Origin of the sequence: Actinospineispora eucalypti (genome assembly GCF_039543365.1) — a bacterium.
In the GTDB taxonomy this organism is placed as follows: domain Bacteria; phylum Actinomycetota; class Actinomycetes; order Mycobacteriales; family Pseudonocardiaceae; genus Pseudonocardia; species Pseudonocardia eucalypti.
Genome location: NZ_BAABJP010000026.1, coordinates 113,202 through 170,872, shown reverse-complemented (window position 1 = coordinate 170,872; position 57,671 = coordinate 113,202). Strand labels below are relative to the sequence as shown.

Genomic DNA, 57,671 nt, shown 5'->3' with positions numbered 1-57,671 from the left:
TTCGCCATCAGCTACGCCACCGCGACGGTGAAGCTGAACCGGGTGGACGTGCTGCTCGCGGTGACCGCCGGTGCCCTGCTCATGGCGGTGGTCGCGCCGATCGCCGGCTGGCTGGGCGACCGCTACGGGCGGCGCCCGGTGTTCGGCACCGGGGTGGCGCTGTTCGGCATCTCGGTGCTTCCCTCGTTCTACGCGTTGCGTACCGGTTCGACCGCCCTGATGGTGATCGTCCTGGTGGTTCAGCTGGGCGTCTGCTACGGGCTGATGACCGGGGCGGAGGCGACGCTGTTCGCCGAGCTGTTCGACGCGCGGGTGCGCTACACCGGGATGTCGCTGGTGTTCCAGGGCTCCGGGGTGTGGGCGTCCGGGCTGACCCCGGTGATCCTCACCGCGCTGCTGGCGGCCACCGGCGGCGCGGTCTGGGCGGCGGGCACGTACCTGACCGCGGTGGCGCTGGTCAGCCTGTTGGCGGTACTGGCGATGGGCCGGTGGCTGCCGCCGGCCCATCATCGCGGCTAGGACCCGGTCAGCGCGTCGGTCAGCAACGCCACCAAGGCCTCGAGTTGCACGTCTCCGGGCGAGGAGGCCTCGTCCTCCGAACCGTCCAGCGCCCGGGCGGCGAGCCCGGCCTTGCTGTCGACCAGTTCGGCGACCCTCGCGTCGATGGTCTGGGCGGCGATGATGCGCCACGCGGTGACCGGCTCCGTCTGGCCGATGCGATGGCTGCGGTCGATGGCCTGGGTCTGCTCTGCGTCGGTCCAGGAGAGCTCGGCCAGGACGATGTTCGAGGCGACCTGGAGGTTGATGCCGACGCCGGCCGCGGTGAGGGAGCACACCGCGATCGCGACTTCGGGATCGTTGACGAACGCGTCGATCTGCTTCTGCCGCGCCGTGCGCGCCTGGTCGCCCCGGATCGAGGAGAACCGGATTCCGGCCTTGGTGAAGATGTCCTCGGCGGCGTCCATCACGTCGATGTGCTTGGCGAAGAAGACGACCTTGCCGGCGCTGCGGGCCAGCTGGGCCGCGTAGTCGGCGGCGAGGCCGGCCTTCGCCTGGCCGATGCGCCGCATCATGACGAACAGGTTCTCCTCGCCCTCGGCCTTGGTCGCCTCCTTCCGCTCCCGGGTGGCGATGCGCCGCACGAGCTCGTGGTCGATCTCGTCGGTCCCGAGGTCGGAGGGACCGGACCGGCGCCGCGCGAGCGCGCTCTCGTACCGCTCCACCATGCGCCGGGCCAGGCGCTGTTCGGCCTCCCGGATCGACCGCCCGGCCTTCGTGTCCAGCTCGACCGGAAGGTCGGCGATCCGCCGGGCGGGGATGTCGGCGGCCACGTCGATCTTGCGGCGACGGACGATCCCCAGGTCGACCACGCATCGCCGGGCGGCGGGGTAGAACCCGGGGTCGGCCGGGGTCAGACCGGTCTCGTCCAGCGCCGCCATCAGCTCGGTGAGCGGCTTCGTGTCGTCGATCCAGCCGAGGAACTGCCAGATCGCCCGGAAGTCCTCGATGTCGTTGATCAGCGGCGTTCCGGTCAGGGCGATCAGCAGGGGCCGGACGACGCGTTCACGGATGCGCTCGGACAGCCGCAGTACGTGCTGGGAGCGCTGGGAGGCCTTGTTCTTGATGAAGTGCGCCTCGTCGATGACCATGCCGCGGAAGCCGAGGTCGCCGATCCAGCCGACGTGGCGTTCGAGGATCTCGTAGTTGACCACGACGATGTCGGCGAAGCCGTCCATCGTGTCGCCGTCGCCGTAGATCACGGTGGCCGACCGGGCCGGGGTCCAGAGCGCGGCCTCGCGGGCCCAGTTGGTCTTGACCACGTTCGGCACGACCACGAGCAGCGGGTAGGCGTCGGCGGCCTGCGCGGCGAGTAGCGCCTGCGCGGTCTTGCCCAGGCCCGGCTCGTCGGCGAGCAGGAAGGTGCGGTGCCCGTCGGCGGCCGCGGCGATCAGCTGGCCCTGGTGGGGCATCAGTTCGCGACCACCCTCCGCGTGCAGCGACGACGGCGTGGGCAGCGCCATGCACGGAGAGGCTTCCCCGCCGGCCCGTTCGAAGGAGTTGAACAGTGGCCCGAGCAGCTCCCAGGTAGCCAGGCGGCGCGCCGGGGTTCTGGCCGGCCGGGCGGCGGAGTAGTCAGGGGCGAGGAAGGGGTTGGCCAGCTGGCGCGAGATGACCGACCTCGGCACCACCTGCCGCTCGGTGGCGGCGGGGGCGGCGGGCGGCTCCGGGGGCGCGTCGTCGACCGGAGCCACCTTCATCCCGGCGTCGGCCATCAGCTTCCGCGTGAGCGCCCTGGCCGCGTCGGACATGACCGCGTCCTCGTTGAGCAGCTCGAGCAACGATGTGTCGTGGGTGGCGGTCTGAGCGAGGATCAGCGCGATCCCGTCGAGGCGCTTGAGCATCCCGGTCCGCCGGGTGTCGTTGTTGATCTCTGCCCGCACGCGCGCCCGCTCCTGGCGCGCCAGGGCGGCCACGACCTGGAACTTCGTGCGTTCCGAGTTCAGCACGCGTCCACGCTGCGCCGCCGCCTCGACGTCGCGCGCGGTACGGGCGAGCACCGGGATGATGCCCTGTTCGTCCCGGTCGCGGACGCGGCGTTGCGGCGCACGGGCGGTGCGGTGAACGCGCCGTGAGCGCTGGTCACCTCGAGCCACGAACTTGCTCCTGCCTCCACATAGTCGAAACCCGATCACCGGTCGGCGATCGAGTCCCCACGCGTGGTGGTTGGTCGTAGCGAACGCGGGATGTGAACCCGCGGCCTCCGAGTCATGAGCCGGACGGAGGTTCCGGCACCGACATCATACCCGGCTTCGTCCCACGCGCCGCGGGCGACATGCGCCTTCTGTCGATCGGTTGACGGTGCAATACGACCGACGTACGATGACTTACGTCAGACAAAGTCAGGAGGCTCGGTGTCGTCGGAGAAGCTGGACCTACTCATCGACCGGCCGACCGAGTCGGTTCCTGAGCGGGTCGTGCGCCGCGTGCGGCAGGCGATCGCGGACGGTCTGTTGCCTCCGGGGCGGCGGCTCACCGAGCGGGAGCTGATGGAGCTCACCGGGGTGAGCCGGACCTCCATCCGGGAGGCGGTGCGCCACCTGCAGACGCTCGGCCTGGTGGAGAGCTCGCCCAGCCGGGGCGTGCGGGTCGCCGTGCTCGGCAGTGACGAGGTGCGGGAGATCTACGAGATGCGGGACGCGTTGGAGCCCGCGGCGGCCGCGCTGTTCACCCGCCGGGCCACCGACGAAGAGGTGGCCGCGCTGGTGGAGAAGGTTCAGCCCAAGGCATCGGGCGAAGCGCGGCTCAAGGCGATATACGAGTTCGACGAGCTGATGCTCGAGGGTGCCCGCAATTCGCTGTTGAAGGCCGCGCTGGCCCCGCTGCACACCCGGATTCATGCCCTGCGCAGTCTCTCCGTCACGATTCCCGGGCGCCTCGAACAGTCGGTCCAGGAATATCTTGACCTGGCCGCCGCAATTGAGAGCCGTGATCCCGAGCGTGCCGCCGAGGCGGCCCACCGGCACGTACGGGCGGCGGCGAAAGCCGCGCTCGAAGCGGTCAAATCGCTCGAACAGTAGTAAACAGCACTATCGTCACTGACGGGCGACGCTTGATTAATCGCGATCATTGAGGGGCGAGATGTCAAGAAGTGTGACCGACGTTGCCATTGTCGGGGTCGGCCAGTCCAATTTTCGTGAGCTGTATGCGAACAAGGACACGCCCCGGGACCTTTACGGCCTCGCCGCCGATGCTTTTCGAGAGGCGTTGACGGACGCCGGGATCGAGAAGGACGAGGTCGACGGCCTGCTCTGCACGAACCTCAGGTACGGCCGCATGGCCGACGTGCTCGGCCTGCCCAACGTGCGGTTCGTGCACGACCTCGAGGGCACCGGCCGGATGAGCGGGATCGCGCTGCAGGAGGCGTGCGCCATCGTGCGCGCCGGCCTCGCCGACGTGGTGGCCTGCGTGTATGCCACCAACGGGCGCTCCGCGCAGGTCAGGTACGGCGGCGAGGATGACGGCCCGACCACCCGCTACGACACGATGTACGGGATGACGTCGCCCGGTGCATACGTGGCGCTCATGTACCAGCGGTACCGGCAGGTCAACGGTGTCCCGGACGACGCGCTGGCGGCGTTGGCGATCAACAACCGGCGCAATGCGGCGGCGAATCCGGTGGCCGTGCTGCAACGGGAGATCGACCGCGACGACTACCTTTCCGCGCGGTTCATCGCGGAACCACTCCGTAAGCTCGACTATTGCATCATCAATGATGGCGGAGTGGCTTTCATCGTCACCACGCTGGACCGGGCACGGGCCATGCGGAAGCCGCCGGTCCGGGTTGCCGGCACGGCTGGAATGGGCAATCTGACTAATCACTACACCAGCGAGGACTTTTTCTACTCGGCCTGCCACCAGGTAGCCGGCCGCCTCTACCGGGAAACCGGTCTCGGCCCCGAGCAGATGGACTGCCTACAGGTGTACGACAATTTCCTGCCCACCATTCTGTTTACCCTGGAGGGCTTTGCGCATGCGCCGAAGGGCGGCGCCTGGGAATGGGTGCAGGACGGCCGGGTGCACCGAGAGGGGCCGCGCCCGCTGAACACCTCGGGCGGGCATACCAGTGAGAGCTACATGCAGGGGTTCGCGCTGCACGTGGAGGCGGTGCGGCAGGTGCGCGGCGAGGCCGGGGAGCGGCAGGTCGCCGGCTGCGAAACGGCGCAGTACATGTGCGCCTCGCCCATCGTCACCTCGCACGTGCTGACCGCGGACCGGTGAGGCGGGTCATGGACGTCGAAGCGTACGGCGCGCTGTTGCCGGAGATCACCGAGAGCAACCGGCCCTTCTGGGACGGGTGCGCCCGGGGCGAGCTGCGCCTGCAGGTGTGTGACGCCTGCGGCAGCCACCGGTTCCCGGACGGTCCGGTGTGTCCCCGGTGCCTTTCCGGCGCGTTCACCTGGAAGGCGACCAGCGGCACCGGGCGGCTGTGGTCGTGGACCACGATCCACCAGCGCTACCTGGCCGCGTTTGCTGACGAGACGCCCTACCTGGTTGCCTTCGTCCAGCTGGACGAGGGGCCGTTCGTGGTCAGCGGGCTGGTCGGCGAGCCGGGGGAGTTGCGCCTGGACCAGCCGGTGCGCGCGGTGTTCGAGCCGGGTGCGCACGGTCGCACGGTGCTCAAGTTCGCCGTCGCGCCGGTGGCGGTGCGGCGGTGAGCGGCGAGCCGCTGGTGCGGCACGAGGACCTCGGCGATGGCGTCGCGCGGGTGACGCTGAACCGGCCGACCCAACGCAACGCGATGAACCGCGCGGCCCGGGCGGCGCTGTTGGAGGCGCTGGACGGCTGCCGGCGGACCGCGAAGGTCATCGTGTTGACCGGGGCCGGCCCGGCGTTCTGCGCCGGCGTGGACCTGAAGGAGGCCGCCGACGACGGCCCGGACGCCGACCTGGATGCCCATGCGCGGCACACCAGCTGGGCATCGGTGCAGGAACGGATCCGCGACCACCCGGCGATCGTGATCGCGGCGGTGAACGGCTACGCGCTCGGCGGCGGGCTCACGTTGATCAACTCCAGCGACCTGGCGATCGCCGCCGAGGACGCCCCGATCGGCATGCCGGAGGTGGGTTTCGGGCTGTATCCCGGCCTGGCCGGCCCCTCCACCCAGTTGCGGCTGGGCGCCAAGCGGGCCGCCTGGCTGGTACTTACCACCGACCGGATCAGCGGGCGCACCGCCGCCGAGTGGGGACTGGTGAACCAGGCCGTGCCGGCCGAGGAGCTGGACGGGGCGGCGGTGGCGCTGGCCGGCCGGATCGCCCGCTACGACGCGGCGACGTTGGCCTGGTCCAAGCGCGCGCTGCACGAGATCCCGATGCACATCTCCGACTGGACGGCCGCGCTGCGCTACGGGGAGAGCGTGAAGGTGCAGATCCAGGCCCGTTCCGACGTGCTCGACGACGGGCACGCCGTGCACCAGCGCGCGGTGCGCGGCCGTTCGCCGCAACCGGGGCGGTGAGCGTGTGGCGGGCCCGTTGCGGGTGGTGGAGCTGGCCGCCGGGGTGGCCGGCCAGGCGTGCGGCCGGTTGTTTGCCGGCCTCGGCCACCACGTGGTCAAGTGCGAGCCGCCGGAGGGCGACCCGCTGCGCGGCCGGGAACCGGTGAACCGGGAGGGGCTCGGCTACACCTTCGCCGCGCTCAACGCGAGCAAGCGGAGCCGGCGGCTGGACCTTGCCACCGAGGCCGGCCGCGCGCGGCTGCACCGGCTGCTGGCCGGGGCGGACCTGCTGATCACCGACCTCGGCCCCGATGCCGCCGAGGCGGCGGGCATTTCGGTGGCCCGGCTGCGCGCGGAACGGCCGGGGCTGGCGGCCACCTGGCTGACCCCGTTCGGCCTGGACGACCCGCGCTCCGGCAGCCACCGGGACAGCCTCCTTGCGGAGAGCTACGGCGGGCTGGCCTGGATGATCGGCGAGCCGGACCGGGCCCCGCTGAGCCTGGGCGGTGAACAGACCGCGTATGCCGCCGCGTTCGTCGGCTTCTTCGGCGCCATGCTCGCGCTGCGCCGCCGCGCGGGCCGGGGCACCGGCGACGTGGTGGACGTCGCGCTGTGCGACGTCGCCGCGTACATCGACTGGAAGAGCGACGTCAGCCACGCGCACGACGGCCGGGTGCCCACCCGCACCGGCGCCAGCCGGGGACCGTGGCGGATCCTGCCGGCCGCCGACGGCTGGGTCGGCGTGGTGTTCCAGCCGGAACAGTGGCACGCGGTGGTCGGGCTGGTCGGCGACCCCGCGCTGGACGACCCGGTGCTGCGGGACGAGGCGGGGCGCACGGCCCACCCGGACCGGTGGTGGCCGGTGCTCGCCCGCTGGGCGGTCGCGCTGCCCAAGCGGGAGATCTACCGGCGGGCGCAGCAGAGGGGCCTGCCGTTCGGCTACAGCGCGGACATGGCCGACCTGTACACCGACCCGCAGTACCGGGCGCGCGGCTTCCTCGGAGGGCCGGACGGCACCGTGCCGACGGTCGGCCCGATCGCCCAGGCCGCCGGGCTGCACTGGCACACCGGGGCCCCGCCCGCACTGGGCGGTGACGATCCCGAGCCGGTGTGGCCGGGAGCCGCGGCCGGGCACGCGGGGCCGGAAGGCGGGCCGGATGGGGCGCCGTTGGCCGGGGTGGTGGTGCTGGACCTGGGCACCATCACCGCGGGCGCCGCCACCGGCCGGCTGCTCGCCGACTACGGCGCGACGGTGATCAAGGTCGAGGCGCCGGACCGTCCGGACGCCTTCCGGCTCTGGCCATCCAGTGGGCCGGGTACCGAAGAACCGTCGCCGCTGTTCGAGTCCAACAACGCGGGCAAGCTGGCCGTCACGCTGGACCTGAAGTCCGAGGCGGGCCGGGCCGAGATGGCCCGGCTGGTGGGCGGCGCGGACGTCCTGGTGGAGAACTTCACCGTCGGCGTCACCGAGCGGCTGGGTATCGATCACGCCACGCTGCGGGAGATCAACCCGAAGCTGATCTCGGTGTCGCTGTCCAGCCAGGGCCAGTCGGGGCCGGAGGCCCACGGCCGTTCCTATGGCTCGACCCTGGATCTGCTGTCCGGTCTGGCCTCGGTGACCGGATATCCGGGGGGCGGACCGATCTGGTCGTCGGCCGACGTGAACTACCCGGACCAGCTGGTCTCCCTGTTCGCCGCCGGCCTGGTGGTGCACTGCCTGTGGCTCGGCCCGCGCGGCGAGCAGCTGGACGTCTCCCAGCGCGAGCTGGTGAGCTGGACATTGGCCGACCGGATCGCCGAGTACGCGGAGACCGGGCGGGTCCCGGCGCCCGAGGGCAACCGGCGCGCGGGGAGCACCCCGCACGACATCTACCGGTGCGTCGATGCCGACCACTGGGTGGCCATCGCCTGCCACCGCGACACCGAAAGGGCCGCGCTGGCCGACCTGATCGGTGCCGCGGAATGGGCTGAAAAGCCGGACGGCTGGTGGCGGGAGCACCAGGACGAGGTGGACCAGGTCATCGCGAACTGGACAAAGGTCCGGTCGCGGGCCGAGTGCGTGCGTGCGCTCACCGGCGCCGGGGTGCCCTGCGCTCCGGTGTACTCGGCCGCCGACCGCGCGCGGCAGCCCAGGTTCCGGGAGCGCCGGGTGGTGCTGGACGGCGTGCCGAAACGCAAGGGCTTCCCGATGCGGCTGCTCGGCTACCGCCCGCCCGCGCCGCTCCCGGCCCCCGACCTGGGCCGGGACAACGCGGCGCTGCTCGGCGCCCGGAGCGCGGGGGCCAGACACGGAGAGGGATGCAATGCGCACTGACCAGGAGGCGGTCATCGCCGGGGCCTACGAGCATCCCGGCCGCGAGCTGCCGGACAAGTCGCTGGCCCAGCTGCACGCCGAGGTGGCCCTGGGCGCGGTGGCGGACGCCGGCCTGAGCCTGGCCGACGTGGACGGGTTCTTCTGCGGCTACGACGCCGCCGGCGCCGGGTGGATCTCCATGGCGGACTACCTCGGGCTGCGCGGGCTGACCTACATGGACTCCACGGAGAGCGGCGGCGCCTCGCCGATCTACCACGTCTCGCACGCGATGGCCGCCATAGCCACCGGCCGGTGCAAGGTCGCGCTGGTCGCGCTGGCCAGCAAGCCGCGCACCGGGGAGATGCCGGCCAGAGTCGGGCCGGCCGCGCCGGAGGACAGCTTCGAGCGGCGGATGTTCGACGGTGCTGGGCTGGTGGCCAACTACGCGCTGGCCGCGAAGCGGCACATGTACGAGTTCGGCACCACCGGCGAGCAGCTGGCCGAGATCAAGGTGGCCGCCTCGATCCACGCCTCGCACAACCCGAACGCCTTCCTGCGCAAGGTGATGACCGTCGAGGACGTGGTCTCCTCGCCGATGATCGCCGACCCGCTGCACCGGGCGGACTGCTGCGTGATCACCGACGGCGGCGGGGCGGTGGTGCTGGTGAGCCCCGACGTGGCCAAGGGGCTGGAGCGGCAGAAGGTGAACGTGCTCGGCCACGCCGAGGCGGGCAAGGGGGTGAACGGGGGCAAGGTCGACCTGACCTACTCCAGCGCGGTGTGGTCCGGCCCGCGCGCCTTCGAGCAGGCCGGCGTCACGCCGGCGGACATCGACTACGTGTCGATCTACGACAGCTTCACCATCACCGTGCTGATGATGCTGGAGGACCTCGGTTTCTGCGCCAAGGGCGAGGGCGGGCGGTTCGTGCGGGACGGCACGCTGGTCGCCCCGCACGGCCGGCTGCCGTTCAACACCGACGGCGGCGGGCTGGCCAACAACCACCCTGACCGGGGCGGCATCACCAAGCTGGTCGAGGCGGTCCGCCAGCTGCGCGGCGAGGCCAACGAGGGCACCCAGGTGCCGGACTGCGAGCTCGCCCTGGTGCACGGCAACGGCGGTGACCTGGGTACCCGCATGCGCGGCGCGACCATGATCCTCGGAAGGCGGGACTGATGGGCACCCCGACACTGCCGGCGCCGAAACCGGTGCCGAACCCGGACACCGAGGAGTTCTGGGCCGCGACCGGCGACGGCCGGCTGCTGCTGCGCCGGTGCAACGCGTGCGGCGACGCCATCTGGTACCCGAGGCCGATCTGCCCGTTCTGCCACAGCGCGGACACCGCGTGGGAGGCGGCGAGCGGGCGGGGCGTGATCTACACGTTCAGCGTGGTGCGCCGGGCCCGGGGCGACTGGGCCGGTGTCACCCCCTACGTCCTGGCCTACGTCGAGCTCGACGAGGGGCCGAGGTTGATGACCAACATCGTGGACTGTGACGTGGAAGCGATCGAGATCGGCGATCCGGTCGAGGTGGTCTTCCACGACACGGGCGAGGGCAGCGCGCTGCCCCGGTTCCGCCCGGTTGAAAGGCGCCAGTGACATGACCATCGACAAGATCTACGAATCGCCCGCCGCGGCCGTGGCCGACGTGCCGGACGGGGCGAGCGTTTCCATCGCCGGTTTCGGCATGACGCACAGCTTCCCGACCAGCCTGACCGTCGCGCTGCGCGAGCAGGGCGCGCGCCGGCTGTGCATCGTGGCCAACTCACTGGGCTCCGGGCCGTACCGGTCCACCGCGCTGATCGAGAACCACCAGGTGAACCGGCTGATCGTGTCGTTCTCCGCGCGGGCGGGGGAGGGCACCTCGGCGGCCGAGAAGCAGATCGCCGCCGGCGAGATCGAGGTCGAGCTGGTGCCGCAGGGCACCTTGGTGGAGCGGCTGCGCGCCGGCGGGGCCGGCATCGGGGCGTTCTTCACCCGCACCGGGGTGGGCACCGCGATCGCCGAGGGCAAGGAGGTGCGCACCATCGACGGGGTCGAACACGTGCTCGAGCAGGGCCTCAAGGTGGACTACGCGCTGATCCGCGCCCAGCGCGCCGACCGGTTCGGCAACCTGGAGTTCGACGGCGTGGGCCGCAACTTCATGCCCAGCTTCGCCAAGGCGGCCCGGGTGGCGATCGCCGAGGCCGAGGAGATCGTGGACGGCCAGCTGGACCCGGAGCGGATCGGCCTGCCCGGGATCTTCGTGTCCCGGGTGGTGCGGACCACGGAGGACGTGCCGCACGACTTCCTCAAGGTGCGCGAGGGGCGCGGCGCGGACAGCGCGCGCAGCTACCACGACAAGCCGGGGTGGACCCGCAACCAGATGGCCGAGGTGGCCGCCGGCCTGGTCCCGGCGGGCAGCTACATGAACCTCGGGCTGGGTATCCCCGGACTGATCTCCAACTACATCGAGGGCCGGGACATCACCCTGCACTCGGAGAACGGCGTGCTGGGCTACGGCACGATCGCCTCCAAGGAGGACTACGACCCGAACGCGTACAACGCCAGCGGCCACTACGTGCACCTGGTGCCCGGGGCGTCCTTCTTCGAGAGCGTCACGTCGTTCGAGATGGTGCGGGGCGGCAAGGTGGACGTGGTCGCGCTGGGCGCCTTCCAGGTCGACTCGCACGCCAGCATCGCCAACTGGAGCACGCCGGACATGGTGGGCGGGGGCATCGGCGGCGCGATGGACCTGGTCGCCGGGGACGCCACGGTGATGGTGCTGATGACCCACCTCGACTCGAAGGGGCAGCCCAAGCTGGTCGCGGAGTGCGACTACCCGCTGACCGGCCGGGCGTGCGTGGACATCGTGGTCACCGACCTCGGCGTGTTCCGTTGGGGCGGGCAGCGGTTCCGGCTGGAGCGGGTGGCCCCGGGGTTCACCCCCGACGAGGTCGCCGCGCTCACCGGCCTGGAGCTCGACCTCCCGGTCGGTTAACGGCGGTGGCCGGCATGCCCGAGATCGCCCGGCTGACCGCCGCCGAACTGGTGCACGGCTACCGCACCGGTGAGCTCTCCCCGGTGGCGGCGACCCACGCGGCACTGGACACCATCGCCGCCCGCGACGGCGAGCTGAACGCGTTCACCCACGTGGACGCCGAGGGTGCGCTGGCCTCGGCCGCCGCCTCGGAGCGGCGCTGGCGGCGCGGCGAGCCCCTCGGCGCGGCGGACGGCGTGCCGACCGCGATCAAGGACCTGCTGCTGACCGACGGCTGGCCCACCCTGCGGGGCAGCTGGCTGGTGGACGAGGGCGGCAGCTGGGTGGAGGACGAGCCCAGCGTCGCCCGGCTGCGCGAAGCGGGCGCGGTGCTGCTCGGCAAGACCACCACACCGGAGTTCGGCTGGAAGGGCGTCACCGACTCGGCGCGACACGGGGTCACCGTGAATCCCTGGCACACCGGGATGACCGCCGGCGGATCCAGTGGCGGTTCGGCGGCGGCGGTGGCCGCCGGCATGTGCACCTGGGCGCTGGGCACCGACGGGGGCGGCTCGGTGCGCATCCCGGCCGCGTTCACCGGCACCGTGGGGCTCAAGCCGACCGGCGGCCTGGTGCCGCTGTACCCGCCGAGCAGCAACGGGCACCTCTCCCACCGGGGGCCGATCACCCGCTCGGTGCGTGACGCGGCCGCACTGCTGGACGTGCTGGCCCGCGCGGACACTCGGGACTGGGCCTGGACCCCCAGCCCGGTGCGGCCGTTCCGCGCGGGTATCGAGGGCGGCGTCGCCGGCATGCGGGTGGCCTACTCCGCCGACCTCGGTTACGGGCGCACCGATCCCGAGGTGGCCGGGCCGGTGGAGGCGGCGGTCGGGGTGCTCGGCGAGCTCGGTGCGCGGGTGGAGCGGGTGGACCCGGGGTTCGGCGACCCGGTGGAGGCCTTCCAGGTCATCTGGTTCGCCGGCATCGCCCGGACGCTGCGCGGGTACTCGGCGGCCGAGCTGGAGCGGGTGGATCCCGGGCTGCTGCGCTGCGCCAAGCTGGGTGCGGCGTACTCCGCGACCGACTACCTGGACGCCATGGCCGAGTGCGCCGCGCTGGGCCTGCGCATGACCCGGTTCCACCAGCGGTACCACCTGCTGGTCACGCCGGCGACGCCGATCGCGGCGTTTCCCGTCGGCCAGGACTGCCCGCCGGGGTGGCCGTCCTCGCTGTGGACCTCGTGGACGCCGTACACCTACCCGTTCAACATGACCCGCCAGCCGGCGCTGAGCGTGCCGTGCGGGTTCACCGGGGCCGGCCTGCCGGTCGGCCTTCAGATCGTCGCCGCGCGGTACGAGGACGCCCGGGTGCTGCGCGCCGGACTCGCTCTCGAACGGCACACCTGCTTCTGAAGGACAACGTTGTCTCAACTTCCGGAGGCTTCACCATGCACGCAAGACTCATCGCCTCGGTGGCCGCCCTACTGGCCGTGCTGGCCGGTTGCGGCTCCGGCGGCACGGCCGGATCACCCGGCCCGGCGCACGGCGGGGCGACCGCCGAATGCCCGCCGGTGGACCACGCCGCCATCGACCCGAACGCGACGTTCACCTGGATGTACAGCGTCGCCAACACCAGTTTCGACCCGGACAAGATAACCACCAGCAACAGCCAGATGTACCTGTACCCGATCTACGACAGCCTGGTGCACCTGGACGACAAGGGCGAACCGCGCCCGATGCTGGCCAGGTCGTGGTCGGTGGGCGACGGCGGGCGCTCGCTCACCCTGCAACTGGTCGACAACTGGAAGTACCACGACGGCACCCCGTTCGACGCCGCGTCGGTGAAGGCCAACCTGGACCGGCACCGCGGCGAGGGCAGCTTCAACCGGCAGGCCCTTTCCGACATCAGCGGCGTGAGCGTGCTCGACCGGCGCACGGTCAAGATAGAGACGATCAACGGCGCCGCCCCGCTGGTGGGCATCCTGGCCAGCTCCGCCGGCATGATGATGAGCCCGGCGGTGTTCAACGACCCCGGCCAGTCGCTCAAACCCACCGGTGGCTCCGGGGCCTTCTCGCTGGCCAGCTACCAGCCGGGCAGCAAGGTGGAGTACAGCGCCGTGCCCGGCTACTGGGAGCCGGACGCACTGCGGGTGGCCAAGATGGTCTTCCTCATCTCCAGCGACGACAACGCCCGGTTGAACTCGGTGATCACCGGCGCGGCGGACGCCACCTTCCTGCGGGAGAGCATGTACGCGCCGGCCAAGGGCGGCGGGCTGGTGGTGTGCCAGAAGCCCAGCATGTCCAGCTACACGATGGCGCTGAACGTGGCCCGCTCCGAGTTCGCCAAGCCTGAGGTGCGCCGGGCGATCAACCTGGCCGTGGACCGGAGCGCCATCGCGGCGATCACCGACGGCTTCTGCGACCCCTCGGTGCAGATGTTCCCGACCTCCTTCTACGCCTCCGACCCGGAGCTGACTCCCGACCGGTACCCGCACGACGTGGCCAAGGCCCGGCAGCTGCTGGACAGTGTGGGGCTGGGCCGGGGGTTCGAGTTCACCCTGGAGACCAACAACCTGGACGCCTACCAGAAGGTGGCCGAGGTGATCCAGGCCAACCTGCAGGAGGTGGGCATCCGGGTCACCGTGCTGCCGGTGGAGCTGCCCCGGCTGATGGAGGACTTCTCGGTCAACAAGAAGGCGGACGCGCAGCTGGTGCAGCAGAAGGCCGAGGCCGACCCGAGCATCCAGATCGAGGCCTACTACCTCAGGGGCGGGTTCAGCAATCCCGGTGACTACGGGAACCCGGCGATCAGCCAGCTGCACACCCAGGCCAAGGCGGCCGCCACCACCAACGAGCGGGCGGAGATCTACCGCAAGCTGTTCGCCAAGGCCCACGAGGAGGCCGCGTCGCCGGTGATCCTGTGCCACCTCACCACCCCGATGGCCACCAACCAGAAGGTGATGGGGCTGGAGATCTACTCGGACGGCAGCCGGCAGTTCCGGGGCATCGCGGTGCGGAAGTAGGCGACCGTGCTACGCCTGCTCGGCGTCCGGCTGACCACCATGGTGCCGCTGCTCGCGGTGGTCAGCCTGCTGATCTACGCACTGATCATCCTGGTGCCCGGCGACCCGGCGGTACTGCTGGCCGGGCAGAACCCGACCCCGGCGCGGGTCGAGGCGGTCCGGGAGAGGCTCGGGCTGAACGACCCGTTCCTGGTGCAGTACGGGCGCTGGGTCGCCGGCCTGCTGCACGGCGACCTCGGCCGGTCCTATCTGAACGGCGAGGACGTGTGGGCCTCCATCCTCGGCCGGCTGCCGGTCACCCTCTCCCTGGTCGCGGTGACCCTGCTGTTCGCCGCGCTGCTCGGGCTCGCGCTGGGCGTGGTCGCCGGGCTGTACCCGGGGCGGTGGATCGACCGGTTCGCCACCGTGCTGGCCAGCGTCGGGGTCGCGCTGCCCTACTTCTGGGTGGGCATGATGCTGGTGCTGCTGCTGGCCATCAACACCCCGGCCCTGCCGGCCACCGGCTACGTGCCGTTGACCGAGAACCCGGTGGAGTGGTTCCGCCACCTGCTCATTCCCGGCCTCGCGCTGGCGATCACCCCGATGGCCATGATCGCCAGGCAGACCCGGGCCGGGGTGGCGGCGGTGATGAACGAGGACTACATCCGGACGGCGGAGGCCAAGGGGCTGTCCCGGAGCAAGGTGATCGGAAAACACGCGTTGAAGAACGCCGCCGTGCCGGTGGTCACCGTCTTCGGCCTCGAGGCGAACCGGTTGATCGGCGCGACGGTGGTGATGGAGCAGCTGTTCGTGCTGCCGGGGCTGGGGCAGCTGGCCTATTTCTCGGTGTTCGCCCGGGACTTCCCCATGGTGCAGGGCGTGCTGGTGTTCACGGCGGTACTGGTGCTGCTGGTCAACCTGGGAGTGGACATGTCCTACGGCTACTTCAACCCGAAGATCAAGAGCTCATGACCGCCGCGACCGTCGGTCCGGCCGCGCCCTCCGCCGGGGCGGCGGGGCTGCGCCGCACCGTGCGGCGGTTTCTCGGCAACCGGCTCGCCGTGGGTGCATTGGCCGTGCTGGGCCTGATCCTGCTGGTCGCGGCGGCCGCGCCGGTGATCGCGCCGTACGCGCCGAGCCAGATCGACATCGCCAACCGGTTGTCCGGCCCCACGTTCGCGCACTGGCTGGGCACGGACGCGCTCGGCCGGGACACGCTGAGCCGGCTGATGTTCGCCGGCCGGGTCTCCCTCGGCGCGGCCAGCCTCGCGGTGGCGATCGCGGTGGTCATCGGGCTGCCGCTGGGCATGGTGGCCGGCTACCTCGGCGGGCGGCTGGACTGGCTGCTCGCCCGGGCGGCCGACGTGTTGATGACCTTCCCGGCGCTGGTGCTGACCGTGGCCATCATCGCCGCCGTCGGGCCGGGGCTCAGTACCGCGATGGTCTCCCTCGGAGTGGTGTACTCGCCCCGGCTGTTCCGCATCGTGCGCGGCGCCACGCTGGGCGTGCGGCAGGAGACGTACGTGGAGGCGTCGATCAGCATCGGCACGCCGGGGTGGCTGATCCTGCGCCGGCACATCCTGCCGAACATCCTGTCCCCGGTGCTGGTGCAGGTCTCCCTGCTGATGGCGGCGGCGCTGCTGACCGAGGTCACCATCAGCCTGCTCGGCCTCGGCGCGCTGCCGCCCACCGCGAGCTGGGGCAGCATGCTGGGCGCCGCGTTCGGCGACATCCGGAGCACGCCGATGCTGGTCGCCTATCCCGGCATGGCCATCGCGCTGGTCACCCTGTCCTTCAACCTGATCGGTGACGGGCTGCGCGACTCGTTCGGCCGAGAGACCCGCAAGGGGGAACGGTGAACGCCACCGCGTTGCTGCGCATCGAGGACCTGTGCGTCGACTTCGCCACCGGGCACGGCTGGGTGAACGTGGTCGACGGCGTCTCCCTGCACGTCGGGGCGGGCGAGATCGTCGGGCTGGTCGGCGAGTCCGGCTCCGGCAAGAGCGTGACCAGCCTTTCCGTGCTCGGCCTGATCCCGAGGGGGCAGGGCCGGGTGTCCCGGGGACACATCTGGTACGGGGACCGGGACCTCACCACCCTGCCGGTGCACGAGCTGCGCGGGATCAGGGGGAACGAGGTTTCGATGATCTTCCAGGAGCCGATGACCAGCCTGAACCCGGCCTTCACCATCGGTGACCAGATCGCCGAGGTGCACCGGAGGCACCGGGGCGGCAAGCGGGCCGCCGCGCTCGCCAGGGCGGCCGAGATGCTGGACCTGGTCGGCATCCCGAACGCCCACGAGCGGGTGCGGGACTACCCGCACGAGTTCTCCGGTGGCATGCGCCAGCGCGCGATGATCGCCATGGCGTTGATCTGCGGCCCTCGGCTGCTGATCGCCGACGAGCCGACGACCGCGCTGGATGTCACGGTGCAGGCGCAGATCATCGAGCTGCTGGCCAAGCTGCGCGACGAGACCGGCTGCGGCATCGTGTTCATCACCCACGACCTCGGTGTGGTCGCCGAGCTGTGTGACCGGGTGGTGGTGATGTACGCCGGCCAGGTGGTCGAGTCGGCGGCCGGCCGGGAGCTGTTCCTGCGGCCCAGACATCCCTACACCGAGGGCCTGCTCGCGGCCATGCCGCAGCTGGGCGAGCGGGGCACGGAGCTGCCGTTCATTCCGGGCCGCCCGCCGGAGCCGTGGCGGCAACCGGACGGCTGCCGGTTCAACCCCCGGTGCCGGTACACGGTGGATCACTGCCGGGGCGGTGTGGTGCCGGCCATCCGGTCCGGGGGCGACCACGCCAGCCGGTGCCTGCGCACCGACGAGCTCGAGCTGTTGGGGGCACCATGAGCGCGACGGCCTTCGAAGGCACCTCGGAACCGGCCTACGGTGCGCCGGCACCGGCCGAGGGGCGGCCGCTGGTCGAGGTGCGCGGGCTGAACGTGGTGTTCCGCAAGGGGCGCTCGCTGGGCGCACCCCGGTTGGTGCGCGCGGTCAACGACGTGAGCTTCAGCATCGAGCGCGGGGAGACCCTCGGCCTGGTGGGGGAGTCCGGGTCGGGGAAGTCGACCACCGGGCGGGCGCTGCTCAAGCTGGTGCCCTACACGGCCGGCGAGGTGCGGGTGGCCGGCCGCGACCTGAGCGGCCTCGCCGGCTCCGAGCTGCGCCGGGCGCGGCGGAACATGCAGATGGTGTTCCAGGACCCGTACTCCTCCCTGGACCCGTCCTGCACGGTGGCCGCCAGCATCGCCGAACCGCTGCTGGTGCACGAGCGGCTGGCCCCGCGCGAGGCCCGCGCGCGGGTCACCGAGCTGCTGGAGCTGGTCGGCCTCACCGGGGGTCACGCGGACCGCTATCCCTACGAGTTCTCCGGCGGCCAGCGCCAGCGCATCGCGATCGCCAGGGCGCTGGCCCTGCACCCCCAGTTCGTGGTGTGCGACGAGGCGGTGTCCGCGCTGGACGTTTCCACCCAGAACCAGGTGATCAACCTGCTGGAGCGGCTGCGGGCCGAGCTGCACCTGTCGTACCTGTTCATCGCCCACGACCTGGCCGTGGTGCGGCACATCTCCGACCGGGTCGCGGTGATGTACCTGGGCCGCATCGTGGAGAGCGGCCCCACCGATCGGGTGTACAACCGGCCGGCGCACCCGTACACCGAGGCGCTGCTCTCGGCGATCCCGGACGCCAGCCCGCACCGGGTCAAGCGGGAGCGGATCCTGCTGGCCGGCGAGCCGCCGGACCCGGCCAACCCGCCGGCGGGCTGCCCGCTGCAGACCCGCTGCCGGTACGTGATGGACGTCTGCCGGCAGCGGATGCCGGAGGCCACCCCGGTGCACGGCGGCGGGGAAGTGGCCTGCCACCTGCAGACCAGTGGACCGAACCTGTCCGGCGCCCCGCTCGGCGGCGCCGCAACCCCGTAAGGAGTGGAACCTCGATGACGTCGATCCCGACCGTCGGCAACCTGATCGACGGTGAGTGGCTGCTCAGCGGGCAGGAGCGGCCGGTGCTGCACAAGCACACCGGTGCCCCGCTGGCCATCACGCACGACGCCACGCCGGGCATGGTGAAGGAGGCGGTGAGCGTCGCGGCGCGGGCCAGCGAGCGGGACCGGCTGGACCCGCCCGCCCGGTTCGACATCCTGCGGCGGGTGGCCGAACAGATCGGCTGGAACCGGCAGCGGCTGGCCCTTGACCTGGCCAGGGAGTCGGGGCTCACCCTCTCGGACTGCCTCGGCGACACCGACCGGGCCGTGCAGACCATGCTCACCTCGGCCGAGGAGGCCAAGCGCATCGCGGGCGAGATCGTGCCTATCCAGGGGGCGCCGGGTTTCGAGCACCGGATGGCCTTCACCATCCGCGAGCCGGTCGGCGTGGTCTGCGCGATCACGCCGTTCAACTCGCCGCTGAACACCGTGGCGCACAAGGTCGGCCCGGCGCTGGCGGCGGGCAACGCGGTGCTGGTCAAGCCGTCCCCGTACGCGCCGCTCGCCGCGGCGGCGCTGTGCCGGATGCTGCTGGAGGCCGGGCTGCCGAAGGGGCTGATCGGGCTGTTGCTCGGCCCCGGTGACCCGGTCGGCCGGATGCTGGTGGAGGACGAGCGGATCGACTTCTACACGTTCACCGGGAGCACGGCCACCGGCAAGGCCATCTCCGCGCGCCTGGGCCTGCGCCGGGCCACCATGGAGTGCGGCAACGTCTCCGGCACCATCGTCTGCCGGGACGCCGAGCTGGAGTCCGCCGCGCGCCAGTGCGCCCGGGCGGCCTTCCGCAAGGCCGGACAGGTGTGCACCTCGGTGCAGCGGCTGTACGTGCACGCGGACGTGGCCGAGGAGTTCGTCGAGCGGCTGCGCGCGGCGGCCGGGGAACTGGTGGTCGGCGACCCGGAAGACCCGGCGACCGACATCGGGCCGATGATCAGTGAGGCGGCGGCCGAGCGGGCCGAGCAGTGGGTGAACGCGGCGGTCGCGGCCGGTGCGCGCCTGGCGGCCGGCGGCACCCGCTCCGGGCCGGTACTGGCGCCGACCATCCTCACCGACGTGCCGGCCACCGCGCGCGTGGTCTGCGAGGAGATCTTCGCCCCGGTTGTCTCGGTCATCCCGTTCACCGACTTCGACGACGCGCTGCGCGCGGTGAACGCCACCCCGTACGGGTTGCAGGCGGGGGTGTTCACCCGGGACCTGAACCAGGCGATGCGGGCCGCGCGGCGGCTGCGGGTGGGCGGCGTGGTGATCAACTCGACGTCCAGCACCCGGGCCGACCTGATGCCCTACGGCGGGGTCAAGGACAGCGGTTACGGCACGGAGGGGCCGCGCTACGCCATACGGGAGATGACCGAGGAGCGCCTGGTCCTGGTGGAGCCCGCCGTTGACCGCTGAACAGAGGGTCTCCGCCGAGCGGCTGGCCGAGTTCGCCGCGCGGGTGCTGCGGGCCTGCCAGGTGCCGCCGGCCGATGCCGAGCTGGTGGCCGACAGCCTGGTCGCGGCGGACCTGTGGGGGCACCAGTCGCACGGGGTGCTGAGGCTGGGCTGGTACGTCGACCGGCTGCGCTCCGGGGTGATGAACACGCGCACCGAGCCGGAGCTGGTGGTGGACGCGGGCGCGGTGGCCACCCTGGACGGCGGGGACGGGGTGGGCCAGGTGCTGGCCGCGCGCGCCGCCACCGAGGCGATCGAGCGGGCCGGCCGGCACGGCGTCGGCGTGGTCGCGGTGCGCAACTCCAACCACTTCGGCACCGCCGCCTACTTCACCCGGATGGCCCCGCCGCGCGGCTGCATCGGGCTGCTCGCCACCAACGCCAGCGCGGCCATGGCGCCGTGGGGCGGCCGGGAGAAGCGGGTGGGCAGCAACCCGTGGTCGATCGCCGCGCCGCTCGGCGGGCAGCGGCAGCTGGTGCTGGACATCGCCAACACGGCGGTGGCCAGGGGCAAGATCTACCTGGCCGACAACCGGGGCGAGCCGATCCCGGCCGGTTGGGCGATGGCGGCGGACGGGCGGCCGACCACCGACCCGCGCGAGGCCATCGCCGGGTTGATCATGCCGATGGCGGAGCACAAGGGCTACGCCATCTCGGTGATGATGGACGTGCTGGCCGGGGTGCTCACCGGCAGCGGCTTCGGCGCCGGGATCAAGGGGCCGTACCAAGCGGCGGAGCGCAGCGGCGCCGGGCACCTCTACCTGGCGCTCGACATTGCCGCGTTCCTGCCGGTCGAGGAGTTCGTCCGGCGGGCGAACCAGCTGGTCGACGAGCTGAAGGCGACACCACCGGCGCCCGGGGCCTCGCCCATCCGCTACCCGGGGGAGGGCGAAATGCTGGCCGAGCAACGCCACCGGGCGGCCGGCCTGGAGCTGCCCGCCCAGACCGTGGCCGACCTGGACCGGGTGGCGGCCGAGCTGGGCCTGCGGCCGTTGGCCGGCAACGGAGAGGAGCGGCCGTGCCGCTGACCATCACGCCGCTGTACGTCGGCCAGTCCCGCGACGTGCCGCTGGCCAACGCGCTGTACGGGCACGGCGGGGCGGAGCGCATCTGCATCAACATGTACCTGTTCGTGATCGAGGGCGGCGATGCCCCGATCGTGGTGGACACCGGCACCCTCTCGCCCGACTACGTCACCCGCCACCACCCGTACGACTTCGTCCGGGACGACGAGTACGAACCGGCCAAGGTGCTGCGCGCGCACGGCGTCGAGCCGGACGAGGTGCGCATCGTGGTCAACACCCATCTGCACTGGGACCACTGCTCCAACAACGCGCTGTTCCGCAACGCGCGCGTGCTGGTGCAGCGCAAGGAGCTGGAGTACGCCATCGACCCGCTGCCGGTGCACCGCAAGGCGTACGAGAAGCTGCCCGGCCTGCAGGCGCCGTGGATGGCCGGCTGGGACCGGATGGAGACGGTCACCGGTGAGGCCGAGCTGGCGCCGGGGGTGGCGGTGGTGCCGCTGCCGGGGCACACCCCCGGGTCGCAGGGCGTGCTGGTGGACACGGCGGCCGGCCGCTACCTGATTGCCGGCGACGCGGTCGGCGTCTACCGGAACGTGCATCCGCGCGACTGGCGGGAGAGCATCGCGCCGACCATCCACACCAACCTGTTCGACTGCTACGAAACCTTCGAGCGGATCGCCGCGCTGGACTGCGAGGTGATCCCCAGCCACGACGAACGCGTACTCGCCAACGCCCCGTTCGGCGTCCCGAGCCCCGGTCCGGGCGGGAGCTAGGGCCGCTCCGACGGTCTTCGCGCCGGCCGTCCGGTGACGGCGGAGTGACGAACCATTGACGCGCCTCCGGGAACCTCCGGCCCAGACAAGTGGCTGGAGCTGGAGATGATCCCGTGGGGACCGCGCCGGTGGCTTTGGAATCGCATTGCGATCTCGAAGTACCGGGCCAATCGACCGGTGGAAATCCCGGTGCCGGCTGACAATGGCCGGCCGATCGGCGATGTCAGCCTGGTGAGTGCGTTTCCGGGTATTCCCATCCACAACATCCGGGTCGCGGATCGTGTGCCGGCCGATGAGGCGTCCCGCCTCAAGTATTACTTCTACGAGTTCCAGGTGGCGCTGTATCGCCTACTTCCGCCGATGCAACCCGGTTTGCCGGACATCGCGGAGAACCCGGACCAGGCCCTGCTCGAGGCCTATACGCCGGCTCATCGGCGCCTTTTCCCGGCCCCCACGCTGCCGCCGGAGTACCACGGCGAGGTGGATCTCGGTTTCCTCGCCGTCGCCGGCCCGTACGCCGGCTACCTCGAGCAGACCGCGGACGGGGGTTACCAGTGGGATCTGCGGCAGCTGGCGCGCTACGAGCACCACGACGGGCTGCGGTCGCTGGGTCTGCGCGTGCTGTTCCGGGTCGACTCGTCGGCGCTGGAAGCGGTCCAGATCGACTGTGAGCTGGGGTCCTGCCGGCCGGGCGACCCGAACTGGGGGGCCGCGAAGGAGCTGGCGCTCTGCGCGGTCACCAACCACGTGTCGCTGGTGCGCCACTTCAACTGGGTTCATCTGGCGGTCGGCGGACCGTTCGCCATCGCCACCCGCAACTGCCTCGACGCCCGGCATCCGCTGCGCCGCCTGCTGTGGCCGCACATGTTCGGCACGCAGTACAGCAACCAGATCGTCACGAAGGGCCAGATGGCCAGGGGCGGGGACTTCGAGACCGTCTTCAGCTTTACCCACACCGGTATGTGCGAGCTGTTCGAGGACACCTACGAGGCCTACGACATCACCGTGCTGGACCCCGAGCGGGACGCCGAACGCCGAGGGCTCGCCGGCGCTACCTTCGCCCTGCCCAGCCTCGGCAACCAGCGGGCGATCTTCGATGTGCTGCACGCGCACGCCGCCCGCTACCTGGCGCTGTACTACTCCACCGACCAGGATCTTCGCGCCGACGCGGCCGTGGTCAGCTGGTTGGCCTCGCTCGAGCGGATGATCCCCAACGGAATACGGGCACTGCGGGGCGAGACGATCACAATCGCCGGCACGGCCCGGCTGGTTGCCGCCCTCAGCTTCCTCGCCACGGTTCAGCACGACGTGCTGGGCACCGGGTTGTGGAACTACCAGATGTGGAGCCACGTGCAGCCGGTGAGGGTCTACCGGAGCGGGCGGCGCACGCCCGTCGACGTGTACCAGCGGCTGGTGAACGCGAATTTCAATCTGAACGTGAAACGGGCCGCGCTCATGCAGGATTTCGCCTATCTGGCCCTGGACGCCCGGGCCGCCGCCGAGTTCCGAACTTTTCAGCAAGAGCTTGTCGATTTGCAGACTCGGTTGTCCGAGGCCCCTTTCGCCTATTGGAAGGTCTATCCGAGCATGCTGGAGGCGAACATCAATGCGTGAGTACGTGGGCAAGTCGGCCCTGCGCCGGCTGTTCGCCAAGCTGGCCGTTGCGGTCGACCGGCGCCGCCGGTGGGACCGGTTCCCGACCCCGGTGTCCCTGGCCCTGTTGATGGGTCTGCGGGACTCGCTGCGCGAGCACAACCTGTACGACGCGGGCGACGCGGCGTCCCGGCCGCGGCTAGATCCGCGGCCGGCGCCCCGCTGGCTCACCGCCCGCACCGTCGACGGCACCTACAACGACCTGACCGCCCCGGCGATGGGCGCCGCGGGAACCCGGCTCGGGCGCAACGTCCCGGCGCGGCGCGCCCGCCCGGAGCGCGGCGAGCGGTTGATGACCCCGAACCCGCGCGTGGTGAGCACGGCGCTGCTGGCCCGGGGCGAGCGGATGATCCCCGCGACGACGCTGAACGTGCTCGCGGGGGCGTGGCTGCAGTTCCAGACCCGGGACTGGTTCAGCCACGGCACGGATCCCGAGCACCCGTTCCGGGTCCCCCGGCCCGAGGGCGACCACTGGCCCGACGACCCCATCCTGCTGCCGCGCACGCCCCGCGACCCGCACGCCGACGGAGACCCCCCGGCGACGTTCGTCAACACCGAGACCCACTGGTGGGACGCGTCCCAGATCTACGGCAGCACCATGGAGTTCCACCACGCCATCCGCCAACCGCGGCTGGGGCACGGACGGGTGGCCATCGGGCCCGACGGCCTGATCGACGTGGACCCCGCGCTGCTCGGCAGCTCGGGCGGGTTGGACGGCTGGTGGGTCGGCCTGGAGCTGCTGCACACCCTGTTCATGCGCGAGCACAACGCCGTGTGCGCCACGCTCGGCGCGGCGTACCCCGCATGGTCGGACGACCAGGTCTTCGACAAGGCCCGGCTGGTCATCGCGGCGTTGCTCGCCAAGATCCACACTGTGGAATGGACGACGGCGATCCTCGCCCACCCCGCGCTCCGGATCGGCATGCGGGCGAACTGGTTCGGGATCGCCGAGGAACGTGTCCGGAACCTCGTCGGGCGACTGGGCGACAGCGAGATCATCAGCGGAATCCCCGGTTCGCCGACCGACCACCACTCGGCGCCGTACTCCATCACCGAGGAGTTCGTCGCCGTGTACCGGATGCACCCCCTGGTGCCCGACGACTTCCTCATCCGGGCGGTCGGCGATCCGCGGCGCCACGACGAACTGGCGTTCCTGGACCTCGCCGGCCTTCGGGCGCGGGACGTGCTCAAGCGCTACGGCGCCACCGACCTGTTCTACTCACTCGGCACGGCGCATCCCGGCGCCGTCACGCTGCACAACCACCCGCGGTTCATGCAGCGGCTCCGCCGCGACGACGGCATGGTGGTCGACCTCGCCGCCATCGACATCCTGAGGTCACGGGAGCGGGGAGTGCCCCGCTACAACGAGTTCCGCCGGCTGCTGCGCCTCCCCGAGGCCCGCTCGTTCTCCGACCTCACCGGGAACCCGAGGGCGGCCGCCGAGCTGGCAGCCGTGTACGACTCCATCGAGGACGTCGACCTCACCGTCGGGCTGCACGCCGAACCCCCACCGACCGGCTTCGGGTTCGGCGACACCGCCTTCCGGATCTTCATCCTGATGGCGTCCCGCCGGCTCAAGAGCGACCGGTTCTTCACCACCGACTTCACCCCGGAGACCTACACACCGGAGGGCATGCGCTGGATCGCCGAGAACGACATGTCCTCGGTGCTCGCGCGCCACTACCCCGACCTCGGGCCGGCCTTGCACTCGGTGCGGAACGCGTTCGCGCCGTGGCCCGTCCTGCCCGACCGGGCAACCTCGCCTACCTGAGCGCGGCCCCTGGCCGATCGGTCTCCGGCAGGATCCTGGTCAGGTGGTAGTCGAGCGTGCGGCGCACCTCGGCGAGGGTGCGGCCGCCGTGCAGGACGTCGCCCCCCAGCGACACGGCGGCGGAGACCAGGATGTCCGCCTCCGCGCGGGGGTCCAGGGCCGATGGGGTCGCGCCGATCCGCTGGGCCTGGGCGATGACGGCGGCGACGAGATCCTCCAGCGGGTGCTGGTCGTGGAGGAACACCGCCGCCAGCGCGGGGTCGGTGAGGCTGCGGGCGTAGTAGGCGGCGAACACGCGCAGGGTGGCGCGCCGCTGGGCGTCCAGCGGCAGGAGCTCGTCGATGATCGAGCGGAGCAGGGCTCGCGGATCGTTCGGGTCGGCGGTGATCCGGCGGCGAGCGCGGCGTTCGTTGGTCTGGTGCAGCAGGCGCAGCGCGGCGACGAGCAGTTCGTGTTTGTCGCGGAAGTGGTACTGCACGGCGCGGGTGGAGACGCCGGCTTCGGCGGCCACTTCCCGGATGCTCGCCGCGTGCAGCCCACGCTCGGCGGCGATTCGCCAGACCGCCTCGGCGATCTGCCGCCGGCGCGGGTGCGGGGGCGCCGGTTGCGGCGTCGGGGGCGCGGCCCGACGGCGGTAGGCCCGGGCCTGGCAGCCGCGCGAGCAGTACACCCTGGGGCGACCGCGGCCGCGGTCGGGCAGCGCGGCGCCGCACATCGCGCATCCGGCGCTCATTTCGTCACACTATGCCTTGGCCTCGATTCGTACAAAGTGTGATGGAAAGCCAAATTGTGCGAGCTACTCGTCACGACAGAACGATACGTTCGTGTCATGACGGAGTGGGAGTACCGAATCCTGACCTACAAACTCAGCGAGTTCCGCAAGAACCTGCCGGACTACCAGGCGGTCGAGGCCGAGCTGAACGAGCTCGGCGGAAAGGGCTGGGAGATCCTCAACGCCGTCGCCCCCGGGCGCGGCCAGGGACAGGCCACCGAGCTCGTCCTGATCGCCCGCCGTCCCGTCGGCGTCGGCTGACCGGCGTCCACCCACATCGTGCCGGGAGGTACTAGGCTTCCCGAGTGGCCGAGTCGCGACCGCGGTTGTCCGCCGTCGAGCAGCGGGTACTCGGTGCGCTGTTGGAAAAGCAGCGCACGGTCCCGGCGAGTTACCCGCTCACCCTCAACTCCTTGCGTACCGCGTGTAACCAGGCGAGCAGCCGTGAGCCGGTCACCGACTACGACGACTCGTTGCTGCAGGCGACGCTCAAGGAGCTGAGGGACCGCGAGCTGGTCCGGCCGGTGTGGGCGGGCGCGGGATCTCGGGTCATGAAGTTCCACCAGCGGCTCGAGGAGCATCTCGGGATCGGTGAGCCGGAGCTGGCGTTGCTGACCGTGTTGTTGCTGCGCGGGCCGCAGGCCCCGGGCGAGCTGAAGACCCGGACCGCGCGGCTGCATCCGTTCGAGGACCGCACCGAGGTGGAGACCGTGCTCCGAGGGCTCGCCGAGCTGTCGGAGCCCCTGGTCGTCGAGCTGGAACGCCGCCCGGGTCAGCAGGACCGCCGGTGGGCTCATCTGCTCGGCCCGCTGCCGGAAACGACACCCCCGCCGCCACCGGTCGACCGGGACGTGGTCATCGCTGAGGGCACCGAAGCCCGCGACGCCCGGGTGCTGGCCGGATACGACGCCGCCGCGGCCGGCTACGCGCGGGAGCTGTCGGGCGAGCTGGAGCACAAACCGTTCGACCGCTGGCTGCTCGACCGCATTGCCGGCGACGCGAACGGCGGACCGGTCGCGGACGTCGGCACCGGGCCGGGACACGTCGCCGCTCGGCTGGCCGCATCCGGGGCCGAGGTGGTCGGGGTCGACCTCTCGCCCGCGATGATCGACGAGGCCAGGAATCTGTTCCCGGACCTGGAGTTCGAGGTCGGTGACCTGACCAAGCTGCTGCGCCCGCGGGCCGCCGCGGGGTGGTCGGCCATCACCGCGTGGTACGCCTTCGTGCACATGGCCACCTCCGAGCTGCCGGCCGTGATCGCCGGGCTGGCCCGGGTGCTGAACCCCGGCGGGCAGCTGGCGTTCGCGCTGCACGCGGGGGAGGAGGTGCGCCACGTCGACGAGCTCTGCGGCGTCCCCGTGGACCTGGAGTTCGTGCTGCACAACGCTTCCGAAGTGCTCGACGCCGTCACCGCCGCCGGGCTGGTGGACATCGAATGGTACCTGCGTTCCCCACTCGCCGACGTCGAGACGCCCACCGACCGCCTCTATGTCCTGGCGCGCCGCCCCCTCTGATCCACACGTCACCCGGACCGCGACCGTCCACGTCGGTGCACCCGGCGTGCCGCGCTGGCAGGATCGACGGCAGAGGGGGTGTCGCGTGGACGGCCAGAACTACGAAACGGCGGTTGACCGGGCCATTCGGGAAGCCCAGGAGCGGGGAGCCTTCGACGATCTGCCCGGCAAGGGCAAGCCCCTGCGCGGACTGGACCGGCCCCACGACGACAACTGGTGGGTCAACGACTGGATGAAACGCGAGGGCGTCTCGATGGAGGATCTTCTCCCGGCGCCCATCCGGTTGCGGAAGGAGGTCGACCGGCTTCCCGTGACCCTGCGTGCCCTGAACGACGAGAACGCGGTCCGTGATGTGATCAACGAGCTGAACGGCCGAATCCTGGAGTTCCTCCGCGCACCACACGGGCCGACGGTGCCGATCGACCGCGTCCGCGTCGACGAAGCGATCGAGCGCTGGCGGGCCGAACGACCCACCCCGGCCGGAGCGGCGACGCCCGAGCCGGCCGTCGTGGACCAGCCGGTGCGTCGCCGGTGGTGGCGCCGCGAGCGCGGACCGGGCCGCGGCTGAGCCTGGCGGCGGTCGCGGTGGCGACCGCCGGTGACGCGCTGTACCGCTACCAGCACACGTCCCAGGACCAGGGCAGCGGCCTGCGGGGCGGCAAATGGCAGGCCGCCGACGGCGGCGACGAGAACCGGGCAACTCTCGACCTGACCGAGGCCAAATGGGTCAACGACGTCGCGGTCAGCGGCAGCGTCACCCGGGACAGGAACGGTGGAGAGGTGAGCGCGACCGTGGACGTGACCGGGGCGGACGACACGGTCCGGCGGTTCACCCTGAGGTGGAGCACCACCAGGGCCGACTCCCCGGCCACGATCGCCAGCGGCGATCAGCAGCCACCATTTGCCGCGACGACGCCGGCTCCCCGACCCTCTGCTCGGTACTCGTCGTGTCGTCGCCACCACCAGCCGCCGGCCGGCAGCCAGCTGCGTCCGGGCGGTTGTTCCCAGGGCTCCTGGCGACCGAGCGCGGTCAGGTCGAGGTAGTTGAACGTGCCGTTGAGGAGGTCGGTGCCCCGGGCATAGGTGGAGTAGGTGTGGAAGATCGCCGCGCCGTCCCGCAGGAACACGCTCACGCCCGGCAGCTCCGTGCCCCTGAACTCGGTCAGGCCCCGCCGCTCGAGGGCCGCGCGGTCCTCGAAGTTGTGCTCGACGGGGGCCACCCGCTCGTCCAGGGTGACGTGGAAGTCGTGGTTGAAGTCGCTGTTGTGCGAGGAGTACCAGGGCGTGGTCCAGCCCATCCGCTTCTGGAAGGCCAGAAGCTTGGGCAGCGGCGCCCGGGACACCAGGACGAGGGACGTGTCGCGGGCGTGCAGGTGCGCGGGGTGGCCGATGTTGTCCACCAGGATCGAGCAGCCCTCGCAGCCGACGTCCCAGTCCGGGCCGAACATGAAGTGGTAGACGATCAGCTGGCGGCGCCCGGCGAACAGGTCGAGCAGCGTCGCCCTGTCGTCCCTCGCCTCGAAGACGTACTCCTTGTCGATCCGGACCATCGGGAGCCGACGCCGCTCGGCGTTCAGGCGGTCGCGGGTCCGGGTGAACTCCTTCTCCTGGGCGAGCAGCCCTTTGCGGGCGGCCACCCATTCCTCACGCGACACGATCTCCGGCAGGTTCATCGGTTGTTCCATGCGGACGACGCTAGGTTCCTCGGAGCATCAAGAAAAGCGATGGTTTCCGATCATCTTGATCGCCATTAACTATGCTTTCCGCGACGGCCGGATCGAAGGCGACGCGGGGCACGTGAAGCTGATGGCTGGAATGGGCGCTGGCCGACGCCCGGCGCGCGGCCCATTCATGGTCATCAGGGCAGGGTGGTCGTTGTAGATCGAGTGGAGCGGCCCTGGTGTCCTGATGACCATGGAACGGCGATCATCAGGTGTGGGCTCGGCGTAGTGGGTTTGTCGGCAACGCACAGCCCAGCTTCGAGCGCGGGTTTCATGGTCAAGTCGCGATGAGAGATGCTACCTGCTGGTAGAAGGTCTTCGATTGCTACTTGACCATGAACCACGCGCGTTCAGGCCTTCGCCGGGCGAGCCGGAGTTCGAGGATGCTCACTAACAGCCGTAGAACCCGCCGTCACTGCCGCCGGCGGAATCCGCGCCCGAGCCGTCCCATGCGGACAGAGTCATCGGACCTATCGGTTCGGCGGACGGGTTGCCGTCGCCCAAGGGCCGCCTCCTGGCGTGGCGGAGGCGCTCACGGCACGCTGCCTCGTAGCGTGACTGAGCGACGAAGATGGCCACGGTCGCGCCGAGCACGGCGACACCGAAGATGATCGCGCCGAGACTAGTCCCCATGTCTGCCCCCTCAGGCAGTTCCAGGATACTCGCCCAAGACCGCGCTGGGCGGCGTGCCTCGAGGTGGGAGCGCTTAGAAAAGCTCGGGGTTCGCCGGGGGCGCGTCGTCGAGGAATGCGCTCACCATCGGTGCCAGCACGGCCGACTCGCCCGAGATGCCGATGTGCGATGTGGCCGGCAGAATCACCAGGCGCGCGGCCGGGACGTCTCGCAGCATGCCCGTCGCCGCCGCTTCCTCGTCGCCGCCGCCGCGCAGCTTGAACATCGCCAGCGCGTGCTCCGGCTTGACGCCGTCGGCGTCGCCGATGATGACCATCGTCCTCGCGGTGATGGAACGCATCTGTGCGTCGGTGATGTTCTGGTCCTCGATGTTCAGGACCTTCATCTTTTCGAGGTAGGCCCCGAAGGCCGCCGGGTCCGGGTTGTGTTCCCTGAACGTCTTTTCCACGGGTGAGCCGGCGAACGCCGTGGCGTCGAGACCGGCGATGGCCTCGTACACCGACGGGTACCAGCCGTCCCTGCGATAGGTGGCGGACATCGAGACCAGCTTGTCGACCAACGCCGGGTGCCGGAGCGCGAGTTGCAGCGCGACCCCGCCGCCCTGCGAGTAGCCCATCACGTCCGCGCGCTCGACCCCCAACGCGCGCAGCAACGCCGCCGCATCGTCGCCGAACTGTTCGTAGGACATCGCGCGCGGCGCATCCGGGGTGCGGCCGTGCCCCTGCTGGTCGAAGATGATCACGGTGCGCCGGTCCGCGAAGGCGGAGACCCACGGCTCCATCGAGTCGGTGGCCATGAATGCGCCGGGGATGAGCAGTAGCGGAGGGGTATCGGACCCGCCCAGCTCGCCGTACACCTCGTGGTAGAGGTTCAGACCATTGATCGGCAGGTGGCCACTGCGCGAAGGCTTCGTCACTTCGACCTCACAAGTGCTTCCGGGGACGCCCGGATTATCGACGGCCGTCTCTTGACGCCGGGCAGCGGCTCGGGCCGGGTGAAATCCACGTTTCGTGATGGAACGTTCAATCACGCGACGGTGGCTCGCGCGCCGCGGGAGATCGACGGTCCAACCGGTGACCCGGGGGAGATCATCCGCGCCCGCATCACCGAAGGCGCCAGCGTCTAGGGCGCCGGTCTACGGGCGTTCGCCCTCGGTGATGGCCGCGGTCACCGCGGCCGCCTGCGCGGCGGCACCGGCCGAGTTGGGGTGGAAGGGCACCGCGACCGCCGGCTGGTTGAGCGAGGCTGGGATGAAGGCTTCGGCGTAGCGGACGGTGGGCAGCCGGCAGACGTCGTGGCCGATGGTCGGCTTGTAAGTGTCCACCAGCCGGGCACCCCCGGCCTCGGCCGCCCGGGCGAGCATCGCGTTCAGCTCGCGCAGTTTCTCGGCCAGCCACTCCTGGTCGGCATTGCTGGCCTGGACCAGGGGGAAGCACCCCGGGCCCCGGATGCCGGCCAGGTAGTTCACCAGGAACACGTCCGCCTTGGGGGAGCGTCGGTGGATGCCTTCGAGCGCGGCGACCACCTTCGGCTCGGCGGCCTTGATGTTGGCGGACATCCGGTCCTCGCCGTCCTCGGTCCACCTGGCCTTGCAGGACGCGGCCACGGGCGGTGGCAGGGGAAGGCGTGAACCGGTCAGGTTGAGGCAGCCGACCACCGCGGCGGCCAGCTGCGCGTCGTTTCCGCCGATGCCGACGGTGACCAGGTCGGTGTCCTCCGTCAGGTGGGAGAACTGCGGTGGGTTGGTGCCGCCGAGGGGCAGCCCGGGCTGGGGGCCGGCGAAGTTCTCGGTGGTCGCGCCGCCGCAGCTGGCGTCGTAGAACTTGTCCACGTCGAGCGCCTCGGCAACCTGTTTGGGGTAGTTGAAGGTCGCCTGGAAGCAGTCGACCGGCACGTACTTCGCGGTCGGGGTTCCGGCGGTGCCGATGATGATCACGTCGGCGGTCCACGAGTCACCGAGCGCGACGTACTCGCGGTAGCCGGGAGTGTCCGCGCCGGCCACCGGCACCAGCACCAGCACCAGCAGGCCGAGCACGGCGGCCAGCAGGATGGCCGGGAGCGCCCGGTAACGAGCTCGGGCGCGCATGGCCACCTCCAGTTATATCGGTGACCAGATCAACGATCACGCCGGGGAAAGGATGCGGGGGCGGGCCGGATGTCAGCGCCCAAGGCCCGGGTGTCCACCACCGTGTTGATCACGACGCACCCGTGGAAGTTCGGCCTGCGCGAACCAGTCGGCGAGCAGGCGATGGCGCTGAGCGCCGTGATGGGCGCGGGCAAGTAGCCGTCGTCCACCCGTGCTGCTCGCTGACCCACAGGCGATCAACGGATGGCCTCGTAGGCGGCGGGGCCGGGCCGGCAGACTGAGCCCGATGCGTCTGCTGCCCGATCTCCCCGACCTGCCGGTCCGCGGCGCGCTCGACGACGTCACCGCGACGCTCGCCGCGCACGGCACCGCGGTGCTGGTGGCGCCACCGGGCAGTGGGAAGACGACGTTGGTGCCGCTGGCGCTCGGCGCTGCCGGTAGTGGTCGTGTGCTGGTGGCGGAGCCGCGTCGGCTCGCCGCGCGGGCCGCCGCCGCCCGGATGGCGGCGCTGTTGGGGGAGCCGGTCGGGGAGAGCGTCGGCTACTCCGTGCGGGGCGACTCGCGGACCTCGGCGCGCACCCGGGTCGAGGTGGTCACCTCCGGGCTGTTGCTGCGCCGGCTGTCGGGCGATCCCGAACTGGGCGGCGTCGGGGCGGTCCTGCTGGACGAGTGCCATGAGCGCCATCTCGACGCCGACCTGCTGCTCGCCCTGCTGCTGGACGCCCGGGCCGGCCTGCGGCCGGATCTGTGGCTGCTCGCCGCCTCGGCCACCGTCGCCACCGGCCGGCTGGCCGAGCTGCTGGGGGAGCGCGGTCCGGCTCCGGTGCTGGAGGTCGCCGCGCGGATGTACCCGGTGAGCGTGCACCACCTGCCACCGGCGCGCGGCGAGAAGATCGAGGCGTGCGTGGCCCGGGCGGTCCGCGCCGCGCTGCGGGACGGTGACGGCGACGTGCTGGCCTTCCTGCCCGGCGTCGCGGAGATCAGACGTACGGCATCGGCCCTGGCCGGGCTGCCCGACACGGACGTTCTGGCACTGCACGGACGGCTGCCGAGCGCGGAGCAGGACGCCGCTCTGAGGCCCGGTGGGCGCCGGAGGGTGGTGCTGTCCACGGCGGTGGCGGCGTCGAGCTTGACCGTGCCCGGGGTACGCGCCGTGGTGGACGCCGGGCTGGCCCGTTCGCCCCGGATGGATCACCGGCGTGGGCTCGCCGGGCTGGTCACCGTGCGGGTGTCCGGCGCGGTGGCGGAGCAGCGGGCGGGTCGGGCCGGGCGGGAGGCTCCGGGGCGGGTGTACCGCTGCTGGCCGGAGAGCGACCTGCTCACCCGGTATCCCGAGCCGGAGATGCGCACCGCCGACCTCACCCGGCTCGCGCTCGACCTGGCCTGCTGGGGGACCCCGGACGGCGGTGCGCTGCGCTGGTGGGACCCGCCGCCCGAGGGGCCGCTGCGCGCCGGGCGGGAGGTGCTGGCCGCGCTCGGCGCGGTCGACCCGGCGGGTGTACCGACCGGCCGGGGGCGGCGGATGGCCGGGCTGGGCCTGCACCCCCGGCTGGCGCGTGCGCTACTGGACGGGTCCGCGCTGCTGGGGGCGCGGGCGGCGGCCGAGGTGGTGGCGCTGCTGGACGACGACACGCTGGCCGCCGGGCTCGAGGTGGACGTCGAGCTGGCGCGGTTGCGGTCCGGGTCGGCGCCGGGTGCGCGGCGCTGGCGGGCGGAGGTGTCGCGGCTGTCCGCGCTGGTGCGGTCGGCGGGCTCCGGCCCAGGGGCCGGCCCGAGGTCGAGGGCGTCCGGCCCGGGGCCAGCAGGGTCGGGCATACGGGACGGCGCGGGCGCACGGGACGGTGGGGACGTGCGGGACGGTGGGGGCGTGCGACCGGCGGGTGCCGGGGCGCTCGTCGTGGGCCTGGCGTACCCGGAGCGGCTGGCCCGGCGGCGGGCGGCGGGCTCGCCGCTGTTCCTGATGGCCGGCGGCACCGGTGTCGCGTTGGGGTCGGACGGCGCGCTGGCCGGTGCGGAATGGCTCGCGGTCGCGGTCGCCGACCGGGCGCCCGGCGCGGAGAACGCCCGCGCCCGGCTGGCCGCGGTGGCTGACCGGGAGCTCGCCGAGCTGGTCGCGCCGGCCCTGGTCAGCGAGGGTGAGGAGGTGCACTGGCAGGGTGGCGACGTCGTCGCCCGGCACGTCCGCCGCCTGGGCGCGATCGTGCTGGAGGAGCGCCGGCTCACCGATCCCGACCGCGGGGCTGTGCGGGCGGCGTTGTTGGAGGGGCTGCGCGCGGAGGGCACCGGTCTGCTGCGCTGGACCGACGCCGCGCACCGGCTCCGCAACCGGCTGGCCACCCTGCACCGGGTGCTCGGCCCGCCCTGGCCGGACGTCGGCGACCCCGCACTGCTCGCCGACCCGGACCGCTGGTGGACCGGGCCGCTCACCACCGCCCTCGGCCGCGCCGACCTCGCCCGCATCGACGCCGGCGCCGTGCTGCGCGCCACCCTGGACTGGCGCCAGGCCGCGGAGCTGGACGAACTGGCCCCCGAGCGCATCACCGTGCCGACCGGCTCGCGGATCACGCTGGACTACTCCGGGGAGCGTCCGGTGCTCGCCGTCAAGGTCCAGGAGGTCTTCGGCTGGACGGCCACGCCGACGGTCGCGGGTGGGCGTCTGCCGGTGGTGCTGCACCTGCTCTCCCCGGCCGGGCGGCCCGCCGCGGTCACCGCCGACCTCGCGTCGTTCTGGACCGGCGGCTACTCCCAGGTGCGCAGCGAGCTGCGCGGCCGGTACCCGAAGCACGACTGGCCGGAGGACCCGCTGTCCGCCCAGCCAACCCGCCGCCCCGGCCGCCGCTGACCAACCAGAACGAGGCTGCCGCACTCGGACCCCCAACCGAGCTCGAACAGGACCTTGATGGGAGCGCTGGCCACAGCTATGGTCATACATAGTATTAAAGAGGAGGTGAGATGCGGCTCATCGACTTCGACCTCGGGGGATACCGGTTCCTGCACGTGCCCGGCGTCTTCCAGTTCTCCAGTGGAGTCATCGCTCAGCCGGGTTTCGAGATCCGGCGAGTCCACCTACGGACACCTCCACCACTCGCCGAGGGCCTGAATATGATCGAGCGTTACCCTCGGCGCACAGCGGCGACCCGTGACCTCGCTCTGCGCGGTGGAACTGCGATCGCCGGCGCCGTTCACCGAGCGTGGCTTCACCGACTTCAACCGCGGCTACGTCGGGCGGCTGCAGCGGTGGGGGCTGTTTGCGGACGAGGTCAACCCGGTCGCACGCACCAACGTGTGCCCGGGGCGTGGCGCTCCCGACGTCCCGTCCCTCTCGGCGTTCGCGTACACGGTGTCGTCGACCCGCACATCTCCGACGTTCGTGGTTGCCGGCAGCTCCGAGGCCGACCAGGGGCCGGCCGATTACCGCGACTCGATTGTGCGGCGGGGCGACGTATCCGTGGACGGCATGCGGGACAAGCTGGCATGCATCCACGCCGAGCAGCGGGAACGCCTGCGCCTGTTCGGTTTGTCCTGGGCGGACGTCGAGCTGACCCGCCTGTACACCGTGCACGAAGTCGGCCCGCTGATTCGCGAGGGCATCTTCGCCAACGGCACCGCTGGGTCCGCGACCTGGGTGAATGCCCGGCCGCCGGTGGTGGGCCTCGATCTGGAGATGGACAACAGCACAGTGGCGACGGAGGTCCTGCTCGATGGCAAAACGTGAGGTCGCGGTGCCCGGCTTGAGCCGGCCGGTGGGGCATTTCGCCCAGGCGATCACCGTCGCGGCGAGCGATCGCCTGGTTTTCGTCTCCGGGATGACGGCCCGGGGCCCGGACGGCGCGGTCGTCGGCGCCGGCGACGCCGCCGCGCAGACCCGCCAGGCCTGCGAGAACCTGAAAACGATCCTGGAGGCTTCCGGCAGCGGGATGGACCAGGTTGTGCGGGTCGACGTGTACCTGCGCAACATCGAACACTTCGACGACGTGCACCGGGTGCGGCGCGAGTTCTTCCCGGCACCGCCGCCCGCCTCGACCATGGTCGAGGTTGCGAAGCTGGTGGACCCCGAGATGCTGGTGGAGATCACCGCCGTCGCGGTGGCACCGGAGCGCGAGCGATGAGGCTGGCCACGGTCACGACGCCGTCCGGGACCATCTTTGGCGCCGTGACAGATCGGGGCGTCATCGACCTGCACGCTCGCCTGGGCGCCCGTCATCCCGACCTGCGGTCGTTGCTCGCCGAGGATCTTCCAGTGGTCCCGGACGGAGCCCCGGTCGACTACGGCTTCGCGGAGATCGGGTGGCTGCCGGTCGTGCCCAACCCGACCAAGATCGTCTGCGTGGGCCTCAACTACCGCGACCACCGGGCCGAGACGGGTAATCGGCCCACCCGGCATCCAGCGCTGTTCCTGCGCACTCCGGACTCGCAGGTCGGCCACGAACAGCCGCTGGTCCAACCCCGCGAGTCGGCGACACTGGACTACGAGGCCGAGATCGCCGTGGTGATCGGTCGCGGCGGCCGCCGCATCCCCCGCGAGCGGGCGTGGCACCACGTCGCCGGGATCAGCTGCTACAACGACGGATCCGTGCGCGAGTTCCAACGGCACACCGCGCAGTACACGGCGGGCAAGAAATTCCCCGGGACCGGCGGTTTCGGCCCGTGGCTGACCACCATGGACGAACTGGCGCCACGGCTGACGCTGTCCTGCCGGGTCAACGGGGCGACGGTGCAGAGCGCGGACACCGACGGAATGATCTTCCCGATCGACGAGATCGTCGAGTACGCCTCGACCGTGTTCACCCTCGAGCCGGGCGACGTGCTGGTCACCGGCACGCCGGGCGGCGTGGGCTCCCGCCGCGAGCCACCGGTTTTCCTCGCGCCGGGGGATGTGGTGGAGGTCGAGATCGGTGGCGTCGGCGTGCTGCGCAACCCGGTCGTGAACGACCAGGGCTGTCGTGGCTGAGCCGCACGAGCTCGAGATCGGCGAGCTCGCCGCGTTGTTGCGGGCCCGGGCGGTGTCGCCGGTCGAGCTGTGCCTTCACTTCATTGAGCGCGTCGAGCGGTACGACCGCCTGGTGAACGCGTTCATCAACTGGGACCCGCTACCGGTGCTGGAGCAGGCGCGGCGAGCTGAGACGCGGTTGCGAGATCGGGGGGCGACAGGCCCGCTGGACGGCGTGCCGATCGCGGTGAAGGACAACATGGCAACCACAGGTCTCCCCACGACGGTGGGCTCCCGAGCCCCCCTACCGATCGACGGGGGTGACGCCGCGGCGGTCTCGGCTCTCCGCGCGGGTGGCGCGATCGTTTTCGGCAAGACGAACCTGCCCGAGCTGGCCTATGGACCCACCGATCGTTATGTGTTCGGGCCGACCCGCAACCCGTGGGACCTCGGCCGGTACTCCGGCGGCTCCAGCATGGGCGCGGCGGCCGCGGTAGCGGCGGGACTGGTGCCGGGCGCACTGGGCACCGACACCACGGGATCGGTCCGGCACCCGGCGAACTGGTGCGGTGTGACGGGGCTGAAGCCGACCCGCGATCGCATCCCGTTGACCGGTGTGGTCCCGCTGGCCCGGTCACTCGACCACGTCGGAGTGCTGGGGCGCTCGGCCCGCGACTGCCGGCTGCTGCTCGTCGCCACCCAGGTCGTGGCGCCGCGCCCGCTGCCACGGTCACCGCCGGCGCGGATCGGGCTCGTCCGGGCACCGTGTTGGGAGCGACTGGCTGAACCCGTCCGGGCCGCCGTCGGTGAAGCCGTGGAGGTACTGCGGGCGCTCGGTGTCTCAGTGGTGGAGGTGCCGCTGCCCCGATGGGGCCTCGTCGCCGATGCCGCGGAAATCGTCCTCGCCCGGGAAGCCGCCGAGGGCTACGGCACCATCCTGGAACTCGGAGCTGGGGCCCGGCGGAAACTCGACGACGCGATCAAGGTCTCCCACCGGCAGTACGAACTGGCGCAACAACTCGCCTCCGAGTTCCGGGCCGATCTCGAGCAGGCGATGGCCGGCACCGACGTTCTGCTCACCCCCGGCCGGGAAAGCACCGCGCCCAGGATGGACGAGGCCGGCAGGCTGCTTGACGACCCGGCAGGTGTCCGGTGCGCCGCACCGCTCAATCTGGCGGGCTGGCCGGCCCTCTCGGTGCCGTGCGGGTTCGACCCACAGGGGCTGCCCATCGGCCTGCAGCTGGTGGCCCGCCCGGGGGAGGACGAGGCGTTGCTGCAGATGGCAGAGTTGTACCAGGAGGCGACCAACTGGCATCGGCGCCGGCCCGACCTGTGACGAGCGTGGGGTGAGCGATACCCGGTCACGGCGATGTGTAGCGTTCTTCAGCGGGCCCGTAAGGCCTGCCCGGCCCGCGCGACGAGATGGATGATGAAACCACCTGACCCACTGGTTGAGCCGTTCGACACGTCACCGCTGGCCGAGCGGGTGCGCGCGGCGATCCTGGAGAAGATCCTCGACGAGGGCTTCGTCCACCGGCTGCCCAACGAGGGCGACCTGGCGATCATGTTCAGGGTCAGCCGGACCACCATCCGAGCCGCCCTGCAGAGCCTGGAGATAGAAGGCATCATCACGCGCCGGCGGGCGATCGGTACGACGATCAACAGCCATGTCCGCCGTTCCGCGCTGGCTCTGCAGCGTCTTGTAAGCTTCGCCGACCTACTCAAGGAACGCGGTCACACCGTGCGGGTGGAGGCGGAGAGCTCGCGCATGGAGCAGGCGCCGGACGACATCCGCGCCGCTTTCGCGGACGACATCCCGGTTGACGGTCCGGCGTTCGTCACCGACACGTGTTTCTACGCCGACGGGCACCTCGCCATCTGGATCCGCGACCTGGTGCCCTGGGCCCGGTTGCGCGACACCGCCAAGCTGCCGGTCGTGGGCGACCCGGCCCATTTCGACTTCAGCCGCCCCTACCTGGTGCGCCCGGTGCTGCACGCGGTCGCGGAGATCCGCCCGGTGGTGAACCGGGGCGAGCAGACCCACCTGCCGGTCGACGTCGGATCCGCCTTCACCCGGCTGCTGGAACGCCACCACGCCGCCGACGGCGAGGTCATGGCCGTCTCGCTCATCGACGTCGACGACAACTTCGTCGTGTTCGAAGTCGTCCGGCGCAACTGACCCCGCGCTCTTGACGCGGCGCTCCGTCGGCGCCACTCTTAATGGAGTTATGTATGACAAAGGAGCTTCGATGGCTGAAATGCTCGTCATTCGCGGCGGGGAGGGACAGGCGTACCGGTTGGGGAACGCGCTGTTCAAGGTCGGCGGTAGCCAGACCGGCGGCCGGTTCGACTTCATGCTCATGGACGTCGAGCACCGGGCGGGACCGCCGCTGCACGTGCACGAGGTCCAGGACGACACGTTCTACGTGCTGAGCGGGGTGCTCACCGTGCAGGCCGGCGAACAGGTCGTCGAGCTGGGGCCGGGCGACTTCGCCACGGTCCCGCCCGGTGTGCCGCACACCTTCGACAACCTCGACGCCACCCAGGGCGCCGTCCGGGTGGTCAACCTCATGACGCCGGGCGGCTACGACGAGCTGTTCAAGGAGTGGGAGTCCGTCTCGGGCACGCCGTCGCAAGAGGAGATCACAAGCATTTACGCCCGGCACGGCGCGAAACCCGTTGGCCCGCCCCTGCGCGACCGCGACGTGCACGGGTGAGCCGGGTGGAGCACCACGAGGCCGAAGGGCTCGATACCGGCCATCTGCGCCGGGTGCAGATCGTCGCGCTGGCCCTGGTCTCCTACACGCCGGCCGTGGCGCTGGCCACGGTGCCGTTCCTGCTGGTGGTCGGTGCGGGCCACGGCAGTTGGCTGGGCGCACTGATCGGAGCCGTGGGCATCGGTTGCGTCGGGGTGGCCGTGGTGACCTTCGCCCGGCGTTTCGTGGTGACCGGCACGCTCTACTCCTACATCGACCACGTCTTCGGCCCGTGGGCTCGCGTCGTGATGGGGTCCTCGCTGCTGCTGGGCTACGTCGCGCTGATCGCCGGGGTGTCCATGACCAGCGGCATCTTCGCCGGCAGCTTCCTGGTGGCGGCCGGGTTCGAGTCGGGCCTGAACGCCGGCCCGATGGCGGTGACCACCACCGTCGCCATGGTGGTGGCCGCCGCGCTCGCCTACCGGGGCCTGGACACCTCGGTGCGCACGGCGGTGATCCTGACCGTGCTGACGCTGCCGATCACCGTGGTGGTCACCGTCGCCGTCGCGGCGCACACCGGCCTGGCCCTGCCGGCGCAGCTGCGCCTGGACGGCTCGACATTCGGCGGCATCGTCAACGGGGTGGCCGCGGCGGCGGTGTTCCTGGTCGCCTTCGAGAGCTCGGCGGCGCTCGCGGCGGAGACCCGCGACCCGAAGCGGAACGTGCCGCTGGCCGTGATGAGCGTCCCGGTCGTGCTCGGCGGGTGCTACCTGCTGGCCACGCTGCTGCAGGTCCCCGGGCTGATGGCGGCGTCGGACGCGCTGGCGGCCGGGATGTCCCCGCCCGCCGCGCTGGCCGTGCAGGCCGGGCTTGGCCAAGGACTCGCGATGATGACCGATGCCGCGCTGGCCGTCGCCAACGTGGCCTCGCTGATCGCCTTCGTCAACTACGGTTCCCGGTTCGTGGCCACCCTGGCCACGGACGAGCTGGTGCCGCGCCGGCTGGCCGGCGTGCACCCGAGGCACCTCAGCCCGGCCGCGGCGATCGTGGTTCTCTCCGTGGTCGCGCAGCTGGTGCTGCTGGTGCTGTTGGCGGTGTGGCCGGACCATCTGGTCACCGGGGTACTGCCGTCGATCTCCACGCTGACCGTCTACCTGTGGCTTATCCCGTACGTGTTGATCTGCATCGGCGCGATCGTGCTGGCTGCGCGGGAGCGGGCGCTGACCCCGACACTTGCGGTCAGCGCGCCGGCCGGTGCGGCGGCGATGGTGTGGGTCTACGTGAACGCGCTGGTCAACCCGCCGCCGGCGCCGGTGAGTTGGATGGCGGTGATCTTCGCGGTGACCGTTGCGCTGGTGGTCCTCGCGCTCGGTGTGCGGGAGCGGACCGCGCGGGCGACGGTGGAGACCGAATGACCGGGCGCGCCTCCGGCCCGCTGGCCGGAACGACGGCACGCTGGACCGCGCTCGCGAGACAGCGACGAACCAAGGAATCCGGGCGACCGACCTCGCCCGGCTGGGCGTCGCCCACCGGGTCATCGCGGAGCTCCCCGACGCGGCGGCCGAGCCGAAGGCCTTCGCGCGCCGCTTGGTGAAGGCGATCGCCTATGAACTCGCCGACATGGACGAGAAGGTGAACGAGCCATGCGTCTGAACTGCGTATCGCAACCCCAGCAAGATCGCTACCAGCTGCCCGGTGGCGGATTCGCGACGTTGGCCCTTTTGTCCTTCGCGATGCTGATCGTTTCGCTCGATCAGTACATCGTGGTGGTCGCCCTACCGGCAATCGGTCGTGATCTCGGCTACTCCGCCCAGACATTGCAGGCGGTGATCAGCGCCTACGCCGTGGCGTCCAGCGGCTTCCTTCTTTTCGGTGGACGAGCCGCCGACCAACTCGGGCGTCGCCGCATGCTGGCTACCGGGCTGACGCTCTACGCCTTAGCCTCGCTAGCCGGAGGGCTGGCGGACCGTCCCGGGATTCAGCTGAGCGCGCGGGCATTGCAGGGACTCGGTGGGGCGCTGATATTCCCGAGTACCTTGGCCCTGATCAACACCACATTCAACGAGGGCCCTGAGCGCAACCGAGCATTGGGGATCTGGGGCGGATCCGGCGCGGCCGGGCTGGTGATTGGGGTCCTTCTCGGCGGAGTCCTCACTCGCGTCCTCGGCTGGCAGGCGGTGTTCTTCGTCAACGTGCCGCTGGCCGTCCTTGCCCTCGGTCTGTTGTTTTTCGTGGTCGCCGCCGACTCGCCCCGCGACGCGACCCGCTCGTTCGATCTAGCGGGAGCACTATCCGCCACCGTCGCCATCACTCTGCTTGTGTTCGCGCTGGTCCAGGGGCCCGAGTTGGGCTGGGGCTCACCGTGGGTGGTTGGCGCGATCACCGCCGGAATCCTGTCCGCGGTGACGCATGTGCTTGTCGAGCGGCGCAGCGGCAATCCGCTCGTGCCGCCTCGGCTGATCAGGAACCGGACGCTGTTGATCGCGACTTCGATCGCATTCATGTTCATGGCCACGTTCGGCTCACTGCTCTATTTCCTGTCGATCTACCTTCAGAATGTGCGCGGGTACGGAGCGCTGGAGGCCGGTCTCGGCTTCGTTGCCCCGACTGCCGCGGTGGTCACCGGATCGGCCGTCGCAGGCAATGTGGTATCGGCTCTGGGATTGCGACGCACGTTGCTGGGAGCACTGTTGGTCGGTGCACTCGGTTCGGTCGCCCTAGCCTTGGCGATGACGCCCGACAGCTCTTATCTCGCGCTGTTGCCCGGTCTCATTGCGGTGAGCATTGCCGACGGGATCGTATTCACCGCAATATTCATTGCCGGCGCAACTGGCGTCGGAGCGGGCGAGCAGGGCGTCGCGTCCGGAATCGTCTCGACCGGCTCCGGTATTGGTGCAGTGATCGGGTTGGCGCTGCTCGTTCTCGCGGCCAACGCACACCTGGACGGACTCGCGGGCGAACAGCTGCGTCATGCAACCTCGGATGGGGCACGAACCGCCGTCCTATGGATCGGCTGCGGAATCGTCCTGACATTCTTCATCGCGTCAAGGCTACGCATTCCGAGCACGAAATAGAGCCGAGCGGGGTCCGCGGTTACCGGGTCGTGGTGCCGATGCGGCGTTTGGTCCATACGTCGTAGGCCACCGCCGCGAGCAGCACCAGGCCCTTGACCAGCATGACCCGCTCGCTGGGTGAGCCGATCAGGGACATGCCGTTGTTGATCACCGCCATGATCAGGCCGCCGGTGATGGCGCCGACGACCTTGCCGACGCCGCCCTGCACGGCGGCGCCGCCGATGAACGAGGCGGCGATCGCGTCGAGCTCGAAGTTGATGCCGGCGGTCGGGCCGGCCTGGTTGAGCCGGCCGGCGAAGATGATCCCCGCGATGGCGGCCAGCACGCCCATGTTCACGAAGATCCAGAAGGTGACCGACTTGACCTTCACCCCGGACAGGGTGGCGGCCTGCAGGTTGCCGCCCACGGCGTAGATGTGCCGGCCGAACACGGCCCGGTTGGTCAGCAGGGAATACCCGATGACCAGCCCGGCGAGCAGCACCAGTACCCACGGCAGGTTCTTGAACCGGGCCAGCTGGACCACGACGAACAGCGTGACCAGCGCGGCCAGGCCGATCCGGAGCGCGAAGACGGTGAACGGCTCGACCACCTGCCCGTAGCCGAGGCGGGCGGCGCGGGCCCGCCATTGCGTGGTGGCGATCGCGGCGACCAGCGCGAGACCGACCAGCAGGGTGAACAGGTCCGCGCCGCCGAGCGGGCCGAGCCCGACGTTGCCGAGGAACCCGTCCAGGAAACCGTTGGACAGGGTGCGCACGGCATCGGGGAACGGGCCGATGCCCTGGTTGCCGAGGATGGTCAGGGTGACCGCCCGGAACACCAGCATGCCGGCCAGGGTCACGATGAACGCCGGGATGCCGAAGTAGGCGACCCAGTAGCCCTGGAACGCGCCGATCGCCGCACCGGCCGCGACGGTGACCAGCAGCGCGACCGGCCACGGCAGGTGCAGGTCCACCATGAGCACCGCGGCCAGGGCGCCGGTGGCCGCCACCACCGAGCCGGCGGAAAGGTCGATGTGCCCGGAGATGATGATCAGGATCATCCCGATGGCCAGGATCAGGATGTAGGAGTTCTGCACGATGATGTTGGAGATGTTCTGCGGCTGCAGCAGCGCGCCGTTGGTGAGCACGGTGAACAGCACTACGATCAGCGCGAACGCCACGTAGATGCCGCTCTGCCGGGGGTTGATGGAGAAGCGGCGCCCGGGCGCGGGGTCGGCCGGAGGGGCCGCGCCGCTGGTCTCGGTGGGGATGATGCGGGTCATCGCGGTCCGCTCCCGTCCTGGGTCATCAGCTGCATGAGGCGTTCCTGGGTGGCGTCTGCCCGGTCCAGCTGGCCGGTGATCCGCCCGGCGGACAGGGCGTAGATCCGGTCGCAGATGCCCAGCAGCTCCGGCAGCTCGGAGGAGATCACCAGGATGGCTTTGCCCTCCTCGGCCAGCCGGTTGATGATCGTGTAGATCTCGTACTTGGCGCCCACGTCGATGCCCCGGGTCGGCTCGTCCAGGATCAGCACGTCCGGGTCGGTGAAGATCCATTTGGACAGCACGACCTTCTGCTGGTTGCCGCCGGACAGTTTCCCGGTGACGCCGGCGACGGTCGGGGCCTTGATGTTCAGGTCGCGCCGGAAGCGCTCGGCGACCCGGTACTCCTCGTTGTCGTCCACCCAGCCCCGGCGGGCCAGCTTGTCCAGCCGGGCGGCGGAGACGTTGCGTTTGATGTCGTCGATGAGGTTGAGGCCGTAACGCTTGCGGTCCTCGGTGGCGTAGGCGATCCGGTGGCGGATCGCGTCGGCCACCGTGCGGACCTCGATGGGCTGGCCGCCCTTGACCAGGCGGCCGGAGATGCCGACCCCGAAGGACCGGCCGAACACGCTCATCGCCAGTTCGGTGCGGCCGGCGCCCATCAACCCGGCCAGCCCGACGATCTCGCCGGCGCGCAGGGTCAGGTTCGCGTTCGCCACCACCACCCGGTCCGGCTGGGTCGGGCTGTGCACGGTCCAGTCCTCGATCCGCAGCACCTCGGGCCCGATCCGCGGCCGGCGCGGGGGATAGCGGTGCTCCAGGTCGCGGCCGACCATCCCGGCGATGATCCGGTCCTCGGTGACCGCCTCGTCCCGCATGTCCAGCGTCTCGATGGTCCGGCCGTCGCGCAGGATGGTGAGCGAGTCGGCGATCGCCGCGATCTCGTTCAGCTTGTGCGAGATGATCACACAGGTGATGCCCTGGTCACGCAGTTCGCGCAGCAGGTTGAGCAGGTGCGCGGAGTCGTCGTCGTTGAGCGCGGCGGTCGGCTCGTCCAGGATCAGCAGCCGCACCTGCTTGCTCATCGCCTTGGCGATCTCCACCAGCTGCTGCTTGCCCACCCCGATGTCCAGCACCGGGGTGACCGCCTTCTCCCGCAGGCCGACGCGGGCCAGCAGTTTCTCCGCCTCGTGGTTGGTGCGGTTCCAGTCGATCAGGCCCCGGCTGGCGCGTTCGTTGCCCAGGAAGATGTTCTCCGCGATGGACAGCTGGGGGCACAGCGCCAGCTCCTGGTGGATGATCACGATGCCGCGCCGCTCGCTGTCCCGGATGCTGTGGAACGCGCACGGCTGGCCGTCGAAGGTGATCTCGCCCTGGTACGACCCGTGCGGGTGCACGCCGGAGAGCACCTTCATCAGCGTGGACTTGCCGGCGCCGTTCTCCCCGCAGACGGCGTGGATCTCGCCCCGGCGCACGGCGAGGTTCACCTCCGCCAGCGCCGTCACCCCGGGGAAGGTCTTGGTGATCCCGCGCATTCGCAGGATGTGATCGCTCATCGCGCTAACGCAGCTGGGCGGCGGTGTAGTAGCCGGAGTCGATCAGTTCTTTCTGGTAGTTGTCCTTGTAGACGACCACCGGCTGCAGCAGGTACGAGGGCACCACCTTGACCCCGTTGTTGTAGTCGGTGGTGTTGTTCACCTCGGGCTTTCCGCCCTTCAGCGCGGCGTCGGCCATCTTCACGGTGATGTCGGCGAGCTGGCGGGTGTCCTTGTAGACGGTGGCGAACTGCTCCCCGGCGATGATCGACTTCACCGACGCCACCTCGGCGTCCTGCCCGGTGACCGTCGGGTAGGGCTGGCCGGCGGTGCCGTAGCCGTTGCTCTTCAGCGCGGACAGGATGCCGATGGACAGGCCGTCGTAGGGCGACAGCACGCCGTTGACCTTGTCGCCACCCCGGTAGGTGGTGGTCAGCAGGTCCTCCATGCGCCGCTGCGCGGTGGCCGGGTCCCAGCGCAGGATGGCGACCGTGTTGAAGTCGGTCTGCCCGCTCTTCACCCGCAGGGTGCCCCGGTCCAGGTAGGGCTTGAGCACGGACAGCGCCCCGTTGAAGAAGAACGTGGCGTTGTTGTCGTCCGGCGAGCCGGCGAACAGCTCGATGTTGAACGGCCCGGTGGCGGTGCCGTCGCCGCCGTCGGGCCGCTTCAGCCCGAGCCCGACCAGCAGCGACGTGGCCTGCTCCACGCCCACCTTGAAGTTGTCGAACGTGGCGTAGTAGTCGACGTTCGGGCTGTTGCGGATGAGCCGGTCGTAGGCGATCACCGGGATGTGCTTGTCGGCGGCCTCCTGCAGTTGGGTGGTCAGCGCGGTGCCGTCGATCGAGGCGACCACCAGCAGCTTGGCGCCCTTGGTGATCTGGTTCTCGATCTGGTTCACCTGGGTGGGGATGTCGTTCTCCGCGTACTGCAGGTCCACCGCGTAGCCGAGCTTCTCCAGTGACGCCTTGATGTTGTCCCCGTCGTGGATCCACCGCTCGGAGGACTTGGTCGGCATGGTCACCCCGACCAGCGCGCCGGCCGAGGAACCGGCCGAGGGGGCCTGGTCCACGGTCTTCTGGCTGGATCCGCAGGCCGACAGGGCCAGGGCGAGCGCCGCGACGGCGGCGATTCGGGTCAGCTTCATCATCTCTCCATTGAGGGTGTGGCGGGATCAGCCGCGGGCGGCCAGGCCGTGGGCCAGCCGGTAGTAGGCCTGGTTCCAGCGGACCCGGTCGGCGAACGCCGCCGGGGTGCTGTCCTGATCGATCACGAGCAGCTCGGTGTGCACCATCTCGGCGAAGTCGCGCAGCGTGTCCGGGGTGACGTCCCCGGTCAGCACGGTGTGGTGCGGGCCGCCGGCGGTGAGCCACAGCTCGGCCGACGTGGCCAGCGACGGGGCCGGCCGCCACACCGCCCGCGCGACCGGCAGGTTCGGCAGCGGCTGGTCCGGGGGAACCACCTCGATCCGGTTGGCCACGAAGCGGAACCGGTCGCCCAGGTCGACCAGCCCGATCACCGTGGCCTCCCCGGGGGCCGCGTCGAACACCAGCCGGACCGGGTCCTCCCGGTCGCCGATGCCCAGCGGGTGGATCTCGCAGCTCGGCGTGGCCGCCGCGATGCTCGGGCAGACCTCGAGCATGTGCGCGCCGAGGATCTTCGGCTCGCCCGGGCCGAAGTGGTAGGTGTAGTCCTCCATGAACGAGGTGCCCCGGCGGCCGCCGGCGCCCATCTCCTTCACGGCGGCGAGCAGCGCGGAGGTCTTCCAGTCGCCCTCGCCGCCGAACCCGTAGCCGTCCGCCATCAGCCGCTGCACGGCCAGCCCGGGCAGCTGGCGCAGCCCGCCGAGGTCCTGGAAGTTGGTGGTGAACGCGCCGAACCGGCCGGCGACGAGGAACTCCCGCAGGCCCGCCTCGATCCTTGCGGCGTAGCGCAGCGACCCGTGCCGGGCGCCGCCCCGGGCCAGCTCGGGGGCCAGCCGGTAGGTGTCGGCGTACTCGGCCACCAGCGCGTCCACCTCGGCGTCGGGCACCGCGTCCACCCGCTCGACCAGGTCGTTCACCCCGTAGGTGTTGACCGAGACGCCGAACCGCAGCTCGGCCTCCACCTTGTCGCCCTCGGTCACCGCGACGTCGCGCATGTTGTCGCCGAACCGGGCCAGCCGCAGCCCGTCGAGGTGGTCGCGGCCGGCGGCGGCCCGGATCCACCCGTCGATCCGGGAAACCAGTCGCGGGTCGCTCGCGTGCCCGGCCACCGTCTTGCGGGCCACGCCCAGCCGGGTCTGCAGGTAGCCGAACTCGCGGTCCCCGTGCGCGGCCTGGTTGAGGTTCATGAAGTCCATGTCGATGGACGCCCACGGCAGCGCCGCGTTCAGCTGGGTGTGCAGGTGCAGCAGCGGCTTGCGCAGGGCGTCCAGCCCGGTGATCCACATCTTGGCCGGGGAGAAGGTGTGCATCCAGGCGATCACGCCCAGGCAGTCCGGGTCGGCGTTCGCGTCCAGCATCACCCGCCGGATGTCCGCCGTCTCGGTGAGTACCGGCTGGCCCACGACCTCGGCGGACAGCCCGCCCGACGCGGTCAGCATGCGCTGGATTCGCGCGGACTGGTCGGCGACCTGGTCCAGCGTCTCCGGCCCGTAGAGGTGCTGGCTGCCGGTGAGAAACCACACGCTCGGCTTGCCACCGGTGTGTGCGCCGTTCATGCCCGCTCCTGCCCGTAGACGTTCTGGTACCGCTGGAAGAGGCTGGTGACGTCGGCCGGCGCCAGCTCGGCCGGCGTGCCCAGCTGCCGGGAGATGTGCACGGTGCGGGCGACGTCCTCGAGCATCACCGCCGCCTTGACCGCGTCCCGGGCGCCGCGCCCGACGGTGAACGGGCCGTGCCCGGCCATCAGGACGGCGGGGGAGCGGCTGCCCCGCAGGGTGTCCACGATGCCCCGGCCGATGGTGTCGTCGCCGATCAGTGCGAACGGCCCGACCGGGATGTCGCCGCCGAACTCGTCGGCGATCATGGTGAGCACGCACGGGATCGGCTCGGCTCGGGCGGCCCACGCCGTGGCATAGGTGGAGTGGGTGTGCACCACCCCGCCGACCTCGGGCATGTGCCGGTAGACGTAGGCGTGCGCGGCCGTGTCCGAGGACGGCGAGCGGTCCCCCTCGACCAGCACGCCGTGCAGGTCGGTGACCACCATCGCCTCCGGGGTGAGGTCCTCGTACCGCACCCCCGACGGCTTGATCACCATCAGGTCCTGGCCCGGCACCCGCGCGGACACGTTCCCGGCGGTCCAGATGACCAGCCCGTTGCGGGTCAGCTCGCGGTGCAGCTCGGCGACCTCGCGGCGCAGCCGGGCCACGGTCGCGCCGACTTCCGGCGTCATACGTGGGCCTCCTCGAGGACGAGGTTCGTCGTGGCCGCGCGGCGGCGGGCCTTGAGCCGGTGCATCACGTCGTTGGCGCCGCGCCCGAAGTAGTCGTGCAGCGCGGTGTAGTCGGCGTAGACCTGGTCGTAGGCCGAGGCGTTCGCCGGGATGGGCCGGTAGACGGTGGGACCCAGCGACCCCATGGCGGCAGCGGCGGCGCGGATGTCCGGGTAGGCCCCGGCCGCCACCGCCGCATGGATCGCCGAACCCAGCGCCGGTCCCTGCGCCGAGCCGATCGTGGACAGCGGCAGGTTGGTCACGTCGGCGTAGATCTGCATGAGTAACCGGTTCGTCAGCAGGCCACCGGCAACGATCAGCTCGGTGACCGGCACGCCGGCGCCCCGGAACGCCTCGATGATCGTGCGGGTGCCGAACGCGGTCGCCTCGAGCAGCGCGCGGTAGGTGTCCTCGGCCCGGGTCGCCAGGGTCTGCCCGACGACCACGCCGGACAGCTCGTGGTCGACCAGAACCGAGCGGTTGCCGCTGTGCCAGTCCAGCGCGAGCAGGCCGTGCTGCCCGACCCGCTGTCCGGCGGCCAGCTCGGTCAGCAGCTCGTGGGTGGAGATGCCGCGCTCGCGGGCAGTGTCGTGATAGGCGGCCGGCACCCCGTGCTCGACGAACCAGCCGAAGATGTCACCCACGCCGCTCTGCCCGGCCTCGTACCCCCACAGGCCGGGCACGATCCCGCCGTCCACCACGCCGCACATGCCGGGCACCTGCCTCGGCTCGACCCCGTTCACCACGTGGCAGGTCGAGGTGCCCATGATCGCCACCATGCTGCCCGGCCGGACCGCCCGGGCGGCGGCCGCCGTGACGTGCGCGTCCACGTTGCCGACCGCCACCGCGATGCCCTCGGGCAGCCCGGTCCACCCCGCGGCCCGCGCGCACAGCCGGCCGGCCCGCTCGCCCAGCTGCCCCAGCGGGTGCCGCAGCTTCGCCGCGACGAACTGCTCGAAGCCGGGGTCCAGCTCGCGGCAGAACTCCGCCGACGGGTAGTCGCCGTCCTGCAGGATGCCCTTGTAGCCGGCGCTGCAGGCGTTGCGCACATAACGGCCGGTCAGTTGCCAGACGATCCAGTCGGCCGCCTCCACCCAGTGCCGCATCGCCGCATAGACCGCCGGCGCCTCCTGGAGCAGCTGCAGGCCCTTGGCGAACTCCCACTCCGAGGAGATCAGCCCGCCGTAGCGGGCCAGCCACGGTTCGCTACGGAGCCGCGCCAGCTCGTTGACCCGGTCGGCCTGGGGCTGCGCGGCGTGGTGGCGCCACAGCTTGACGTAGGCATGCGGCTCGTCGGCGAACTCGGCCAGCTCGCACAGCGGGGTGCCGTCCGCCGTGGTCGGGAGCATCGTGCAGGCGGTGAAGTCGGTGCCGATGCCGACCACGTCGGACGGGTCGGCTCCCGCCTCGGCCAACGCGGCGGGCACCGCGGTGCGCAGCACCTCCCGGTAGTCCGAGGGCACCTGGAGCGCCCAGTCCGGCGGCAGCGCCCGGCCGCCGGTCGGCAGTTCGCGGTCGAGTACGCCGTGCCGGTAGGCGGTGACCGCGCTGCCCAGCTCGGCGCCGTCCCGCACGCGCACCACCACCGCGCGCCCGGACAGCGTTCCGAAGTCCACGCCCACAACCAGGGCAGCGGCGGGATCCATCGACATGGCCGAACACCTTCGTTCGAGCTGGCAGCGGGGATGCGCCGCGACCTGGTATCGCGACCGGCCAAATTGTTAGCGATAACATTCGGTCGCGTCAAGCGGTCTGGGCAAGGTGCCGGTGTCGGTTGGCGTGGCGACCGGGTTGGTCAGCCGGGCGGCGGCGCCACGCTGTTCCGCTCGATCAGCGTCGGCGCGAGCATCACCGGCGCGGTCGGCAGCGGGTCCGACCGCAGCTGCGCGACCAGCAGCCGTAGGGCGTGTTCGGCCACGGCGTGGAAGTCGGGCCGGACCGTGGTCAGCGGCGGGATGAGGTAGCCGGCTTCGGGCACGTCGTCGAAGCCGACGATGCTGACCTCCTCCGGCACTCGGCGGGACCGTTCGTGCAGCGCGCGCAGCAGCCCGATCGCGAGGTGGTCGTTCGCGGCGAAGATCGCGGTGAGCTCCGGGATGCGTGCGAGCATGTTGCCCGCCCGGTAGCCGGCCGCGGCCGACCAGTCCGCAGGCACGACGGGCGGTATCTCGGCACCGGCGTCGCGCAGCGAGGCCTCCCAGCCGGCGACCCGGCTGGCGCTGTCGAACCAGTCCGTGGGGCCGGACACGTGCCAGACCGTCCGGTGACCGGCGGCCAGCAGGTGTTCGGTGGCTGCCCGGGCGCCGGCCTCCTGGTCGACGGTGACTGTCGGGCGACGCGGATCACCGTCGATCGTCACCAGCGGGGTATCGATCCGCAGCGCGTCCAGCGCCTCGTTCGCCGAGGCCACCGGCGCGATCAGCGCGATGCCCGCGACGCGCTCGTCCAGATGCCGCTGCACCACGGCACTGATCGATTCGCGGTCGAACCTGGCCACGCTGCCCACACTGACCGCGAAACCGGCCGAGGCCGCGGCCTGTTCGAAGGCGGTCAACAGCGAGGTCGGGCCGTACAGGGTGGTGTTCAGCCCGACCACCCCCAGCACCTGGCTCCGCCCGGTGACCAGCGTGCGCGCCGCCCGGTTCGGGCGGTAGCCGAGCTCGAAGATCGCCGCGCGCACCCGCCGCGCCGTCTCCGCGCGGACATTGGGGTGGTCGTTCAACACCCGTGAGACGGTCTGGTGGGATACTCCGGCCAGGCGAGCGACATCGATCATGGCGGGCTCGCGGATGCTCTCCGAGATCGCCGGACGGCGCCCCGGCCCGCGCTCGCCCACGGTGCCCATCCTTGCCCTTACCGGTGCCCGTTGTATCGAGTCCCGCGACACGCGGACCCCGCCTGATCGAGGCCGCCGGCGGCCGGTGGACGACCTCTGTTATCGCTCACATCCGGAAATCTAACATCGAGGCCCGGTGTAGCGAGTTGGAGGAACCCGATTGGGAGCGGTCAGCGCCGGGGCCGATATCGGAATCAGTGGTCAGCCCAGCGATACACCGATGAGACCGTGATCGTGGGCGGTGTTGGGCCGGACCCTGGCGGTGTGCCTGAGATTACCTATGCCGAATTGCCGGCACCCGCGCTGACGGCGGCGCGTAGTGAGGCCGCTTCGGTGTCGACCATTGAGCGGATCTTCGCCGCGCCGAGGCGGCCGAGGGGTGAGCCCAGTGGGCCGTCCATGGTGAAGCTCAGCTCAACCGTGCAGGCGGCGTCGCCGGCCGGGGTGATGATGTGGTCGGCCGACTGGCGAACGCCGAGCCGGTTGCTGCCCCAGCGGAAGCGCCGTCCCGTCTCCAGCAGGTCGACGGTGTAGGTGGCGACGCCCCGACCCGGTTGCTTGATGCGCAGGACGGCGCCGGTCGCCAGCTGGTCGCCGGTGATCGACTCCACGGTGGGTGTCCAGGAAGGCCAGTGGTGAACGTCGGCCAGGACCGACCAGGCGCGGTCGGCGGGGACGTCGAGGGTTATCCGGGTTGCGTGGTGCATGCTGGAGCCTCCTGGTTTGACCATTTGGTCTAGTTTGCGTCAGGATAGACCAAATGGTCAAAAATGGCGGTGGTCGGCCCCGGCAGGCGCTGGCCGAGGCCGCGCTGGAGTACCTGCTTGCCGGCGGCCGGCCGGAGCAGAGCCTGCGTGCGCTGGCGGCCGGGATCGGAGTCAGTCACTCTTTGCTGCTGTACCACTTCGGTTCCGCCACGGGTTTGCTCGGCGCGGTTCACGTGGCTTGTGAGCAGCGGGAACGGGAACATTTGGCGGCGCTGCGAGCGTCCGGCGACGATCCGGTCGCGGTCATGCGCGCGATGTGGCGGCACCTGTCCGAGCCGGCTCTGTGGCCGCTGTATCGGCTCGGGTTCGCCCTGCGGGTCCGGGCCGACGTCCCGACCAGCGATCAGCAGGCGCAACGCGACGCGTGGGTCGACGCGCTCGGCCCGCTTCTGGCCGCGACCGGGGTGAGCGGACCGGTGGTGCGCGATGAGGCGTTGCTGTGGGTGGCGACCGCCCGGGGCCTGCTCTGGGAGCTGGTCACCGGCGCCGACCCGGACGCGGTACACCGCGCCGCCGAGCGTTTCATCGCGCAAGTGGGTGCCGCTCGGTAGCTTCGCTCAGCGGTCGGGCGCTTAACCGGATCTGGAGGGCCCGTCTCCACTCGTCGCGCTGTCGGCGAGGCCGTCCAGCGCGGCCGGTGCGGAAACGAGACAGCCGCCGCCCGGAACCGATGCATCCGGCTCGGGCGGCGGCTATCCCCTTTGCGGCTCTGAGGGGTGTCTTTCCCGGACGGTGAGCCGCACACTGAATAACGCGTGGTACGGGAGGCCGTTACGTGCTCGATCGGGTAGCGCCCGCGCGGGCCGCGTCCTACTCGTGTGTCGCGGTCCGGCAGGCCTTTCTTGGCTCGCACGTTGAAGCCGGCACTCCGCCAGGAGACCGCAACGGTTTCGGGTGTCAGCCCGGGTCCGATCAGCGGCTCGGTTCCCAGCCGCGGCGCACGGGCCGGCTGCCGGGACTTGCCGACCGTGAGCGGTAGACGATGTAGGGCCGGAAGAGGTAGCCCAGCGGCGCGGTGAACGCGTGCACGAGGCGAGTGAACGGCCAGATCACGAACAGCGCCATGCCGATAAGGGTGTGCACCTTGAACCCGAGCGAGGCCGCACTCATCGAGGCGACGTCGGGTTGAAGCACGAACAGCGACCGGAACCAGGGCGACACGGTTTCCCGGTAGGGGTGTTGTTCACCCAGCACGCCGGTGCCGAGCAGCGTGGTTGCCAGGCCCGCGAGGATCGCCGCGACCAGGACGATGTACATGGCCTTGTCGTTGCGGGTGGTGGCCATGAACACCGGACCGGTGGTGCGCCGGCGGTAGATCAGGATGCCGACCCCGACCAGGGTGCAGAATCCGGCGATCGCGCCCAGCACAAGCGCCTGGAGGTGATACGCCTGCTCGGTCATGCCGATTGCTTCGGTCCAGCTGGCCGGGATGATCAGACCGATGACGTGGCCGATGATCACTACGAGCAGCCCGAAGTGGAACAGGGGGCTGCCGATGCGCAGCAGCCGCGACTCGTACAGTTCGCTGGAGCGAGTGGTCCAGCCGAACTTGTCGTAGCGGTAGCGCCAGATGGTGCCCCCGATCAGCACGGCGAGCATGACGTAGGGCAATACCGCCCACAGCAGTAGGTCGATCCAGCTCATCGGGTTGCTCCCAGCTCGAAGGGGGGCAGTTCCAGGCCGACCTGTTCGCGCGGTGGGCCGGTGCGGGCGAGTGCCTTGGCTTCGGCGAGGTCGGCGGGCGAGGCACCGGGCAGCAGCGCGCACACCGCCTGGACCGGGGCCGCGTACGGGGTGGTGGCCTCGAGCAGCGCCAGGCGCAGCAGCTCGATGCCCGGCCGGTGTTCCTGGAGCAGCGCCAGTCCGTCGGCCAGCTCGACGGTCGCGGCGTATTCGAGCACGATCGGCAGGTAGTCCGGCAGCTCGGTGCCGGTGAGTTCGGTGCCCGCCTCGCGGTAGCGCCGCTTCAGCTCGGCGAGGGCGCCGCCGCGCCGGCGGGTCTCGCCGTGGGTCCACCAGGTCAGGTAGAGGCAGCAGCGTCGGCGGCGGTCGAACACGTCCACGTAGTGGCGGGCGAGCTCCCCGGGTAGCTGTGCCCGCGTCCCGTCGAGGAACGCGCGTAGGTGCTGTTTCGGGTCGCTGTCGGGGAGTGCCTCGACTCCGGCGTGCACGGTAGGCCACAACGCCCGCACCGTGTCGTCGGGATATTGCAGGCATACGGCCGAGGCCTGCAGCACCGAACGGGCCGCGCTGGTGGGGTAGTGGAGGTTCATCGCTGGTCCGACGGGTCGCGCCGGCGCGGGAACAGGCCGGCTGGGCGGCCCTTGCCGTCCCAGTTGAGCAGGTTCACCCGGCCCCGCGGCATGCCTGGGTCGGTGACCTCGTCGCTGGTCTGCCGGTTGCGCAGCGCGTGGAAGGTCTCCACCGACACCGGAGCCGGGCGACCGGAGGCTTCGCCGAAGGGGCCGCTGTCGAGCATGCCGGGTCCGCCGTCGAAGTCCAGGCTGCAGCCGATTTCTTCCAGGTCGTGCGCCTGGGCCTGGTGCGTGGTGGGGATGACGTAGCGGTCCTCGTACTTGGCGATGGCGAGCAGCCGGTACAGCTCGGTCAGCTGGCCGCCGGTCATCCCGACCTCGGCCGGGATGGACTCGTCGGCGGGGCGTTCGAGAGTGATGTCGCGCAGGTAGGAGCGCATCGCGGCGAGCGTGCGCAGCACCCGGCGGACCGGTTCCGGGTCGCCGGCGGTGAACAGCTCGGCGAGGTACTCGACCGGGATGCGCAGGGCGTCGATGGCGCCGAACAGGTTGCCCGCCCGTTCGCCGTCGTGGCCGGTCTCGGTCAGCCGCTCCACCACCGGCGACAGGGGCGGGATGTACCAGACCATCGGCATGGTGCGGAACTCCGGGTGCAGCGGCAGCGCCACCCGGTATTCCTTGGCCAGCCGGTACACCGGGGAGCGGCGTGCCGCGTCCAGCCAGTCCTCGGGGATCCCCTCGGCCCGCGCGCCGGCGATCACCTCGGGGTCGGTGGGGTCGAGCAGGATGTCCAGCTGGGCCTGGTAGAGGTCGTGCTCGTCGGCGACGGAGGCGGCCTGGGTGACCCGGTCGGCGTCGTAGAGGAACAGCCCGATGTAGCGCAGCCGCCCGACGCAGGTTTCGCTGCACACCGTGGGCAGCCCGACCTCCACCCTGGGGTAGCAGAAGGTGCACTTCTCCGCCTTGCCGGTGCGGTGGTTGAAGTAGACCTTCTTGTACGGGCAGCCGGTGACGCACATCCGCCAGCCCCGGCACTGGTCCTGGTCGACCAGCACGATCCCGTCCTCGACCCGCTTGTACATCGCCCCGGACGGGCAGGAGGCCACGCAGGACGGGTTGAGGCAGTGCTCGCAGATGCGCGGCAGGAAGAACATGAACGCCCGCTCGTAGTCGAAGCGCACCTTGTCCTCGCACTCGCGGCGCAGCCGCTGCACGATCGGGTCGGCCGGGCCGTGCTCGGGGGCGCCGCCGAGGTCGTCGTCCCAGTTGGCGCCCCATTCGATGGCCATCGGCTCGCCGGTGAGCAGCGACTTGGGCGCGGCGACCGGGAAGTCGTCGCCCAGCGGGGCGCTGGTGAGGTTCTGGTAGTCGTAGGTCCACGGCTCGTAGTAGTCGCGGATGTTCGGCAGCACCGGGTTGGCGAAGATCGAGAGCAGCTTGCGGAGCCGCCCCCCGGCCTTGAGGGTGAGCCGCCCGCGCCGGTTTCGCACCCAGCCGCCGCGCCATTTCTCCTGGTCCTGGTAGCGGCGTGGGTAGCCCTGGCCGGGGCGGGTCTCCACGTTGTTGAACCAGACGTACTCCACGCCGGCGCGGTTGGTCCAGGCCTGCTTGCAGGTGACCGAGCAGGTGTGGCAGCCAATGCACTTGTCCAGGTTCATCACCATGCCCAGCTGGGCCATGACCTTCATCAGTACCGCACCTCCTGGCTGGTCCGGCGGCGGATCACGGTGACCTCGTCGCGCTGGTTGCCGGTCGGGCCGAGGTAGTTGAACGCGAACGACAGCTGCGCGTACCCGCCGATCAAGTGGGTGGGCTTGACCAGGATCCGGGTCAGCGAGTTGTGGATGCCGCCGCGCCGGCCGGTGGCCTCCGAGCGCGGCACGTTCACCACCCGCTCCTGGGCGTGGTAGACGAACACCATGCCGGGCGGTAACCGGTGGGTGACGACCGCGCGGGCGACCAGCACGCCGTTGCGGTTGACCGCCTCCACCCAGTCGTTGTCGGCCACCCCGATACCGGCGGCGTCCGGGACGCTCATCCACACGACCGGCCCGCCGCGGGACAGCGCCAGCATGAACAGGTTGTCCTGGTACTCGGAGTGGATCGACCACTTGGAGTGCGGCGTCAGGTAACGCACGGTGACCGAGGCGCCGTCGCGCACCTCGCCCGGCGTCGGTTCGCCGAACAGCTTGTGCATGTCCAGCGGCGTGCGGTAGAGCGGCAGCGCCTCACCCATCTCGTGCATCCAGTCGTGGTCGAGCAGGAAATGCATCCGCCCGGTGAGGGTGTGCCAGGGCTTGAGCCGTTCGGTGTTCACGGTGAAGGGCGCGTACCGGCGCCCGCCGGTCTCGCTGCCCGACCACTCCGGGCTGGTGATCACCGGCACCGGGCGGGCCTGGGTGTCGGCGAAGGTGATCCGCTTCTCCTCGCTGCCCTCGGCGAGGTCGGCCAGCCGTTGCCCGGTGCGCCGCTCCAGCTGCCGGAACCCCTGCACGGCCAGCCGGCCGTTGGTGGTGGCGGACAGCGCGAGGATCGCCTCGGCCAGCTTGGCGTCGGTGTCGATCGCCGGGCGCCCGTCACCGGCGCCGCCGAGCATCACCCCGTTCTTCGCGGCCAGATAGCGCAGCTCTTCGTCAGGCTGGTAGGTGACCGCCTTGGTGGTCATGCCCAGCCGGTCCAGCAGCGGGCCGAGGCTGGCCAGCTTGTCGGCCACCGCCGGGTAGTCGCGTTCGACCAGCACGAAGTTCGGCATCGTCCGGCCCGGCACCGGCTCGCACTCGCCGGCCCGCCAGTCGAGCACCCGCCCACCCGGCTGCGCGGTCTCGCCCGGGGTGTCGTGCTGCAGCGGCACCGCGACCACGTCGTGGCGCACCCCGAGGTGGGTGCGGGCCAGCTCGGAGAACCGGCGGGCGATCGCGTGGAAGGCGTCGAAGTCGGTGCGCGACTCGAAGGGCAGGTCGATCGCCGGGTTGAACGCGTGCACGAAGGGGTGCATGTCGGTGGTGTTCAGGTCGTGCTTCTCGTACCAGGTGGCGGCCGGCAGCACCACGTCCGAGAGCAGTGTCGAGCTGGTCATCCGGAAGTCCAGCGACAGCAGTAGATCCAGTTTCCCCTCCGGCGGATCGCCGTCAGGCCAGCTCACGTCCCGGGGGCGCCGGTCGGGCGGTGTCTGCTCGGCCATCAGGTTGTTGTGCGTGCCGAGCAGATGTTTCAGGAAGTACTCGTCGCCCTTGGCGGAGGAACCGAGCAGGTTCGCCCGCCACAGCGTCAGGCAGCGCGGCCAGTTCGCCGGGGCGTCCGGATCCTCGATGGCGAACCGCAGCC

General features: G+C 71.0%; 51 protein-coding genes and 1 pseudogene (2 of these 52 cut by a window edge). 34 read left to right on the top strand and 18 right to left on the bottom strand.

The window, feature by feature from the left end; genetic code table 11:
• Positions 1-519: the 3' portion of an MFS transporter gene (locus ABEB12_RS24075; RefSeq protein ID WP_185065845.1), read on the top strand. It extends 801 nt beyond the left edge of the window; the window shows 519 of its 1,320 coding nt (coding positions 802-1,320); its start codon lies off the left edge, out of view; it ends in the stop codon at positions 517-519.
• Here the strand turns inward: ABEB12_RS24075 and ABEB12_RS24070 are convergent.
• Positions 516-2,654, bottom strand: a complete 2,139-nt coding sequence (locus ABEB12_RS24070; protein WP_185065846.1) for an SNF2-related protein — start codon at positions 2,652-2,654, stop codon at positions 516-518. The genes ABEB12_RS24075 and ABEB12_RS24070 overlap by 4 nt on opposite strands.
• A gap of 258 nt (positions 2,655-2,912) precedes the next feature.
• On the opposite strand from ABEB12_RS24070, the gene ABEB12_RS24065 reads away from it, so the two are divergent.
• From ABEB12_RS24065 to ABEB12_RS23975, 19 genes are all read left to right on the top strand, one after another.
• Positions 2,913-3,578, top strand: coding sequence for an FCD domain-containing protein (locus ABEB12_RS24065; RefSeq protein ID WP_185065847.1), 666 nt, complete (start codon positions 2,913-2,915; stop codon positions 3,576-3,578).
• 73 nt (positions 3,579-3,651) lie between these two features.
• Positions 3,652-4,779 (top strand): thiolase C-terminal domain-containing protein, encoded by a 1,128-nt coding sequence (locus tag ABEB12_RS24060; protein WP_185065848.1) that lies wholly within the window; start codon positions 3,652-3,654, stop codon positions 4,777-4,779.
• Positions 4,780-4,787: 8 nt separating this feature from the next.
• Positions 4,788-5,216, top strand: a complete 429-nt coding sequence (locus ABEB12_RS24055; protein WP_185065849.1) for an OB-fold domain-containing protein — start codon at positions 4,788-4,790, stop codon at positions 5,214-5,216.
• Entirely contained in the window at positions 5,213-6,013 is an 801-nt protein-coding gene (locus ABEB12_RS24050) for an enoyl-CoA hydratase-related protein (RefSeq protein ID WP_185065850.1), read from the top strand. Before ABEB12_RS24055 ends, ABEB12_RS24050 begins: the two co-directional genes overlap by 4 nt.
• A gap of 4 nt (positions 6,014-6,017) precedes the next feature.
• The gene (locus ABEB12_RS24045) at positions 6,018-8,306 is read left to right on the top strand and encodes a CoA transferase (protein ID WP_185065851.1); all 2,289 of its coding nucleotides are present in this window, start codon (positions 6,018-6,020) and stop codon (positions 8,304-8,306) included.
• Positions 8,296-9,459 (top strand): thiolase domain-containing protein, encoded by a 1,164-nt coding sequence (locus tag ABEB12_RS24040; protein WP_185065852.1) that lies wholly within the window; start codon positions 8,296-8,298, stop codon positions 9,457-9,459. The genes ABEB12_RS24045 and ABEB12_RS24040 overlap by 11 nt, the downstream gene beginning before the upstream one ends.
• Positions 9,459-9,881, top strand: a complete 423-nt coding sequence (locus ABEB12_RS24035; protein ID WP_185065853.1) for an OB-fold domain-containing protein — start codon at positions 9,459-9,461, stop codon at positions 9,879-9,881. Before ABEB12_RS24040 ends, ABEB12_RS24035 begins: the two co-directional genes overlap by 1 nt.
• A 1-nt stretch (position 9,882) precedes the next feature.
• The gene (locus tag ABEB12_RS24030; protein ID WP_221498802.1) at positions 9,883-11,262 is read left to right on the top strand and encodes a 3-oxoacid CoA-transferase subunit A; all 1,380 of its coding nucleotides are present in this window, start codon (positions 9,883-9,885) and stop codon (positions 11,260-11,262) included.
• A gap of 14 nt (positions 11,263-11,276) precedes the next feature.
• On the top strand, positions 11,277-12,653 hold the full coding sequence (locus ABEB12_RS24025) for an amidase (RefSeq protein WP_185065854.1): 1,377 nt from the start codon (positions 11,277-11,279) through the stop codon (positions 12,651-12,653).
• A 35-nt stretch (positions 12,654-12,688) separates the two neighbouring features.
• Positions 12,689-14,263 carry an ABC transporter substrate-binding protein gene (locus ABEB12_RS24020; RefSeq protein ID WP_185065855.1) on the top strand — a complete coding sequence of 525 codons (1,575 nt, stop codon included), beginning with the start codon at positions 12,689-12,691 and terminating at the stop codon, positions 14,261-14,263.
• A gap of 6 nt (positions 14,264-14,269) precedes the next feature.
• The gene (locus tag ABEB12_RS24015; RefSeq protein WP_185065856.1) at positions 14,270-15,214 is read left to right on the top strand and encodes an ABC transporter permease subunit; all 945 of its coding nucleotides are present in this window, start codon (positions 14,270-14,272) and stop codon (positions 15,212-15,214) included.
• The gene (locus ABEB12_RS24010) at positions 15,211-16,101 is read left to right on the top strand and encodes an ABC transporter permease subunit (RefSeq protein ID WP_185065857.1); all 891 of its coding nucleotides are present in this window, start codon (positions 15,211-15,213) and stop codon (positions 16,099-16,101) included. Before ABEB12_RS24015 ends, ABEB12_RS24010 begins: the two co-directional genes overlap by 4 nt.
• The gene (locus ABEB12_RS24005; RefSeq protein WP_345703096.1) at positions 16,098-17,093 is read left to right on the top strand and encodes an ABC transporter ATP-binding protein; all 996 of its coding nucleotides are present in this window, start codon (positions 16,098-16,100) and stop codon (positions 17,091-17,093) included. Before ABEB12_RS24010 ends, ABEB12_RS24005 begins: the two co-directional genes overlap by 4 nt.
• A complete protein-coding gene (locus tag ABEB12_RS24000) occupies positions 17,090-18,163 on the top strand; it encodes an oligopeptide/dipeptide ABC transporter ATP-binding protein (protein ID WP_185065858.1) in 1,074 nt (357 codons plus the stop codon). The genes ABEB12_RS24005 and ABEB12_RS24000 overlap by 4 nt, the downstream gene beginning before the upstream one ends.
• Positions 18,164-18,177: 14 nt before the next feature.
• The gene (locus ABEB12_RS23995) at positions 18,178-19,617 is read left to right on the top strand and encodes an aldehyde dehydrogenase family protein (protein WP_185065859.1); all 1,440 of its coding nucleotides are present in this window, start codon (positions 18,178-18,180) and stop codon (positions 19,615-19,617) included.
• Positions 19,607-20,683 carry an Ldh family oxidoreductase gene (locus ABEB12_RS23990; protein ID WP_185065860.1) on the top strand — a complete coding sequence of 359 codons (1,077 nt, stop codon included), beginning with the start codon at positions 19,607-19,609 and terminating at the stop codon, positions 20,681-20,683. The genes ABEB12_RS23995 and ABEB12_RS23990 overlap by 11 nt, the downstream gene beginning before the upstream one ends.
• Positions 20,674-21,453, top strand: a complete 780-nt coding sequence (locus tag ABEB12_RS23985) for an MBL fold metallo-hydrolase (protein WP_185065861.1) — start codon at positions 20,674-20,676, stop codon at positions 21,451-21,453. The genes ABEB12_RS23990 and ABEB12_RS23985 overlap by 10 nt, the downstream gene beginning before the upstream one ends.
• Positions 21,454-21,558: 105 nt before the next feature.
• Entirely contained in the window at positions 21,559-23,067 is a 1,509-nt protein-coding gene (locus ABEB12_RS23980; RefSeq protein WP_345703095.1) for a lipoxygenase family protein, read from the top strand.
• Entirely contained in the window at positions 23,060-24,877 is a 1,818-nt protein-coding gene (locus tag ABEB12_RS23975) for a peroxidase family protein (protein WP_185065863.1), read from the top strand. The genes ABEB12_RS23980 and ABEB12_RS23975 overlap by 8 nt, the downstream gene beginning before the upstream one ends.
• Here ABEB12_RS23975 and ABEB12_RS23970 read toward each other — a convergent pair.
• The gene (locus tag ABEB12_RS23970) at positions 24,870-25,610 is read right to left on the bottom strand and encodes a TetR/AcrR family transcriptional regulator (protein ID WP_345703094.1); all 741 of its coding nucleotides are present in this window, start codon (positions 25,608-25,610) and stop codon (positions 24,870-24,872) included. The two genes, ABEB12_RS23975 and ABEB12_RS23970, sit on opposite strands and share 8 nt — an antisense overlap.
• Positions 25,611-25,706: 96 nt before the next feature.
• Between ABEB12_RS23970 and ABEB12_RS23965 the strand changes: the two genes are divergently transcribed.
• The 3 genes from ABEB12_RS23965 to ABEB12_RS23955 are packed head-to-tail and all read left to right on the top strand — an operon-like array spanning position 25,707 to position 27,731.
• The gene (locus ABEB12_RS23965) at positions 25,707-25,910 is read left to right on the top strand and encodes a DUF4177 domain-containing protein (protein ID WP_185065864.1); all 204 of its coding nucleotides are present in this window, start codon (positions 25,707-25,709) and stop codon (positions 25,908-25,910) included.
• A gap of 44 nt (positions 25,911-25,954) precedes the next feature.
• On the top strand, positions 25,955-27,163 hold the full coding sequence (locus ABEB12_RS23960) for a DUF480 domain-containing protein (RefSeq protein WP_185065865.1): 1,209 nt from the start codon (positions 25,955-25,957) through the stop codon (positions 27,161-27,163).
• A 46-nt stretch (positions 27,164-27,209) separates the two neighbouring features.
• Positions 27,210-27,731: a DnaJ family domain-containing protein gene (locus ABEB12_RS23955; protein WP_221498803.1), complete on the top strand. Its 522-nt coding sequence runs from the start codon at positions 27,210-27,212 to the stop codon at positions 27,729-27,731.
• A 46-nt stretch (positions 27,732-27,777) separates the two neighbouring features.
• On the opposite strand, the gene ABEB12_RS23950 is transcribed toward ABEB12_RS23955, so the two are convergent.
• The 4 genes from ABEB12_RS23950 to ABEB12_RS23935 form a co-directional block, all read right to left on the bottom strand.
• A complete protein-coding gene (locus ABEB12_RS23950; RefSeq protein WP_185065867.1) occupies positions 27,778-28,035 on the bottom strand; it encodes a hypothetical protein in 258 nt (85 codons plus the stop codon).
• A gap of 15 nt (positions 28,036-28,050) precedes the next feature.
• Positions 28,051-28,848, bottom strand: coding sequence for a DUF899 domain-containing protein (locus ABEB12_RS23945; protein WP_345703093.1), 798 nt, complete (start codon positions 28,846-28,848; stop codon positions 28,051-28,053).
• 742 nt (positions 28,849-29,590) lie between these two features.
• A complete protein-coding gene (locus tag ABEB12_RS23940; protein ID WP_345703092.1) occupies positions 29,591-30,547 on the bottom strand; it encodes an alpha/beta fold hydrolase in 957 nt (318 codons plus the stop codon).
• A 105-nt stretch (positions 30,548-30,652) separates the two neighbouring features.
• Positions 30,653-31,603, bottom strand: a complete 951-nt coding sequence (locus ABEB12_RS23935) for a GDSL-type esterase/lipase family protein (protein WP_185065869.1) — start codon at positions 31,601-31,603, stop codon at positions 30,653-30,655.
• A 69-nt stretch (positions 31,604-31,672) separates the two neighbouring features.
• Between ABEB12_RS23935 and ABEB12_RS23930 the strand changes: the two genes are divergently transcribed.
• The 10 genes and pseudogenes from ABEB12_RS23930 to ABEB12_RS23885 all read left to right on the top strand — a co-directional run bounded on the left by ABEB12_RS23930 (position 31,673) and on the right by ABEB12_RS23885 (position 42,303).
• Entirely contained in the window at positions 31,673-31,801 is a 129-nt protein-coding gene (locus ABEB12_RS23930) for a hypothetical protein (RefSeq protein ID WP_345703091.1), read from the top strand.
• 88 nt (positions 31,802-31,889) lie between these two features.
• Positions 31,890-34,445: an ATP-dependent helicase C-terminal domain-containing protein gene (locus tag ABEB12_RS23925; RefSeq protein ID WP_185065870.1), complete on the top strand. Its 2,556-nt coding sequence runs from the start codon at positions 31,890-31,892 to the stop codon at positions 34,443-34,445.
• A 288-nt stretch (positions 34,446-34,733) separates the two neighbouring features.
• Positions 34,734-35,318 (top strand): annotated as a pseudogene (gene cnbZ / locus ABEB12_RS23920) (2-amino-5-chloromuconate deaminase CnbZ); the annotation flags it as partial.
• On the top strand, positions 35,305-35,712 hold the full coding sequence (locus ABEB12_RS23915) for a Rid family hydrolase (protein ID WP_185065872.1): 408 nt from the start codon (positions 35,305-35,307) through the stop codon (positions 35,710-35,712). The pseudogene cnbZ and the gene ABEB12_RS23915, both read left to right, overlap by 14 nt.
• Before the next feature lie 44 nt (positions 35,713-35,756).
• Positions 35,757-36,554 (top strand): fumarylacetoacetate hydrolase family protein, encoded by a 798-nt coding sequence (locus ABEB12_RS23910; protein WP_221498804.1) that lies wholly within the window; start codon positions 35,757-35,759, stop codon positions 36,552-36,554.
• Positions 36,547-37,869 carry an amidase family protein gene (locus tag ABEB12_RS23905; protein WP_185065874.1) on the top strand — a complete coding sequence of 441 codons (1,323 nt, stop codon included), beginning with the start codon at positions 36,547-36,549 and terminating at the stop codon, positions 37,867-37,869. Before ABEB12_RS23910 ends, ABEB12_RS23905 begins: the two co-directional genes overlap by 8 nt.
• A 93-nt stretch (positions 37,870-37,962) precedes the next feature.
• Complete coding sequence (locus tag ABEB12_RS23900) at positions 37,963-38,712, top strand: GntR family transcriptional regulator (protein WP_345703090.1); 750 nt, start codon at positions 37,963-37,965, stop codon at positions 38,710-38,712.
• A gap of 70 nt (positions 38,713-38,782) precedes the next feature.
• On the top strand, positions 38,783-39,250 hold the full coding sequence (locus tag ABEB12_RS23895; protein WP_185065876.1) for a cupin domain-containing protein: 468 nt from the start codon (positions 38,783-38,785) through the stop codon (positions 39,248-39,250).
• Positions 39,247-40,644 (top strand): amino acid permease, encoded by a 1,398-nt coding sequence (locus ABEB12_RS23890; protein ID WP_185065877.1) that lies wholly within the window; start codon positions 39,247-39,249, stop codon positions 40,642-40,644. Before ABEB12_RS23895 ends, ABEB12_RS23890 begins: the two co-directional genes overlap by 4 nt.
• A gap of 228 nt (positions 40,645-40,872) precedes the next feature.
• Positions 40,873-42,303, top strand: a complete 1,431-nt coding sequence (locus ABEB12_RS23885) for an MFS transporter (protein ID WP_185065878.1) — start codon at positions 40,873-40,875, stop codon at positions 42,301-42,303.
• A gap of 19 nt (positions 42,304-42,322) precedes the next feature.
• On the opposite strand, the gene mmsB is transcribed toward ABEB12_RS23885, so the two are convergent.
• The 8 genes from mmsB to ABEB12_RS23845 form a co-directional block, all read right to left on the bottom strand.
• The gene (mmsB, locus tag ABEB12_RS23880) at positions 42,323-43,564 is read right to left on the bottom strand and encodes a multiple monosaccharide ABC transporter permease (RefSeq protein ID WP_185065879.1); all 1,242 of its coding nucleotides are present in this window, start codon (positions 43,562-43,564) and stop codon (positions 42,323-42,325) included.
• The gene (gene mmsA, locus ABEB12_RS23875; protein WP_185065880.1) at positions 43,561-45,099 is read right to left on the bottom strand and encodes a multiple monosaccharide ABC transporter ATP-binding protein; all 1,539 of its coding nucleotides are present in this window, start codon (positions 45,097-45,099) and stop codon (positions 43,561-43,563) included. Before mmsA ends, mmsB begins: the two co-directional genes overlap by 4 nt.
• A 4-nt stretch (positions 45,100-45,103) precedes the next feature.
• Positions 45,104-46,222 (bottom strand): multiple monosaccharide ABC transporter substrate-binding protein, encoded by a 1,119-nt coding sequence (chvE, locus tag ABEB12_RS23870; protein WP_185065881.1) that lies wholly within the window; start codon positions 46,220-46,222, stop codon positions 45,104-45,106.
• A gap of 27 nt (positions 46,223-46,249) precedes the next feature.
• Positions 46,250-47,776, bottom strand: a complete 1,527-nt coding sequence (gene araA, locus ABEB12_RS23865; protein WP_185065882.1) for an L-arabinose isomerase — start codon at positions 47,774-47,776, stop codon at positions 46,250-46,252.
• A complete protein-coding gene (locus tag ABEB12_RS23860; protein WP_185065883.1) occupies positions 47,773-48,450 on the bottom strand; it encodes an L-ribulose-5-phosphate 4-epimerase in 678 nt (225 codons plus the stop codon). Before ABEB12_RS23860 ends, araA begins: the two co-directional genes overlap by 4 nt.
• Positions 48,447-50,141: a ribulokinase gene (araB, locus tag ABEB12_RS23855; RefSeq protein WP_185065884.1), complete on the bottom strand. Its 1,695-nt coding sequence runs from the start codon at positions 50,139-50,141 to the stop codon at positions 48,447-48,449. The genes ABEB12_RS23860 and araB overlap by 4 nt, the downstream gene beginning before the upstream one ends.
• Before the next feature lie 143 nt (positions 50,142-50,284).
• Positions 50,285-51,325 (bottom strand): LacI family DNA-binding transcriptional regulator, encoded by a 1,041-nt coding sequence (locus ABEB12_RS23850; protein ID WP_345703089.1) that lies wholly within the window; start codon positions 51,323-51,325, stop codon positions 50,285-50,287.
• 278 nt (positions 51,326-51,603) lie between these two features.
• Complete coding sequence (locus ABEB12_RS23845) at positions 51,604-52,032, bottom strand: SRPBCC family protein (protein ID WP_185065885.1); 429 nt, start codon at positions 52,030-52,032, stop codon at positions 51,604-51,606.
• Positions 52,033-52,085: 53 nt separating this feature from the next.
• On the opposite strand from ABEB12_RS23845, the gene ABEB12_RS23840 reads away from it, so the two are divergent.
• Positions 52,086-52,643 carry a TetR/AcrR family transcriptional regulator gene (locus ABEB12_RS23840; protein WP_185065886.1) on the top strand — a complete coding sequence of 186 codons (558 nt, stop codon included), beginning with the start codon at positions 52,086-52,088 and terminating at the stop codon, positions 52,641-52,643.
• 361 nt (positions 52,644-53,004) lie between these two features.
• Here the strand turns inward: ABEB12_RS23840 and narI are convergent, their stop codons facing one another.
• The 4 genes in view from narI to ABEB12_RS23820 are tightly spaced (each overlapping or abutting the next) and all read right to left on the bottom strand, a layout consistent with a single transcriptional unit that may run on beyond the window.
• Positions 53,005-53,736 (bottom strand): respiratory nitrate reductase subunit gamma, encoded by a 732-nt coding sequence (narI, locus tag ABEB12_RS23835; RefSeq protein ID WP_185065887.1) that lies wholly within the window; start codon positions 53,734-53,736, stop codon positions 53,005-53,007.
• Complete coding sequence (gene narJ / locus ABEB12_RS23830) at positions 53,733-54,365, bottom strand: nitrate reductase molybdenum cofactor assembly chaperone (protein ID WP_185065888.1); 633 nt, start codon at positions 54,363-54,365, stop codon at positions 53,733-53,735. Before narJ ends, narI begins: the two co-directional genes overlap by 4 nt.
• Positions 54,362-56,035, bottom strand: a complete 1,674-nt coding sequence (gene narH, locus ABEB12_RS23825; protein ID WP_185065889.1) for a nitrate reductase subunit beta — start codon at positions 56,033-56,035, stop codon at positions 54,362-54,364. The genes narJ and narH overlap by 4 nt, the downstream gene beginning before the upstream one ends.
• A protein-coding gene (locus ABEB12_RS23820; protein ID WP_185065890.1) for a nitrate reductase subunit alpha crosses the window boundary here: on the bottom strand, positions 56,035-57,671 show its end. Its footprint extends 2,071 nt past the window's final position; the window shows 1,637 of its 3,708 coding nt (coding positions 2,072-3,708); the start codon falls outside the window, past its right edge; the stop codon is at positions 56,035-56,037. Before ABEB12_RS23820 ends, narH begins: the two co-directional genes overlap by 1 nt.

Coding starts and splice junctions, on each gene's coding strand:
- ABEB12_RS24055 (WP_185065849.1), top strand. CDS start 4,788: ATGGACGTCGAAGCGTACGGCGCGCTGTTGCCGGAGATCACCGAGAGC.
- ABEB12_RS24040 (WP_185065852.1), top strand. CDS start 8,296: ATGCGCACTGACCAGGAGGCGGTCATCGCCGGGGCCTACGAGCATCCC.
- ABEB12_RS24035 (WP_185065853.1), top strand. CDS start 9,459: ATGGGCACCCCGACACTGCCGGCGCCGAAACCGGTGCCGAACCCGGAC.
- ABEB12_RS24030 (WP_221498802.1), top strand. CDS start 9,883: ATGACCATCGACAAGATCTACGAATCGCCCGCCGCGGCCGTGGCCGAC.
- ABEB12_RS24025 (WP_185065854.1), top strand. CDS start 11,277: ATGCCCGAGATCGCCCGGCTGACCGCCGCCGAACTGGTGCACGGCTAC.
- ABEB12_RS24020 (WP_185065855.1), top strand. CDS start 12,689: ATGCACGCAAGACTCATCGCCTCGGTGGCCGCCCTACTGGCCGTGCTG.
- ABEB12_RS24010 (WP_185065857.1), top strand. CDS start 15,211: ATGACCGCCGCGACCGTCGGTCCGGCCGCGCCCTCCGCCGGGGCGGCG.
- ABEB12_RS24000 (WP_185065858.1), top strand. CDS start 17,090: ATGAGCGCGACGGCCTTCGAAGGCACCTCGGAACCGGCCTACGGTGCG.
- ABEB12_RS23995 (WP_185065859.1), top strand. CDS start 18,178: ATGACGTCGATCCCGACCGTCGGCAACCTGATCGACGGTGAGTGGCTG.
- ABEB12_RS23980 (WP_345703095.1), top strand. CDS start 21,559: ATGATCCCGTGGGGACCGCGCCGGTGGCTTTGGAATCGCATTGCGATC.
- ABEB12_RS23975 (WP_185065863.1), top strand. CDS start 23,060: ATGCGTGAGTACGTGGGCAAGTCGGCCCTGCGCCGGCTGTTCGCCAAG.
- ABEB12_RS23970 (WP_345703094.1), bottom strand. CDS start 25,610: ATGAGCGCCGGATGCGCGATGTGCGGCGCCGCGCTGCCCGACCGCGGC.
- ABEB12_RS23965 (WP_185065864.1), top strand. CDS start 25,707: ATGACGGAGTGGGAGTACCGAATCCTGACCTACAAACTCAGCGAGTTC.
- ABEB12_RS23945 (WP_345703093.1), bottom strand. CDS start 28,848: ATGGAACAACCGATGAACCTGCCGGAGATCGTGTCGCGTGAGGAATGG.
- ABEB12_RS23935 (WP_185065869.1), bottom strand. CDS start 31,603: ATGCGCGCCCGAGCTCGTTACCGGGCGCTCCCGGCCATCCTGCTGGCC.
- ABEB12_RS23930 (WP_345703091.1), top strand. CDS start 31,673: ATGTCAGCGCCCAAGGCCCGGGTGTCCACCACCGTGTTGATCACGACG.
- ABEB12_RS23925 (WP_185065870.1), top strand. CDS start 31,890: ATGCGTCTGCTGCCCGATCTCCCCGACCTGCCGGTCCGCGGCGCGCTC.
- ABEB12_RS23915 (WP_185065872.1), top strand. CDS start 35,305: ATGGCAAAACGTGAGGTCGCGGTGCCCGGCTTGAGCCGGCCGGTGGGG.
- ABEB12_RS23900 (WP_345703090.1), top strand. CDS start 37,963: ATGAAACCACCTGACCCACTGGTTGAGCCGTTCGACACGTCACCGCTG.
- ABEB12_RS23895 (WP_185065876.1), top strand. CDS start 38,783: ATGGCTGAAATGCTCGTCATTCGCGGCGGGGAGGGACAGGCGTACCGG.
- ABEB12_RS23885 (WP_185065878.1), top strand. CDS start 40,873: ATGCGTCTGAACTGCGTATCGCAACCCCAGCAAGATCGCTACCAGCTG.
- mmsB (WP_185065879.1), bottom strand. CDS start 43,564: ATGACCCGCATCATCCCCACCGAGACCAGCGGCGCGGCCCCTCCGGCC.
- mmsA (WP_185065880.1), bottom strand. CDS start 45,099: ATGAGCGATCACATCCTGCGAATGCGCGGGATCACCAAGACCTTCCCC.
- chvE (WP_185065881.1), bottom strand. CDS start 46,222: ATGAAGCTGACCCGAATCGCCGCCGTCGCGGCGCTCGCCCTGGCCCTG.
- araA (WP_185065882.1), bottom strand. CDS start 47,776: ATGAACGGCGCACACACCGGTGGCAAGCCGAGCGTGTGGTTTCTCACC.
- ABEB12_RS23860 (WP_185065883.1), bottom strand. CDS start 48,450: ATGACGCCGGAAGTCGGCGCGACCGTGGCCCGGCTGCGCCGCGAGGTC.
- araB (WP_185065884.1), bottom strand. CDS start 50,141: ATGTCGATGGATCCCGCCGCTGCCCTGGTTGTGGGCGTGGACTTCGGA.
- ABEB12_RS23845 (WP_185065885.1), bottom strand. CDS start 52,032: ATGCACCACGCAACCCGGATAACCCTCGACGTCCCCGCCGACCGCGCC.
- ABEB12_RS23840 (WP_185065886.1), top strand. CDS start 52,086: ATGGTCAAAAATGGCGGTGGTCGGCCCCGGCAGGCGCTGGCCGAGGCC.
- narI (WP_185065887.1), bottom strand. CDS start 53,736: ATGAGCTGGATCGACCTACTGCTGTGGGCGGTATTGCCCTACGTCATG.
- narJ (WP_185065888.1), bottom strand. CDS start 54,365: ATGAACCTCCACTACCCCACCAGCGCGGCCCGTTCGGTGCTGCAGGCC.
- narH (WP_185065889.1), bottom strand. CDS start 56,035: ATGAAGGTCATGGCCCAGCTGGGCATGGTGATGAACCTGGACAAGTGC.